The following is a 57438-nucleotide window of genomic DNA, read 5'->3' as shown; positions in this document are numbered from 1 at the left end:
GGAAACCACCTTGCCCAAGGTCCCGAGTGGCCTCGGCCCAAGGTCCCGAGTGGCCTCGGGCCATGGCCCCGGGTGGCCTCGGACCGTGGCCCCGGAAGCCGCCTCGGCCGTGGCCCCGGAAGCCGCCTCGGCCGTGGCCCCGGGCGCCGACCGTGCCCGGGGCCCCGAGAGCCGCCCCGGTGTTTCCGAACGGCCTCGGCCCCGGGGCCCGGACGGCCCGGGGCCGAGGCCACGGCCGGACGCGGCCGTCAGCGGCTGCCGTCCTCGGCGGGCGGGCCCTTGGGGTCGATGCCGGTGTAGGCGGTGTCGTCCTTGCTGCCGCTCGGGCGCCCGGAGCGGCCGCGCCGCCCGGTGTCCCGCATGCCGGCCGACTTCTCCGGCCGGTCCTCGCCGCTCTTGGTGCCGCTCTCCAGCGGCGTGCCGCGCAGTGACTCCTCCTTCTCCCGCTCCGACGCCGACCTGCGGGACGCCTTCTTCTCGCCCGCGTAGGTCTCGGTGTGGAACGAGCGGTGCCCGCTCGGATTGTCCTGCTGCTTCTGGTCGTCGATGTCCGGCGACCAGCCGTGCTGCTGCTTGCCCTGGTGCCGGGTCGGCCCCTCGCCGTGCTCGGGGTGGCCCTTCTCCTTCGCCATGGTGCGGCCTTCCGTGTGCTGCGGAACCCGGGTGCGGGCTCCGGAATGTCGGGGGTGCCGGGGATTCGCCGGGGGCCCGGATGCCCGGCCGCCGGGTCAGCAGATGCGGGGCAACTGCTCGCCCAGCGGCAGGTCCACGACCCGGGTGCCGCCCAGCCGGGTCGCCGAGACGACCATGCCCGGGTGTTCCTCGGTGCAGGTGCCGATGAGCACCGCCTCCTTGCCGTCGGGGTGCGCCCGCATCGCCTCCAGCACGGCGTCCGCGTGCTCCGCCGGTACGAACGCCACGAGCTTGCCCTCGTTGGCGACATACAGCGGGTCGAGGCCGAGGAAGGCGCAGGCGTTGGCGACCGTCTCCGGTACCGGCAGGGCGTGTTCCGCGAGCCGTACGCCCACGCCGGAGGCGGCCGCGATCTCGTTGAGCGAGGTGGCCAGACCGCCCCGGGTCGGGTCGCGGAGTGCGTGGATCTCCGGGCAGGCCGCCAGCATCGCCGCGACCAGACCGGCGAGCGGCGCGGTGTCGCTCTCGATCTCCACGCCGAACTCCAGCCCCTCGCGCACCGACATGATGGCCACGCCGTGCGCGCCGATCGGCCCGCTGACGAGCACCGCGTCACCGGGGGCGGCCCGGCGCGGTCCGATGTCCACGCCCTCGGGGATCAGCCCGACGCCCGCGGTGTTGACGAAGATCCCGTCGCCGTGGCCCGCGTCCACCACCTTGGTGTCGCCGGTCGCCACCACCACGTCCGCCGCCCGCGCCGCCGCGCCCATCGCCTCGGCCACCCGCCCGACGAGCGAGAGTTCGACGCCCTCCTCCAGGATGAACCCGCAGGAGAGATAGGCCGGCCGGGCGCCGGACATGGCCAGGTCGTTGACGGTGCCGTTGACCGCGAGGTCCCCGATGGAGCCGCCGGGGAAGAACAGCGGCCGGACCACATAGGAGTCGGTGGAGAAGGCGAGCCGGGCGCCGCCCAGCCGGAACGCCGCCGAGTCCCCCAGGTCGTCGAGGACCTCGTTGCGGAAGGCGGGGGCGAAGAGGTGCTCCACCAGCTCGGCGGAGAGCGCCCCGCCGCCGCCGTGGCCCATGATGATCTTGTCGTGGTCGCGCAGCGGGGCCGGACAGGTCCACCCCGAGAAGTCCGGAGCGGCGCCCGAAGCGGGCCCGGGGGCGGGAGCCGGACCGGCGGCCGGAGCCGAACCGCCGGCGGAGGCCGCACCGGGGGCCGCTGCCGTGTCGGTGGTGTCAGTCAACGGAGTTCACCTCCCGGGTGTTCCGGGCGGGCGCCGTGGTGCCCGCGCGGCGCGCACCGTTGCGGTGGCCGGTCCCACTGCCACCGGCTCCACCGCCACTGGACCCACCGCCGGATCCGTTCGCGGCGCGCGGGGGTTGCGCGGCCGCGGCCGGGGCCGTCCGGGGTGCGTCCAGCCGCCGGTAGAGGTAGTAGGCGGCACAGGCGCCCTCGCTGGAGACCATGGTGGCGCCGAGCGGGTTGCGCGGGGTGCAGGTCGTGCCGAAGGCGGCGCACTCGTGCGGCTTGATCAGTCCCTGGAGCACCTCGCCGCTGCGGCAGACGGTGGACTCCACGGTGTCGATGTCCCGTACCGAGAAGCGGTATTCGGCGTCGTAGTCACGGTACTTGGGCGACAGCCGCCAGCCGCTGGCCGGGATCATCCCGATGCCCCGCCAGGACCGGTCGGTGACCTCGAAGACGTCCGCCAGCATGGCGCGCGCCGCCGGACTGCCGTCGCTCTGCACGGCACGCGGGTAGGCGTTCTCCACCCGGTGTTCGCCCGCCTCCAGTTGGCGGACGGTGCGCCGGATGCCCTCCAGGATGTCCAGCGGTTCGAAGCCGGTGACCACGATGGGCACCCGGTGGCGCTCGGCCAGTTCCGGATACTCCGCGGTGCCCATCACCGTGCACACATGGCCGGCCGCGAGGAACGCCTGCACCCGGCAGTCGGGCGAGTTCATGATGGCGTCGATCGCCGGGGGCACCCGGACGTGCGAGACCAGCAGGCTGAAGTTCTCGATGCCGAGCTTTCTGGCCTGGTAGACGGTCATGGCGTTGGGCGGGGCGGTGGTCTCGAAGCCGATGCCGAAGAACACCACCTCGCGGCCGGGGTTCTCCCGGGCGATCCTCAGCGCGTCGAGCGGCGAGTAGACCACCCGGATGTCCCCGCCGTCGCTCTTGACCTGGAAGAGGTCCCGGCCGCTGCCCGGCACCCGGAGCATGTCCCCGAAGGAGCAGAAGATGACGTCCGGCCGGGCGGCGATCTCCAGTGCCTTGTCGATGATCTCCAGCGGGGTGACACAGACCGGACAGCCGGGTCCGTGGATCATCTCCACGCCCTCGGGCAGCAGTTGGTCGATGCCGTGGCGGATGATCGAGTGGGTCTGTCCGCCGCAGACCTCCATCATGGCCCAGGACCGGGTGGTGTGGGCCCGGATGTCGTCGAAGAGCCGCTCCGCGAGCACCGGATCACTGAATTCGTCGAGGTACTTCATCGTCCCGCCTCCTTCGCCGGGCCGCCCCCGGGCACGTCCCCTCCCCCGCCGCCCCCGACCGCCGTGCCGCCCGGGCGGTCGGCTCCCGCCTCGCGGGCCGCCCGGCCCCAGGCGTCACCGAACTCCTCCTCCAGCACGCCCAGGTTCTCGAAGAGGTCCAGGGTCTGCCGGGCCGACTCCTCGTCCAGCCGCTGGAGCGCGAAGCCGACATGCACGATCGCGTAGTCCCCGACCTCCATGTCGGGCACGTATTCGAGGCAGACGTCCTTGACCACTCCGCCGAAGTCCACGCGGGCCATGCGGGTGCCGTCGCGTTCCTCGATGTCCAGGACTCTGCCGGGCACTGCGAGACACATGGCTCCTCCTCAGTCCCCGTCCGGGCGGGGCGTGTTCGCCCGCCGGGCGGCGATCATCAGCTGGCCGAGCGCCAGTCCGCCGTCGTTGGGCGGCACCCGGCGGTGGCGCAGGACGGTGAACCCGTCCGCCTCCAGCGCGGTGACACACCCCTCGGTGAGCAGGGTGTTGCAGAACACCCCGCCGGTCAGGGCGACCGTCCCCACGCCCGTACGACTCCGCGCCGCGTCGCACACGTCCCGGACCAGGCCCACCACCGCGCGGTGGAATCGCCGCGCCAGTACGCCCGCCGAAGCGCCGTCCCGGAGGTCCCGTACGGCGGCGGCGAACACCGGCGCCGGGTCGGCCAGCAGCGGCCCACCGGTCCCGGCCGAACCACCGGCCGCACCGGACCCACCGGGCTCCCGCACGGCGAAGGCATAGGCCCCGTCGGCGCCGTCCGGGGCACCGGGCCCGGCCAGTGCCGCGTTCTCCAGCTCCATCGCCGCCTGCGCCTCGTACTCGACCCGGTGGCAGATCCCGGCCAGCGAGGAGACCGCGTCGAAGAGCCGGCCCATGCTGGAGGTCGGAACGCAGTTCAGGTTCCGCTCCAACTGGGTCGCCAGCAGCTTCAGTTCCCCCGGCGAGGCGACCGACGCCGGCGCCAGCTCGGGGGACCAGTCGAGCCCCGCTGCCCGGAGGTGGGCGAGGGCCATCCGGTACGGGTTGCGCACCGCCGCGTCGCCGCCGGGCAGCGGGACGTACCGCAGATGGGCGAACCGCCGGTAGCCGTCGTAGTCCGCGAGCAGGAACTCCCCGCCCCACACCGCCCCGTCGTCGCCGTAGCCGGTTCCGTCGAAGGCCACCCCGATGACCGGCGACGAGCCGTCGTGACCGTGCTCGGCCAGGGTGGAGGCCACATGGGCGTGGTGGTGCTGGACCGGGTGCAGCGGCAGCCCGGCGGCCTCGGCGGCGCGCTCGGCCCAGCGGGTGGAGCGGTAGCCGGGGTGCCGGTCGGCGGCGATCGACCGGGGCCGTACACCGGTCAGTTCACGCAGGTGCCCGACGGCCCGCTCGAAGGCGGCGAGGGTCGCCAGGTCGTCCATGTCGCCGATGTGCGCCGAGAGCCAGGCGTACCGGTCCTCGGCCAGGCCGAAGGTGTTCTTGAGGTCGCCGCCCACCGCGAGCACCGGCTCCACCGGCAGCGGCAGGGCGACCGGGAAGGGGGCGTAGCCACGGGAGCGCCGTACCGGCAGTTCCGCCCCGGCGCAGATCCGCACCACCGAGTCGTCACAGGGCACCTGGATCGGCCGGTCGTGCAGCAGCCAGGCGTCCGCGAGGCCGTCGAGCCGGGCCAGCGCCTCGTCCTCCCCGGTCACGATCGGCTCGCCCGCCAGGTTGCCGCTGGTCAGCACCAGGGCCTCGGGCCCGGGCGGGTCGCCGGGCAGCCCCAGGAGCAGCCGGTGCAGCGGGGTGTAGGGCAGCATGATCCCCAGGTCGGGGCTGCCCGGGGCCACCGCGTCCGCCACGGCGCCGGCGCCCTCCCCGGGTCGGCGGCGCAGCAGCACCACGGGCTTGCGCGAGCCGGTGAGCAGTTCCCGCTCGGCCGGGCCCACCCGGGCGAGCCGCTCGGCCACGGCGAGCGAGCCGGCCAGCACGGCGAACGGCTTGTCGCCCCGGTTCTTCCGCTTGCGGAGCGTCCGTACGGCCACCGGGTCGGCCGCGTCGCAGGCCAGGTGGTAGCCGCCGACGCCCTTCACCGCCACCACCGCCCCCTCGGCCAGCAGCCGCCGGGCCCCGGCCAGCGCCGCCGCGTCCCGGAGCGGTTCGGCCGCCCCGGCCGCGCCCGCCGCCCGTACCAGGGTGAGCCGGGGGCCGCAGCCGGGGCAGGCGATGGGCTGGGCGTGGAAGCGGCGGTCGGCGGGGTCCGCGTACTCCCGGGCACACGCCGGGCACATCGGGAAGCCGCTCATGGTGGTCCTCGGCCGGTCGTAGGGCAGCCCGGTCACGAGGGTGAAGCGCGGCCCGCAGTGGGTGCAGGTGGCGAACGGGTGCCGGTACCGCCGGTCGGCCGGGTCCGCGATCTCCCGCAGACAGTCGGCGCACACCGCCACATCGGGCGAGACCAGGGTGCGGCCGGGCCCGCCGCCGCCCGAGGGCCGGATGGTGAAACCGGTGCCGCCGCGCACCGGCACCTCCCGCCAGCCGACGAACTCCACCACGGCCGGCGGCGGGGCCTCCTCGGTGAGGGCGGTACGGAACCGGGCCACCGCCCCGGCCGGTCCCTCCACCTCCGCCTCGACCCCGTTCACGTCGTTGATCACCCAGCCGGTGAGCCCCAGCCGGTCGGCCAGCGTGTAGACGAAGGGCCGGAAGCCGACGCCCTGGACGACACCCCGGACCTCCACCCGGCACCGCCGCCGGGCACCGGGGTCGCCGCGCGGGGCCGCCGCCGCACCGCTCATGGCGCCCCGGCCCCCTGCCGGGCGGGCGCGTGCCGGTGGCCACGGCCGTGACCGTCACCGCCACCGTGGTCGTGACCATGACCGTGGTCATGGCCGGCGTCGGCGTCGTCCTCGTGGCGGTGGTGGAGCAGTGGTTCGTGCCGCGCCGCCAGGGCGGGCCGGTGCACCGGCCGGTCGCCCGAGCGGCAGCGCAGGATCAGTTCCAGCAGCTCCGCCGTCCCCTCGCCGGTGCGTGCCGAGGTCTCCAGGACCGGAACACCCGGGTTGACCTGCCGGACGTTGCGCAGAAAGGCCGCCCGGTCGAACTCCACCGCCTCCGCGATGTCCGTCTTGGTGATCACCACGGCATTGGCGAGACCGAAGGCGGTCGGATACTTCAGCGGCTTGTCCTCGCCCTCGGTGACCGAGGCCAGCACCACCCGGAGCGTCTCCCCCAGGTCGTAGGAGGCCGGGCAGACCAGATTGCCGACGTTCTCCACGAAGAGCACGGCGGTCTCCTCCGGCAGCCAGCCGTCCAGATGGCGGCCGAGCATCCCGGCCTCCAGATGGCAGAGCCCGTCGGTGAGGATCTGCCGCACCGGGGCGCCGGACCGGGCGAGCCGGGTGGCGTCGTTCTCGGTGGCGAGGTCGGCGGTGACGGCGGCCGCGGGCAGGCCGTCGGCCGCGCACCGGGCCAGCAGGTGTTCGAGCAGCGCCGTCTTGCCGCTGCCGGGGCTGGACAGCAGATTGACCGAGGCGGTGCCCCGGGCGGCGAGCCGCTCGCGCAGCGCGACGGCCCGCTCGTCGTTCTTCGCCAGCACGGCCTGGTGCAGGTCAACGGTGCGGCACATGATTCGCCTCCCGGATCGGGTCCCCCGGCTCCCGCGCGCCGTCCGCCGCCCCGGCGGCCACCGCCGGTCCGGCGAGTTCCACGCACGCGATCTCCAGTTCACGGCCGGCCAGTACCTCGCGGGCCGTGCCGCACGGTTCGCACCACAGCAGCGGTGGCAGTCCGGTGGGTTCCGTACGCCCGCAGGCCGGACAGCGCCCGAGGCCCCGCACGGTCTCGATCTCCAGCCGTGCCCCGGCCAGCCGGGTGGACTCGGTGGCGATGTCGAACGCGAACCGCAGGGCGTCCGGCACCACCCCGGCGAGTTCCCCGATCCGCAGGGTTACTCCCGTGACGCGGCCGGTCCCGTCGTCCGCTCCGGACCTCTCCCGCCTGTCCAGGGCCTCCTCGATCCGCGCCACCGCCTCCACCGCGATCGACAGCTCATGCACGGTCCGGCCCTCCCCCCGGTATCCGCCGGGGCCCCGTGGCGCCCCGGTCACCGACTGGCCGGGGCGGGGCGGCCGGACTACCGTGAGGTGCGCATACCGTACGTACGGCACAGATCGCCCGTACGGCACGTGTCGCGCGTGCCGGAGGCGGCGCCGAGCCCGGGTCCTGGTGAACCGTGTGAGCCACGAGAACGAACGACGCGCCCTGCTGGCCCCCGTGGTGCTGCTGCTGCTCGCCGAGCGGCCCGGCCACGGGTACGAGCTGGTACAGCGGCTCCGGGAGTTCGGCTGGCCGGGCGCCGACTCGGCGCATGTCTACCGGCTGCTGAGGTCCATGGAGGAGTGCGGGGCCATCGCCTCCCGCTGGCGCGCGACCGGCACGGGCCCGGCCCGGCGCGAGTACCGGCTCACCCCGGAGGGGGACGCCGAGCTGGCCCTCTGGTCGGCCCGGCTGGGCGAGCTGCACGACACCCTCCATGTCTTCCTGAAGCGGTACCGGGCGGTCGATCCGGCGGCCCCGCTGGCCCACCCGCCGGGCGGCCCTCACCACTAGCTCCACTGGTTCCACCTCCCGTGCCTCCCTCTCCTGTGGAGTCCCGTCGAGGCCCCGTTCCGTTCTGTCCCGTCCCGTCCCGTCACATGCTGCGCATGCGCAGATAGCGCCGTATGTCGGGGAGCGCCCGTACGCCCGCGTAGAGCGCGGCCAGGGCGGCCGCCGCCGCCATCCAGGTGCGGACCATGCCCGCCTCCTTCATCGATTCCGTCGTTCTCTTCAACTCCGTCGGTCCAGTACGTGCCGTCAGTCCATTCGACTCCGTCCGGCCGGTTCGGTGGTCCGGACACCGCACCCGGTCGTCAGCCGGGTGACGAGCTCCATCGCCCGGGGCACCGCCGCCGCCACCGGCGGGGAGAGCCCGATGGCCTCGTCCGTGTCCCGGGGCTCGCAGCCGACCACATGGACCTCGGCCGGGGCCGCCGCGCCGAGCGAGCGGTGCAGGCCCCGGATCAGCCGCAGCACCGCCGCCGGGTCCAGGGCGTGCGCGTCCACCGCAGGGCCGGCCGGGCCCGCCGGGGAGTCGGGGGCCTCCCCCGTGACCTCCTCGGTGGCGTCCAGCACGCACAGGGTGCCCGGCTCGGCTCCCCGGGCCAGGGCGTCCACCAGCACCAGATGGCGGTAGCCCTCCAGCAGCCGGTAGGCGAGGTGGACGCCCCGGATGCCCACGTCCATGTATTCAATGGCCCCGACGTCCCCCATGGCACCGACGCCCGCCGGGGCCGGGAGCCGGGCCAGCCGCTGCACCGTCTCGACGCCGAAGCCGTCGTCGCCCAGGAAGATGTTGCCGACCCCGGCCACCAGGGTGCGGCCCGGCAGGTCGGACACTGCGCGATCACGGGGAGTCGTCATCGTGCCTCCGCTCGTCCAGCGGGACCACCTCGTCCGGCCGGAAGTACAGAAAGCGGCCCTGGACCCGGCGCACGTCGGAGCCCGGGTCGCCGTCCACCACCACCGCCAGATGGATCTCGCCGTCCAGATCCCGGAGCACCGTCTCCACCGTGGCCGCCCGGCCGGCCAGGAAGAGGTCCTGGGCGTCCGAGCGGCGCAGCCCCGGCCGCAGGCGCACCCGGCTCCCGGCGCCGACCTCCCGGCCGTCCACCACCACCGACTCCGGGGTGTCGGCCGCCTCCGGGTCCCGCTGCGGGTCCCACCAGGGGTGGCCGGAGCCGCCGGGCAGGGTGAGTCCGGCCGGGCGGCGGCCTCCGGCCGAGGGGTCCCGGTCACCGCCCGACTCCCCGGTGCCACCGGTGAACTCCCGGATGGCGCCGTGCAGCCGTTCCGCCAGCTCCTGGGGCAGCCCGTCCACCAGGTCGATCACCTCGGCCGCGCGCGGGTCGGTGCCGCGTGCCTCGCGCTTCTCCCGCTCGGTGAGGGCCGCCGTGCGCAGCGAGAGTATCTCGTCGATCTCGGTGGCGTCGTAGAGCGGTCCGGGGCTCTCGGCCGCCAGCTCGGCGTGGTCCTCCAGGATGATCGGGGAGGAGAGCAGCACGTCCGACCGGCCGGCGGGCCCGGCCAGCACCGGCCAGGCACCCTCGCTGCGGCACTCCCGGGCGAGCGGCGCGGCCCACTCGGGCGGATCGGTCATCGACAGGAACCGCCCGCCCGGCGCGGCCAGCAGCAGATGGGTGCCGAGCATGCAGCACGGCAGGGCGTCCGCCCGGCCGGCGGCCCGCTCGTCGTCGCTCGGCCCCGGGCCGCTCCCCGGGTCCCCGGCCGCGGCCCCGTCACCGGTCGCGACCGGGGACGACGGATGCTCGTCCCCCGGTTCGGGGGTCGTGTTGCGGACCTCCACCGTCAGCCTGGCCACCCCGTACGGGCCCGGCAGCGGCTCCAGCACCGGCCGGACCTCGCCGGTGAGCCGGGCGGTCCGCCGCACCAGCCGGCCGACCACCCGGTGGCCGTCCGGCCCGGTGACCGGCTCGTACGCGGTGCCGCCGCTCAGCTCGAACCGCACGGTGTGCCGGTGGGCCTCGGGTCCGGCCAGCGCGGCGGGCGGGACATGCAGGGTGACCCGCTCCTCGGCGGCCTCGTCCCAGGGGACCAGCACCCGGTCCGGCAGCTCCAGCTCGGGGACGGCCGTATGGGTACCGGCATGGCCGCCACCGGGTCCGTCCGCGTCGGCGCGCTCGACGGTACGCCGCCGCACCCGCAGGAACCGCAGCTCGATCTCCAGCCGCTCGGCGCCGCGCGGCTCCAGCAGGCACACGGTGCGCTGGACGGTCCGCTCACCGAGCGCGGCGGCCCGGCCGGGCGGGGCCAGCACGCCGAACTGCCAGCGCAGTTGGTTCTTCCGCGCCGACGCCCGGTACGGGTAGAGCACATAGCCCTCGAAGAGCACCGCGTCGGCCACCGCCCGCGCCCGCGCGAACACGTCCGCCACGTCCGCCGCGTCCGGCACATTCGCCGCGTCCGCCGCGTTCGCCGCGTCCCCGGTGGCGCCCGGGGCCACGGGTGTCTCCGTCCGTCCCGCCTTCGGCGTCCGTTCCGTCATGACAACCACCCCTCCCCCGCTCCCCGGGAATCCCCCACCTCTCGCAGCAGGGTCGCGAAGGTGTCCTCCCAGGACGGCAGGGCACGGGCGGACCGGAAGCGGCGCAGTTCCTCAAGGCAGTCCGAACGCAGCCTCAGCCAGGCCGAGTTGGGGAAGCAGTCGGCCATCATCCGCTGCCACACCGCCACCGGCATCCGGTAACCGGTCTCGGTGTGCCAGGGGATCGGCTCGGCGTGGAAACCCCGGGGTCCGGAGAACACCGTCCCCGAGAAGAGCAGCAGCAGCGGGATCTCGCCGCCGGAGAGGGCACGGAAATAGCTGGCGGAGGCCACCTCGGTGTCGTACGTGCAGGGCACCGGCAGGTCGATCTCGGTGACCCCGTCGAAGCCGGGCACCACCGTGGCGGCATGGGCGAACTGCACCGGTTTCAGGGTGGTTCCCCAGCGCTCGGGGGTGCCGAACAGATCGCCCAGCCGCTCCTGTTCCTCGGGTGCGTAGCGCCGCTGGTGCGGCTCGATCCGGATCTGGCAGCGCAGCACGACGGCGTGCACCGGCTGGTGGTCGGCCTCCTCGACCCGCAGCCCGAACAGCAGCGTCGGCCCGGCCCCGTACGGTTCGGGACGCGCGCCGGTACAGGCGAAGTGGAGGTCCGTCATGCGCCGCCCTCCCCGTCCGCCCCGTCCGCCCGCCGGGTGGCCAGGGGCTCCAGGGCCCGTGCCCGGTCTTGGACCTGGCCGAAGAAGTCCGCCAGGTCGGACCGGGCCTCGGCGCCGCCGTCGAAGCCCTGCCAGTGCAGCCGCATCCGTCCGACCAGCTCGTAGCAGACGTCCACCGGCACCAGATGGCAGGAGGTCGGCTCGCCGCGCTCGCAGTGCAGCAGCAGCGCCTCCACGTCCGGCTCCAGCAACGCGGCCAGCCGGGTGCGGCCGAGCAGCGCGTCCCACAGACCGGGGTCCAGCTCGCTCTCGGTGGCCCCGACCGGGCTCGGGTAGAAGACGGCGTACCGGTCGAGCGCCGCGTTGCGGAAGAGGAAGGCCAGGCCCACCGGGATCTGGAGCGCGGTCCAATCACCCTCGGTGAAGGCGAAGTCCGGGTCGTGGAGGTACCGGTCGGGCACCGCCAGGAACCGGCCGCCGCCCGCGCCCGGCCGGGTGAAGAGCAGATGGCAGCCGGTGCAGGCGCACTTCAGGCTGCGCCTGCCGGTGTCCACCAGGTGCCGGTGGCCGGCCGGGGTGAGGGGCGCGGCGCACAGTTCGCACCGTTCGTCCTTCGGCGCGGGCCGCTCGGTGAACCTCCGGAGCCCGGCCGGGACGGTCGTCGCCGGGCCCCCGCCGGGACCCGGACGCCCGCCCTGGACGGTCATGGCCGGGCCCCCGCCGGGACCCGGGCCCGGGGCAGGGCGACCCGTACCACGTGGTCCTTCTCCAGCAGCGGCACCGGCTCCAGATGGGCCGGCGCCCCCGGGTCTCCGTGGCCGCCGGCCACCCCCCGCCCGGCGTGCCGGACGTCGTACGCGGCCGGGCAGCCGGGGCAGCGCAGCAGGGCCGTACCGTCGGCCTGCTCCAGCCGGCCCGCGCCGAGCCGGGCGCCGCAGGCGGGACAGTGGTCCCGGTAGGCGTAGAGGCCGCCCGGCAACCGGATCAGCAGCACCGGCACCCCGGCCACATCGCGTAGCGCCGTCTCCCCGTCCCGTACCGGCGCGGGCGCGGCCAGCTCGTGCCACTCGGCCTCCTCCTCGGTGGCTCCCGTGACTGCCGTGGCTCCCGCGTCCCCGGGGCCGCCGGCCGTCACCGGGTGGCCCTCGCCCGGCGGCCCGGACATGATCTGGAGCAACTGCGGCTCCCGGTCCGGCGAGGGCCCCTGCTCCGGTACGCCGTCCACCTCGACGGTCGCGATCTCGGGAGCCAGCCGGGCGACGGCCTCCTCGATGGTCCAGCGCACGGTCTGCGCGGAGGACGGACAGCCGTCACAACTCCCGCGCAGCGCCAGCGAGAGCGTCTCGCCCTCCAGGCCCGTGATGTCCACGTCCCCGGCGTGCGAGCCCAGATAGGGCCGCACCTCGTCCAGTGCCCGGCGCACCCGGGTCAGGGTGTCGTCGGGGTGCAGATCGTGCAGCACCAGCAGCCCGCCGACCAGTTCGTCGTCGGCGAGCACCCGCACCGGATCGGCCTCCCGGGGAGCGTCGCCGAGGAGCCGTACGGCCCGCTCGATGCCGGCGCCGTAGAAGTCGACCAGTGAGCGCACCAGTTCCTCGGCGGTGTCCCGCGCCTCCGCTCCGGCGGCCTCGTCGAGCGCGCCGAGCAGTTCCGCCACATGTTCCCCGATCCGCTGCTCCCTGGACTGTGCCGCCATGGGTCACCGGCCTCTCACCGCTGTCCGCCGCCGTCTCACCGGCCGTCTCGTCACCGTCGGATTCCGCCACCGTCACGGCCGGCGTTCCGTGGCTGTACCGCCGCGCGGGACGGGTCCGTTCACACCGCCCCGCGCGGGGTGGCTCAGCCGCCGAATCCGCTCAGCCCGGTCGGCATATGGGTCTCCTCCACGGTCCGTCCGCCGCCGACGTACATGTGCACCCCGCACGGCAGACACGGGTCGAAGCTGCGCACCGCGCGCATGATGTCGATGCCCTTGAACTCGTCCGGCGGGTTCTCCTCGAAGATCGGTGTGTTCTGCACCGCGTCCTCGTACGGGCCCGGGGTGCCGTAGGTGTCCCGCACGCTGCCGTTCCACGGGGTCGGCGGGTACGGGTGGTAGTTGGCGATCTTGCCGTCCCGGATCACCATGTGGTGGGAGAGCACTCCGCGCACCGCCTCGGTGAAGCCGCAGCCGATGGACTCGTCCGGCACGTCGAACTTCTCCCAGGTCTGGGTGCGTCCGGCGCGGACCTCGGCCATCGCCTGCTCGGCGAAGTGCAGGGCGGCGGCGGCCGCGTACGCCTGGAAGTAGGTGCGGGCGCGGTTGCGCTCCAGGGCGTTGCTCCACCGCGGGATGTGCCACTCCAGTGTCTTTTCCGGCTTGGTCAGGGTCCGCGGCAGGTTGATCTTCACACTGTGCCCGGTGGCCTGGACATAGCCGATGTCGACCAGTCCGGAGAGCGCGGTGGACCAGAGGCGGGCGATGGGACCGCCGCCGGTGTCCAGCGCCAGGTGGTCGGTACCGTCGAACCAGCGCGGGGACATGACCCAGCTGTACTTGTCGTCGAAGTCGCGCTTCTGCGGGGCCGGGATGGTGTGCTGGTTCCACGGGTGGCGCTCGTCCACCGGGTTGCCCAGCGGGTCCCGCTCGACGAACTTCTCCTGGCCGGTCCAGTCCTCGTAGTAGGAGGAGCCGAGCAGGATGCGGATGCCGAGGTTGATGTCGACCAGGCTGTTGGTGATCAGGTCGCCGTCGACCACCACGCCGGGCGTGACGAACATCCGCCGGCCCCAGTCGGCCATGTTGGCGTAGGTGAAGTCGCAGTACTCCGGGTCGTTGAGCGCGCCCCAGCAGCCGAGCAGCACCCGCCGCCGGCCGACGTTCTCGTACCCCGGCAGCGCGGTGTAGAAGAAGTCGAAGAGGTCGTCGTGGAGCGGGACCACCCGCTTCATGAACTCGACGTACCGGGTGAGCCGGGTCAGGTAGTCGGTGAACAGCTGCACCGTGGCGAGGGTGCCCACACCGCCCGGGTAGAGCGTGGACGGGTGGACGTGCCGCCCTTCCATCAGACAGAACATCTCCCGGGTGTACCGGCTGACGTGGAGCGCCTCCCGGTAGAACTCGCCCTCCAGCGGGTTGAGCGAGCGCATGATGTCCGCGATGGTGCGGTAGCCGTGGTCCTGCGCGTGCGGCGCCTCGGTCCGCTCGGCCAGGTCCAGCACGCCGGGGTTGGTCTCCCGCACCATTTTCTCGCAGTAGTCCACGCCGACCAGGTTCTCCTGGAAGATGTTGTGGTCGAACATGTACTCCGCCGCTTCACCGAGGTTGATGATCCACTCACCGACGTGCGGCGGCGCGACCCCGTACGCCATGTTCTGCGCGTACACCGAGCAGGTGGCGTGGTTGTCGCCGCAGATACCGCAGATGCGGCTGGTGATGAAGTGGGCGTCGCGCGGGTCCTTGCCCTTCATGAAGATGCTGTAGCCGCGGAAGATCGAGGAGGTGCTGTAGCACTCCGCGACCCGCTTCTGCTTGAAGTCGATCTTCGTGTGGATGCCCAGGCTGCCCACGATCCGGGTGATCGGGTCCCAGGACATCTCGGTGAGGTTGCCGCTCTCCTCGGGCACGATCCCGGGTTCGGTGCGGTGGTTCGTCAGCGTCATGGGTCACGCCACCTCCAGGCCCTGCGTCGTCCGGGTCACCACGGCGGGCGGTATCCGGTGAGGATCTTGTCGCCCTTGGTGCGCCACTTCGGTTCCTTGTCGACCGTCCTGGCCGTGATGTGGCGCAGACCGCGGATGACCTTTCCGTACGCCCCGCTGGCGGTGGCCGACACATGGCCGCCGGGGGGCTCGTCCATGAACGGCATGAACTTGTCGGGGAAGCCCGGCATGGTGCAGGCGATGCAGATGCCGCCGACGTTGGGGCAGCCGCCGACTCCGTTGATCCAGCCGCGTTTCGGGACGTTGCACTTGACGACCGGGCCCCAGCAGCCGAGCTTCACCAGGCACTGCGGGGAGTCGTACTCGTGGGCGAACTGGCCCTGTTCGTAGTAGCCGGCGCGGTCGCACCCCTCGTGGACGGTGGCGCCGAACAGCCAGGTCGGCCGCAGCTCCTCGTCCAGCGGGATCATCGGCGCCGAGCCGGCCGCCTGGTAGAGCAGGTACAGCAGGGTCTCGGAGGCGTTGTCCGGGTGGACCGGGCAGCCCGGGATGCAGACGATCGGGATGCCCGCCGTGGACTTCCACTCCCACCCCAGGTAGTCGGGCACGCCCATGGCGCCGGTGGGGTTCCCGGCCATCGCGTGGATGCCGCCGTACGTCGCGCAGGTGCCGATCGCGACCACCGCGAGCGCCTTGGGCGCCAGCCGGTCCAGCCACTCACTGGTGGTGATCGGCTGCCCCGTCTCCGGGTCGTCACCGAAACCGCACCAGTAGCCCTCGTCCTTGATCGCCTCGTTGGGGATGGACCCCTCCACCACCAGGAGGAACGGTTCCAGCTCGCCCCGGTCGGCCTTGAAGAACCACTCGATGAAGGTGTCCGACCCCTGCACCGGCCCGCACTCGAAGTCGATCAGCGGCCAGTGCACGGCCACCTTCGGCAGCCCCGGCAGCGCCCCCAGGGCCAGCTCCTCGATGCTGGGCTGCGAGGCGGCGGTCAGCGAGACGGAGTCCCCGTCGCAACTGAGCCCGGCGTTGATCCAGAGGATGTGAACGGTCGGTTCCTCCACCGGTTCCCCGGTCTGTTCCACATCGGGCCCGGTCCCGGCCTGGGTGGTGGCGGCGTCCATGAGCATTCCTACGGGTGGGTCGGAGCGCACGGGTTACGCATGCTTGTCCCTCCGGCTTACCGCCCGCTCCCCACCCCCGGTAAGTGCGCGACGGCCCTATCGCCGCCCGGGCCCCGTGCCGCTCCGGGCCCGGCCCCGCGCACCCGCGTCCGCCCCGGGGACGGCCGGTCCGAGCTCCCCGGCGGCCACCGGCTCGATCAGCTCGTCCAGGTCGGTCTGCGGCTCGTCCAGGCCGACCCGCAGCTCGACCTCCGCCACCACGGTCTTGCCGACCGGCCGTCCGTCGCGCACCTCCCACCGGGAGGCCAGCGCCTCGACCAGCAGCATCCCGCGCCCGGAGCACGCGTCCGGCACCGGCGAGGGCACCTGCCCGGGCCCCGGCGGCCGGCACTCGCCGCGCGCGTCCGTCACCTCGATCCGTACCAGGTGCGGGGTCAGCGAGAGCCGCACCTCGAACTCCCGGCCGGGCACTTTGCCGTGCGTGACGGCGTTGGCCGCCAGCTCGGCCACGATGAGCGCGACCCGGTCGCAGATCTCGTTGCCGAGCGGCAGACACCAGCTGTGGAGCCGCTGGACGCAGATCCGCCGGGCCAGCCGGGCGCCGGACGGCGTGGGACTGAAGCGCTTGCTGAACACACGTACGGTGAGGTCACCCAGAGGGGCGGGGGAATGTGCCATGGGGCCCAATCTGGCCAGCTCAGCGCCCTGTTGGCCAGCACATGCCCGCGTACGCTTCCCCGGCGTACGCGCCGAAACGGTGGACGTACCTCTGACCGCTCGTGATCCTGTTGCTCCGATACGTGACCAGTCGGCGGGGAAGCGGGAGGACCACCCATGGTCGATCAGAGGACCGGCGCGAGCGACGGCGACGGCGCCACCGAGGACGCGGAACGCCCGAGGCGCGGCTCCAGGGAACCCGAGACGTCCGCCAGTCTGCGCGTCTTCGGCTCCGTCGTCCAGGCACTGCGCACCTTCGTCGGTCTGGAGCGCGCCGAGCTGGCCCCGCTGCTCTCGCTCTCCCCGCACACCCTCGCCTCCATCGAACAGGGCCGCCGCACCCCGCCCCCGGAGTTCCTCGACCACGCCGACGACTACCTGGGCGGCACCGGCGCCGTCCGGGAGGCCGGCCAGCACATCACCCGCGACCAGCCGGGCCTCGCCGCCTGGTTCCGCCGCTGGGCGTCGATGGAACGCACGGCGATCGCGCTCTATACGTACGAGTGCCGGCTGATCCCGGGACTGCTCCAGCCGGAGTCGTACATGCGAAAGCTCTTCGAGGACCGGGTGCCGTCGCTCAGCGACGAGGAGATCGAGACCCAGTGGGTGGCCCGGCTCGACCGCCAGCGCCTCCTGCTGCGCGAGCGCCCCCACACCATGTTCACCTTCATCATGGAAGAACACCTCTTCCACCGGCGGCTCGGCGGGCCCGAGGTCACCCGGGAGCTGATCGACAACACCCTGGCGCTGGCGGCGCTGCGGAACGTCGAGGTGCAGCTCATGCCGCTGGAGTGCGGATCCCACGCGGGTGTCGACGGTCCCCTGCAACTGCTGGAGACCCCGGACCACAAATGGCACGCCTACTGCGAAGGTCAGGAAGGCGGCATCCTGATCTCCGACCGCAAGGTGGTGAGTACGCTCCAGAAGCGGTACGCGAGGATGCGCGGCCAGGCACTCGATGTGCGAGAATCCGTGGGCGTGTTGCAGCGGATGCGAGGAGCCCTATGAGCACCACCGACCTCACCTGGTTCAAGAGCAGCTACAGCGGCAGCTCCGGCGACTCCTGCGTGGAAGTGGCCCTCGCCTGGCACAAGTCCAGCCACAGCGGCAGCTCCGGCGACGACTGCGTGGAGATCGCCACCTGCCCCACCACCGTCCACATCCGCGACTCCAAGGACAAACAGGGCCCCCAACTGGCCCTCACCCCCTCGGTCTGGACCACCTTCCTCACCCACACCCGGTAGCACCACCCCAGGGCCCCGAGCCGAACCCCCGGCCGGGGCCCGATTGTCCGACCCCTGGGTGGTGGGCACGCTCCGGAAGCGGTACACCAGGATGCGCGCCCAGGCCCTCGGGCCGAGGGCTCCTTACGCCTGTTGCGAGAGACGCGAGGAGAGCCGTAGGAATGAACACCGCCCGACTCACCTGGTTCAAGAGCAGCTACAGCAGCGGCTCTGGTGACTCCTGCGTGGAAGTGGCCCTCGCCTGGCACAAGTCCACCCACAGCAGCGGCTCCGGCGACGACTGCGTGGAGATCGCCACCTGCCCCACCACCGTCCACGTCCGTGACTCCAAGGACAAGCAGGGCCCCCAACTGGCCCTCACCCCCTCGGTCTGGACCACCTTCCTCGCCCACAGAACCAGCATCTGAACAGAACTGGAGCCACGACCATGGCTTTAATTTTCTTCGGCAAGGATCCCAACACCAATGGCGACGACTGCCCAACGGTGTGGGTTCACGACACGTCGGCAGACCTTGTGCTCCAGGGGATGAAGGCGGACCAGCAGACTGAGGCCGAGTGCCTGGTATTCGGGCACATCCCCGACACAGAAGCAGTCATTCGCATTCCAGCACGGATGGTGCCACTGATCAGGAGGGCATGTGATGAAGCTGAGCGGCGCGCCGCCCTTCAGTGAGCTGATCGGGGACTGCCGCCAGTCGGCGGTCCACCTGGAGATGCGCGACGCCTACAGTGTCGCGTCCGAGGCCGACGACTTCGCGGAGTGGCAGAAGCTCGGTCGCATCACCCCCGAATCAGTGGAGCGTCGGCGCCCCTGGCTGGACCTCGTGCGGAAAGCAGTGAGCCGTGGGGTAGTGATGCGCCGCGCCAGGATCGTCTCCATGCCGGTGAGTGAGTACATCCGATATGAGCATGCTGGTACGTACCTCAATGTCGAGGCGGGCGAACTGGTTCGCTGGCTCCCCCGAACTGAGGCCGCCACACTGGCCCTGCCTGGAGCGGATCTATGGCTCCTGGACGATCGCCTCATCCGATTCGGTCACTTTTCCGGAGACGGGACGGCCATCGGCCACGAGCTGAACAGGAACCCAGACGTACTGAGGCTATGCGCCAACGCGTTCGAAGCAGTATGGGAACGCGGCACGCCACACGACGAGTTCACCATCTGAATCTCACGCATCTCAGCAATCAGTCGCCTCCAGCTCATGCCTCAGTATCAGTCACCAAGCGTCGAGTCGGCACGCATGTCCATTGCCTCCCGGCTTCGCGATCTACGTCTTGACGCAGAGCTGAAGGGGCATGAGCTGGCGGCTCGTTGTGGTTGGCACAAGTCCAAGGTGTCACGCATCGAGAACGCACGTACGGCACCCTCCGACGCCGATATCCGCCTCTGGTGTGAAGGCTGCGAGGCTGAGGACGAGGCGGCTGACATCATCGCGGCCGCCCGCACGGCAGACTCCATGTACCTCCAGTGGAGACGCCTGCAGCGCACGGGGCTTCGCAAGCTCCAGGAGTCCCGGGTCCCCCTGTACGAACGAACTCGCTTGTTCCGAGGCTACGCCTCGCATGTCGTCCCTGGACTCTTCCAGACGTCCTCCTACGCAACGGCCCTGCTGTCAGCCATCAGCCGCTTTCACCGCACGCCTGATGACACCTCGAAAGCCGTGGCGGCACGCCTGGCTCGCGCCGGGGTACTGCACAAGGCGGGCCATCGCTTCACGTTCGTCCTGGAGGAGTCGGTGCTTCGTTACCGGATGGGCGACGCCGAGACCATGGTCGGACAACTGCACCATCTCCTGTCCGTCCTGTCGTGGCCGGCTGTTTCTCTCGGCATCATCCCTGTCTCCGCACCTAGGCCCGCCATGTGGACGCTCGAAGGCTTCAATGTCTTTGACGATCAACGCGTGCACGTCGAACTGCTGTCAGCACAAGTAACCCTGACTGCACCCGGTGAGGTTGCCCTGTATGTCAAGGCTTTCACAGAACTGCGCAGATCGGCTGTGTACGGACCTGAGGCCCGGGACTTGATTCACACCGCGATCACGAAGCTGAAGAGCGACAGGTCGCGTGCAACAACGTAGAACTCGGACGACCATCCGGTGGCACCCTGAGTAGCTTGTCCGTCACAAGGAAGCGGTGAAGGGACAGGCATGACAGAGCCGTATGCACCTCCGGGCTTTCCTGACGAACCGTCTATGGTGCGGGGCCACGGACCAGAACCCGTACCCGACTGCGACGGTTGCCGGGAGTTGGCGAACACCCGTGACCGCGCACGGGCGGGCGGCGACATGCCGACCGTCGACGGGTGCAACACGCTCCTGCGTCGCCATCCGGACGGGCACTGACCCGACCGCGTCCCGCAGACTCCCGACCCGGCCGGTCGCAACCGTGGCAGGTACTCCGGCCGGGACGGGTGGCCCGAACCGCGTGGCAGAAGCCGCGCGGCAGCCCGGACCATGCGGCCGACCGTACGGCGCGCATGGCCCTTCAGGGAAGAGGAGGTCCGCGACAGATGAGTACGCAGACCATCGAGACGTACGAGACTCGGCCGCCCGACGGCGAGGGCTGGCGCGGCGTGCCGTTCCGCCACCCGGCCGACGCCGAGGTGACCGACGGGGCGACCGCCGACGGGGGCAGCACGCTCACCGCCGAGGACGACGGCGGCAAGCACGACGGCGGACCGATGCCGCCCGAGGCCCCCCGTGACCCGGCCCCCAGCGGCGGCAACGGAAGCGGCGACGGCAAGTAGCCCCGCCCCGTGAACCACCGGTGGCCCCGCCCCCGCCAAGCACAGAGCGGCGAGGCGGGGCCACCGGCAGCGAGGCTACCTGGTCAGGACCGGGAACTCCTCGGGATGAATGCGGTCGGCGCGCGCCGGGTGACGGCCGGGGCCGCCTTCGAGTCGCGGTGGCCCCGTGGCGCTCCGGGGCCGGCAAGTCGCTCCCCCCGCGACCGCCGCCGGGTCTCATCAGCGAGGCGGGCCCGGGCGGCCGCCACTTCTCCGGGGTCGGCAGGACCGTGCACTCCCTCGAAGGCGCCAATCAGCTCGTCGAGGTTGTCCCGCTCGATCTGTCGCTGCGCGACTTGCTCCAGATAAGCGGAGACTCCACGCTTGCCGACCTTCCTTCTGATCGCCTCCAGCGTGCCTGCGGTCAGCGTGATGGAGATGCCGCTGCTCGGGCCGTCTCCAGGAATCAGTTCCGTGTCCTCTCCACCCATGCACGGATTATCGGCATTCGAATGTCATGACGCGACACCCGGCACGACAGCCCGGCCTCCGCCCCCATCGCGCCGCCGACCGCATCCGGCTGCCGGTGCTCGCCGTACGCCTCTCGCATGTCGCATGCATACGCACGTTTGCCGGAGGTGCAGGAGATCGGCGTCCTGCTTCCTGCTCCCCGACCGCGAGGTCCTTGAGTACGCTCCAGAAGGCGGTACGCCAGGACGGGCGCTCGCGCCCTCGGCCCGGGGGCTCCGCGCGCCTGGATGCGGCGGACGCGAGGAGAGCCACCGGAGTGCGGCGGCCCCGTACGAGCACCATTCACCGAAAGGCGCGCGATGTCGCAGAACGACTCGGCCTTCGTCGACCTGCTGGCCGAGACCCACCACTCGGCCGTCCACCTGGAGCTGCGCGACTCGTACGGCATCGATGAGGAGGCCGCCGAGTTCAGGCGCTGGCAAGCGGGCTGGCGACCCGATCCGAACCCCGGCACCTGGTGGAACGAGTTCCACACCTGGGTCCGGGACGCGACCGCGCGCGGGGTGGGCTTCCGCCGGGCGCGCATCGTCTCCGAACCGGTGAGCGACTACATCCGGTACGAACACGACAGCACCTATCAGAACATCGCCGCAGGCGAGTCGGTGCGCTGGCTGCCCCGCCGGAAGGCTTCCGACCTCTCCCTGCCCGGCAACGATTTCTGGCTCTTCGACGGCCGCCTGATCATGTGGAACCACTTCACCGGCGACGGCGGCTCGGCAGGCCCCGAACTGGACAGGCGCCCCGACGTCGCCCGGTTCTGCGCCACCGCCTTCGAGGCCGTCTGGGAACGCGCCACGCCACACGAGGAGTACAAGCCGGTCTGACCGGCCCGCGTCATGCCGGCCCGGGCGGCAAGCGACTGGCCCGGGCCTGCGGCCGGCACCCCTCGATGCCGCCCGAGACCACGCGAGCCACCGGTGACCGGCCCCGCCCCGCCAAGCGCAGAGCGGCGGGGCGGGGCCACCGGCAGCGGCTTCACCTCCCGTCCCACATGGGCCGAGCGGCAGGGGGCGCGGGCGCGGTCGGAGAATGGCACGCGGAAGCTCACGCGGCGTCCCCTCCGGCCGGGTCGTAGCCGGGCAGTTCCTCCAGCGGGGTACACCCGGAGAAGTCCCCGGCGGCCAGCCGTTCCATCGACGCCTCGATCTCAGCCCACGCCCCGGCCGGGAGCACCCACATGGCCAGCGTCTGCGCCAGCCGGGCGGCGGGGGCACGTCCGATCTCCGCCTCGAACTCCACCAGGCGCACGGGGTCGTCGGCGAGCGCCTCGCGCACGCCGACGATCGTCGCCGGAACGCTCACCTCCCGTCCGTCGATGAGCGTGGTCCAGGTCGTCTTCTCGTCCACAGCGATCCTCCTCGTCGGCCGGCACCGTACGACGCCCGCGTGCGGAACAGTCCGCGCCCGTACGGAGGTTCACTCTCACGACTGACACGACCGGCACCGGTCCGGGATCCGCTCGTGCAGCCCGGCGGGCGCGACGCGGTGGCCCCGTGGCGCTCAGGAACCGGCAAGTCGCTCCCGGCGACCGCCGCCGGGGCCGGACCGGACCCCGGAGTGGCCGTACCCGCACGGGTTCGGGCAGCCGACGGTGAAGCCGTACCCGATCAGCTGTCGGGCCCCCTGAGCAGATGAGCGGGCCACTTCGGCCGTTTCTCACGGACCGTGAGCGGATGGACCGTTTACGTGTAGATAGAAACCATAACGTTATCCGTTTCACCTTCTTCACCCGTGTGAAACCCGGCGAGTCCGGAAAGGCGCCGATCTGGTCCGCTCCGTACCATCGGGCGGATCGCTCGTTTTTGGACATTCAGCAACAAAGGGTGTGACACCTCACGTGACGGAGACATCGAAGAAGGGCCCAGGCGGCAGGGCCGCCACTCCCCGGCATCTGCCGCACGCCGTGGCCGCGCTGCCCCGGCAGGTGCGGGACGACCTGGCGCGTCGGCTGCGCCGCAAGGGGAGGCCCTTCACCAAGGACGACGTGCAGGTGGTCGAGGAGCCGATGCTCAAGCGGGCGGTCACCGCCTCCTCGCTCGGTAACTGCATGGAGTGGTTCGACTTCGGTGTCTACAGCTACCTCGCCGCCACGCTCGGCAAGGTCTTCTACCCGGGCGCCTCGCCGGGGGCCCAGTTGCTGGCCTCCTTCGCCACCTTCGCCGCCGCCTTCGTGGTCCGGCCGCTCGGCGGTCTGTTCTTCGGCCCGCTCGGTGACAAGCTGGGCCGGCAGAAGGTGCTCGCCACCACGATGATCCTGATGGCCTGCGGCACCTTCGCCATCGGCCTCATCCCGAGCTACGCCACCATCGGCATCGCGGCGCCCGTGCTGCTGCTGCTCGCCCGGATGCTCCAGGGGTTCTCCACGGGCGGTGAGTACGGCGGGGCCACCACCTTCATCGCCGAGTACTCACCCGACCGGCGGCGCGGCTTCCTGGCCAGCTGGCTGGACTTCGGCACCTTCATCGGTTACGCGCTGGGTTCCGCCCTGGTCACGGTCCTCAACTACACGCTGAGCGAGAGCGAGATGCTCAGCTGGGGTTGGCGCCTGCCGTTCCTGATCGCCGGTCCGCTGGGCCTCATCGGTCTCTACATGCGGATGAAGCTGGAGGAGTCCCCGGCCTTCCAGCAGCAACTGGACGAGCACGACAAGGCGGTGGCCGAGCGGGAGACCAACCGCCACGAGTTCCGCACCATCTTCAAGGACCACTGGCGCGCGCTGCTGCTCTGCGTCGGCCTGGTGCTGCTCTACAACGTCACCAACTACATGGTCACCGGCTATCTGCCGTCGTACCAGACCGAGGTCCTGGGCCGGGGCAGCACCGCCGCCGACCTCCTCGTCCTCGGCGGGATGGTCTGGGTGGTCATCCTCATCACCTTCCTGGGCCGGCTGAGCGACCGGATCGGCCGGCGCCCGGTGTTCCGCTGGGCGGCGATCGCCCAGGTCGTGCTGGCCGTGCCCGCGTTCCTGCTCATCCGCTGCGGCGGCTGGATCCTGCCGGGCCTCGGCGTGCTGATCCTCGCCACCATCCTGGCCGGTTTCGCCGCCCCCTCGGCCGCGACGCTGCCCGCGCTCTTCCCGACGAGCGTCCGGTACGCCGCGATGGGCGTCGGCTTCAACTTCTCGGTCGCCGCCTTCGGTGGCACCACGCCGCTGCTCTCCGAGGCGCTGATCAAAATCACCGGCAACGACCTGGTGCCGGGCTTCTATCTGGTCGTCGCCGGTCTGATCGGCCTGCTGACCGTGCGCTTCATGCCGGAGAGCGCCGGGGTGCCGCTGCGCGGTTCGCAGCCGATGGTCTCCAACGAGGAGGAGGCCCACGAGCTGATCTCCACCTCCAAGGAGCTGCACACCATCGGCGCCGGGAGCCGCTGACCCCGGCCCGTAACACCTCCGACCGTGCCGGTCACGGCCCCACGCCGACAGTCGCGGGGCGGTGACCGGCACGGTCCGTTCCGGGTCCCCTGATCCGGTGGGGGTCCGGCCCGTACAGCGGTGAGCCCCGGGTCGTACGACGGTGGTCCGGGCCCGTACGACGGCGCCCCCGGCCCCGTACGACGGTGAGCCCGGTCCCGTACGGCGGCGGCCCGTCCGTCAGTCGACCACCGGGCGGAGCCCCGGGTGGGCGTCCCACCAGCGGCGGAGGAAGGGGTTGGTGTCCGCCCGGTCCAGGTAGGCGAGGGCGGCCGCGCGGTGGAGGAGGCCGGCCTGCCGGGCGGAGACGGCGGTACGGTTCCAGGCGAGCCGGACGCGGCCGGTGAGCGGGTCGCCGGTCAGCGGACGCAGCACCGTGCCGGGGGCGGCGCTCGCGGTCGGCTGGGTCAGCGCCACCGCCCGGCCCGCCGCGACCAGTTCATGGCCGAGGGTCCGGTCGGTGATCCGGTAGCGGAGCTGGGGCGTGAAGCCGGCCCGGGCGCATGCCTCGGTGAGCGCCTCGGGGCCGCCGTCGTCGTCCTCCACCAGACCCAGCCACTGTTCGCCGGCGAGGTCGGCCAGCCCGACCGCCTCCCGGGCGGCGAGCGGATGGGCGGCGGAGAGCCGGACGCAGAACGGCTCCCGGGGCACCACGGTGCGGGTCTCGGCGTTGTCCGGCAGCGAGACCCGGTGGTCGTTGACCTCGCCGTACAGGATGGCGTCGTACTGACCGGCGGCGAGGGCGCGGACCAGCGCGGTCACCGAGACCCCCACGTCCACGGTCAGTTCCTGGCCCGCCATGACCGCGTCGGTCCGGTCCAGCAGGGCGCCGACCAGGACCAGCAGGATGCAGCCGAGCCGCAGCGGGCCGCCGGGGGCGAAGCCGCGCGCCTCGGCGCCGAGGGCGTCCATCTCACCGAGCACCCGGCGGGCCCGGGCCAGCACGAACTCCCCGAGCCGGGTGGGCTCCACACCGCGCGGCCCCCGGACGAACAGCTCGCCGCCCACGGCGCGTTCGATGCGGCGGAGCTGGGCCGACAGGGCCGGCTGGGAGACCCCGAGGCGGCGGGCGGCGGTACCCAGGCTGCCGGCCTCCGCGATCCGCCGTATCGCCTGGAGATGCCTCAGTTCCAGCTGCATTGCGGCAGCGTACGCACCGGCCGCCGGTCGCACCATAACGCGGGTCTTATGCCCATCCGGAATGGGCCCGCTTGCCATGTTCACGTCCATACTCGGCGGGCGGACAACCGCCTGTCCGCCCGCACACCACATCCACCCGGGCCCACCCGGCCCACCGCCTTCCCCGGATCCACCGGATCCACCGGAACCCACCGGTTCTGCCGGATCCACCGGATCCACCGCACGGCCATCCCCCACACCGAACGGAGTGAACGCGTGCATCCCACCCGACTCACGGCCGCCACGGCCGCGCTGGTCCTGGCCGCCGGCCTCGCCGGTGCCCTGGCGCAGCCGGCCACGGCCGCCGGGCCGCAGGCCAGATCCACGGCTGCCGCCGACGATCCGGCCGCCCGGGCCGTCGCGGCAGCCGACCGGGCCGTCGCCAGCGGTCTCGACTCGCTGGTCAACGCCCCGCAGGAACAGTACGAGCGCCGCCAGGTCACCCCCTGGCTCAAGAACCTCTACTCGGTCGCCTACGAGCGCAGCTACCGGGGCCTGCCGGTCGTCGGCGGCGACGCGGTGGTGCTGGCCGACGGCACGGGCGACGTCCGCGCCGTCCAGTCCGCCTCCGCCGCCCCGGTGGACGTGGCCACCGAGCCGGTGGTCACCGCCAGGCGTGCCGAGACGGTCTCCCGGACCCGGCTGGCCCGGGTGGACAAGGTCGTGGACAGCCGGCTGGTCGTCAAGATCACCGACGGCCGGCAGGCGCTGGCCTGGGAGACCGTGCTGACCGGCCGCACCGCCAGTGCCCCCAGCAGGCTGCACGTCTTCGTGGACGCCCGCACCGGCAAGGTGCTCGACACCCACGACGAGGTGGTGGCCGGCACCGCCAACAGCAAGTGGAACGGCCCGAGTCCGCTCACCATCGACACCACCGCGTCGGGCTCCACCTACTCGCTGCGCGACCCCAACCGCCCCGGACTGAGCTGCGCCGACTACAGCACCAACCAGGTCTTCTCCAAGTCCTCCGACTCCTGGGGCACCGGCAATCCCACCTCCAAGGAGACCGGCTGCGCGGACCTGATGTTCGCCGCGCAGAAGCAGTGGGACATGCTCAAGAACTGGCTCGGCCGCAACGGCGTCAATGGCAGCGGCCGGAGCTTCCCCGGCAAGGTCGGCCTGGGCGAGCTCAACGCCTACTGGGACGGCAGCCAGGTCACCATCGGCCGCAACAGCCGCAACGAGTGGATCGCCGGCATCGACGTGGTGGCCCATGAGTACGGGCACGCCATCGACACCAACACCCCCGGCGGCACCAGCGGCCAGGAGTCCGGGCTCGGTGAGGCCACCGGCGACATCTTCGGCGCGCTCACCGAGGCGTACGTCAACGAGCCCGCGCCGTACGACGTCCCCGACTACACCGTCGGCGAGATGATCGACCTCCAGGGCCGGGGCCCGATCCGCAACATGTACAACCCGCCGGCCGTCAACAACGACCCGGCCTGCTACAGCTCCTCCATACCCGGCACCGAGGTGCACGCGGCGGCCGGCCCGCTCAACCACTGGTTCTATCTGCTGGCCGAGGGCACCAGCCCGGGCGGCGGCAAGCCCAACAGCAGCACCTGCAACGGCTCCACGCTCACCGGGGTCGGCGTCCAGAGCGCCGGAAAGATCTTCTATGGGGGGATGCTGCTCAAGACCAGCAGCATGTCGTACAAGAAGTACCGGACGGCGACGCTCAGTTCGGCCAAGTCGCTGGACGCCACCTGCGGTCTGTTCACCCGGACCAAGGCGGCCTGGGACGCGATCAGCGTGCCCGCCCAGTCCGGTGACCCGACCTGTACGCCCTCCGGGCAGAACGACTTCTCGCTGGCGCTCAATCCGTCGTCCGGCAGCGTCCAGCAGGGCGGCTCGGTCAGCACCACGGTGACCACCGGCACCACCACCGGCCAGGCCCAGCAGATCACCCTGAGCGCCTCCGGGCTGCCGTCCGGAGTCACCGCCGCCTTCTCCCCGGCCACCGTGCAGTCCGGCCAGTCGGCCACGCTGACGCTCACCGCCTCGGCCAACGCCACGCCCGGTTCCGCCACCGTCACGGTCAAGGGCCAGGGCAGCACGCTGTCGCACACCGTCGACTACACGCTCAACGTCGGCAACACCCAGCCCGGCACCGATCCGCCCAATGTCGACGTGGCCAACGTCCGGACCCACCTCACCCAGCTGAACACCATCGCCACCCAGAACGGCGGCAACCGCCGGGCCGGCAGCGCCGGTTACACCCAGTCGCTGGCGTATGTGAAGTCCAAGCTCCAGGCCGCCGGTTACACGGTCAGCGAGCAGAACTGCACCAGCTGCACCTACCCGTCCAACAACCTGATCGCGGACTGGCCGGGCGGTCCGGACGACCAGACCGTCATGTTCGGCGCCCACCTCGACAGCGTCTCGGCCGGCCCCGGCATCAACGACAACGGCTCCGGCTCGGCCACCCTGCTGGAGAACGCGCTGGTGCTGGCGCAGAAGAACCCCAGCATGACCAAGCACGTCCGGTTCGCCTGGTGGACCGACGAGGAACAGGGCCTCAACGGCTCGAAGTTCTACGTCGGCCGGTTGTCCAGCGCCCAGCGCGCCGCCATCAAGGCGTACTACAACTTCGACATGGTGGGCTCGCCCAACGGCGGCTACTTCATCAACAACGTCAACTCGGCCGCCGCCACCCCGCTGAAGGCGTACTGGACCTCGCTCAACCTGGCGCCCGAGGAGAACACCGAGGGCCAGGGCCGCAGCGACGACTACTCCTTCCAGCAGGGCGGCATCGCCACCTCCGGCTACGCCGCCGGTGCCAGCGCCCGCAAGACCTCGGCGCAGGCGTCCAAGTGGGGCGGCACGGCCAACTCCGCGTACGACTCCTGCTACCACAGCGCCTGCGACACGGCGAACAACATCAACGCCACGGTGCTGGACCGCAGCGCCGACGGGGTCGCCTACGCCATCTGGAAGCAGGCGGTCGGCAGCGACACCCCGGCGCAGGACTTCTCGGTCGCCGTCAGCCCGGCCGCCGGCAGCGCCAAGCCGGGCGGCTCCGCCACCGCGACCGTGAACACCACGACGGTCGGCGGCGCCGCCCAGACGGTGAGCCTCTCCGTCAGCGGCGCGCCGGCCGGGGTCACGGCCACGGTGAGCCCCGCCTCGGTGCGCACCGGTGAGTCGGCCACCCTCTCGGTCCAGGTGGCCGACACGGCGGCCCCGGGCACCTACGGCCTGACCGTCACCGCCGCCGGCAATGTCAGCCACAGCACCACCTACACCCTGACCGTCGGCGGCGGGGGCGGCGGCTGCACGCCGGCGCAGCTGATCGTCAACGGCGGCTTCGAGAACGGTACGGCGCCGTGGACCAGCACCGAGGTCATCACCAACCAGGCCGGCCAAGCACCGCACGGCGGCTCGTACATGGCCTGGCTGAACGGCTGGGGCTCGCCGCGCACCGACAGCGCCGCCCAGACGGTGACCATCCCGGCGGGCTGCACCTCGGCCCGGCTCTCGTACTACCTCCACATCGACACGGCCGAGACCGAGGACACCGCCTATGACACCTTCACCGTGACGGCCGGCGGGCAGACCCTGACCAGTCTGTCGAACACGGACAGCGCTCCCGGGTATGTGCTGAAGACCCACGACCTGGGCCAGTTCGCCGGGCAGACGGTGACGCTGACGTTCACCGGTGTGGAGGACCAGTCGCTCCAGACCTCCTTCGTGGTGGACGATGTGACGCTCGACGTCGGGTGAGCGCGGCCCGGACCCGACCGGAACTCGGTGGGGTCGAGGGCTGAGACCGACCAGGGCCGGAACCGGCGCTTCCCCGCCGGTTCCGGCCCCGCGCGTCCCGGCGAGGCCGGTGTCGCGTTTCCCTGCTTCTACTTCGTGGTGGCCGCGCCCGCCTTCGCGGTCAGGTCGTAGAGGACCGTGCCGTCCACGGTGACCTTGGTGAAGGTGGACTCCACCCAGGAGGTGATCGCCGTGCTGGTGCCACCGCCGGGACCGGCGCTCCGGCCGCCGGCCGCCTCGCCCGACCGGCCCTCGGCCTGCGTACCGCCCCGGCCGCCCTCCCGGCCGCCGCTCGCGATGAAGTAGTGGATCCGGCCGGCGGCCACATACGCCTTGAACTGCGCCAGGGTGGGCGACGGATCACTGCCGTTGAAGCCGCCGATCGCCATCACCGGCTTCTCGGTGGCCAGTTGGTAACTGGCGGCGTTCTGGGAACCGACGGCCGCGGCGGCCCAGGTGTAGCCGTCGGCGCCGTCGCTCAGCCTGGCCTTCACCTCGGCGCCGACACTGGCGCCGTTGAGCAGGCCGCCCATGCCGCCCGGGCCGCCGGCTCCGCCGAAGCCGCCGGGGCCACCCATGCCGCCGGGGCCGCCTCCCTCCCCGCCGGCGCGGACGTTCCCGGGAGCGCCCTGCCCCGTACCGGGAGCGGGCAGATTGCCCGGAGTGCCCTGGGCCGTACCGGGGTTGGGCGGGTTGCCCGGGCCGCCGCCCTGGGCCGTACCGGGCCCGGCGCCCATGCCGCGAAGGCCGCCGCGGAAGCCGCCGGGGCCACCGCCCGGGCCACCGCGCCCGGTGGCGGGGCCGGCGGTGACGATGGAGCCGACATGGGCCTCGCTCACCGTGGTGAGGGTGTACGCCGTGGGACCGGCCAGGGCGGCGGCCAGCGCCAGCCCCGCCGCGCCCAGTGCCACCCGGCGGCCGAACCGCCCGGCCGCCAACAGGCCCCCGGCGGCGGCCAGCCCGGCGATCAGTACCGCCCAGCGGAGCCAGGGCAGATAGTCGGCGCCGCGGCCCAGCAGGGCGAAGGACCAGACCGCCGTCACCGCCACCGTGGCGGCGAGTGCGACCGAGGCGAGCGGGGTGCGCCGTTCCTCCCAGAGCACCGTGGCGCCCATGCCGACCAGGGCGGCGACATACGGGGCGAGCGCCACCGTGTAGTACTCGTGGAAGATGCCGGCCATGAAGCTGAAGACCACGGCGGTGGTCAGCAGCGCGCCGCCCCAGACCAGGAACGCGGCCCGGGCCGGGTCCGTCCGCCGGGCCCGCCAGGTGACCACCAGACCGGCCACCAGAAGCAGCAGGGCGGCCGGGAGCAGCCAGGAGATCTGGCCGCCCACGGTGTCCCCGAAGAGCCGGCCGATGCCGCTCTCGCCCCACCGGCCGCCGCCCCCGCCGGGTCCCGGGGCACCGCCGCCGGGGCCCGCGACGTCGCCGCCGAGGCGCGGGGCGCCGCCGCCGACACTGCCGGTCTCCTCACCGTTGAGCCGGCCGAGTCCGTTGTAGCCGAAGGTCAGTTCCAGGAAGCTGTTGTTCTGCGACCCACCGATGTACGGACGGGAGGCGGCGGGCCACAGCTCGACCAGCGCCACCCACCAGCCGCCGGTGACCACCAGGGCCAGCCCGGCGAGGGCCAGTTGGCCGAGCCTGCGCCGGACACCGGTCGGCGCGCACACCGCGTACACCACGGCCAGTGCCGGAAGGATCAGGAACGCCTGGAGGGTCTTGGTGAGGAAGGCGAGGCCCAGCACCGCGCCCGCCGTCACCAGCCACCCGGTCCTGGCCTCCTCCAGCGCCCGCAGCACGGCGTAGCAGGCCGCCGTCATCAGCAGGGCCAGCAGCGCGTCCGGGTTGTTGAAGCGGAACATCAGGGCGGCGACGGGCGTGAGGGCCAGCACCGCGCCGGCGAGCAGTCCGGCGGCGGGGGTGAAGCGCCGGCGCACCGCCGCGTACAGCACACCGACCGTGGCGATGCCCATCAGCACCTGGGGCAGCAGGATCTGCCAGGAGCCGAGGCCGAAGACCCGGACGGAGAGCGCCATCGGCCAGAGGGCGGCCGGGGGCTTGTCGACGGTGATGGAGTTGCCGGCGTCCGACGAGCCGAAGAGGAACGCCTTCCAGCTCGCGCTGCCGGCCTGCGCGGCGGCGGAGTAGAAGGAGTTGGCGTATCCGGAGGCGCTCAGCCCGTAGGCGTACAGCAGTCCGGTGGCGAGCAGCAGGGCGAGGAGCGCGGGCCGTACCCAGGGGGCGTCACCGGCCCGCCCCCGCCAGAGCCGGGCGGCCCGTCCGGCGCCGGCGGGCCCGGTACCGGCGGCGGTGGCCGGCGGCTGAGGTGGCACGGCGGGAGTGCCCGGGTGGGTGGCGGCGGTCATCGTACGGTCCTCCGGTCGTCGGTACGGGGGGTGTCGTCGGGGCCACCGGGAGCGCGACGGCCCGGCACCCGGTGTCCGGCGCCGGTGAGTCCGGAGGTCGTAAGGCCGGGGGTCGCGCGTTCGGGGGCCGTGAGGCCGGGGGTCGCGCGTTCGGCACCCGCCGGTCCGGGGGCCGTCTGTCCGGTGCCCGCGTGTTCGGGGGCCCGGGGGCCGGGGCCGGTGTCGGACGTCCGGCGGTCGGGGAACACCCAGGCGCGCAGGAGCAGGAACCGCAGCACGGTCGCGGCCGCGTTCGCCGCCACCAGCACCGCCAGTTCGGTGCTCTGCGCGGGGTGCTCCGTCGCCGCGCTCAGCGCCGCCAGCGATCCGCTGGTGAGCGCCAGACCGATGGCGAAGACCACCAGGCCCTGGGTCTGGTGGCGTACCACGCGGTGCCGGCCGCGTACCCCGAAGGTGAACCTCCGGTTGGCCGCCGTATTGGCGACGGCCGACAGCAACAGGGCGCAGGCGTTGGCGGTCTGGGCGCCGAGGCCGATCCCCGATCCCGCCCGCAGCAGCGAGTAGAGCGCCAGGTAGAACAGCGTGGAGAGCGCTCCGACCACACAGAATCCGACCAGTTGGCGCGGGAGCCCGCCCGGCACCCCGGTCAGCTCCCGGTCGCGGGGGTCGTCCCCGAACGGCCGGGCCAGCCGGTCCAGCGGCAGGGTGCCGGCGGCGAGCGCCCGGCCCACCCGCCAGACACCCTTCAGGTCCTCGGTGGCGGTGCGGACGATATGGACCGACGAGTGCGGGTCGTCCACCCAGTCGACCGGCACCTCGTGGATGCGCAGCCCGGCCCGCTCGGCCACGACCAGCAGCTCGGTGTCGAAGAACCAGCCGGTGTCCTCGACCATCGGCAGCAGCCGTTCGGCCACGTCCCGGCGGATGGCCTTGAAGCCGCACTGGGCGTCGGAGAACCTGGCCGCGAGCGATCCGCGCAGAATCAGGTTGTAGGACCGGGAGATGAACTCCCGCTTCGGCCCGCGCACCACCCGGGACGACCGGCTGAGCCGGGAGCCGATCGCGAGGTCGGAGTGGCCGGAGATGAGCGGGGCGACCAGCGGCAGCAGCGCGTTGAGGCCGGTGGAGAGGTCCACGTCCATATAGGCGAGAACGGGGGCGTCGGAGGCGGACCAGACGGTACGCAGTGCCCGCCCGCGCCCCTTCTCCTCCAGCCGGTACGAGCGCACGCCCGGCGTCGTCGCCGCCAGCCGCGCCGCGATCCGGGGGGTGGCGTCGGTGCTGGCGTTGTCCGCGACGGTGATCCGGAACGGGTACGGGAAGGTACGCGTCAGGTGCTCGTGGAGCCGCAGCACGCACCGTTCCAGGTCGGCTTCCTCGTTGTACACCGGGATCACCACGTCCAGGACGGGCGGTCCGGCCGGGCCGGCGGGATCGGCGGCGGCACGGGCGAGCAGATGCTCCCGGGCCGGCAGGGGCCCCCTCGGGGTGTCGGTTCGCATGACACGAGATTCGGCGGCGGGGCTGTCACGACCGTGTGCCGAACCTGTGGCCCGGCTATGAGTCGGCGGCGGGCCGTCCGGCGGGCGTACCGGCGGGGCCGGATCCGGCGGGGTCGGGGGGCTCGGCGGCGCGTGCGGAGCCGGGCCCGGCGGCGGGTTCGGCGGCCGGTCCGGGGGCGGCGCCGGCGGCGGGTTCGGGCGTGGCGCCGGCGGCCGGGAGGGTCACCGTGAAGACCGTGCGGCCCGGGCGGGACGCCACCGTGACGGTACCGCCGTGGGCGGCGGTGACGGCCCGTACGATCGCCAGACCGAGTCCGGTGGAACCGGCGCTCCGGGTGCGGGCGGCGTCACCGCGCGCGAACCGCTCGAAGACGTGCGGCAGCAGCGCGTCCGGGATGCCCGGCCCCTCGTCCTCGACCTCCAGCACCACGGCCGGGCCGGTGTCCCGGATCCGGGTGGTCACCGCCGTACCGGGCGGGGTGTGGGTACGGGCGTTGGCGAGCAGATTGGCGAGCACCTGGTGCAGCCGGGCCGCGTCGCCGCGCACCGGCGCGGGCACGGCGGGGAGTTCCAGGAGCCAGCGGTGGCCGGGGCCGGCCGCGCGGGCGTCGCCGACGGCGTCCACCACCAGCGGGGCCAGGTCCACCGGGTCGTACGAGAGCGGGCGTCCGGCGTCCAGCCGGGCCAGCAGCAGCAGATCCTCCACCAGCCCGGTCATCCGGACCGCCTCCGCCTCGATCCGGCCCAGTGCGTGCCGGACGTCGGGGGCGGCCTCCTCCCGGCCGCGCCGGGTCAGTTCGGCGTACCCCCGGATGACGGCCAGCGGGGTGCGCAGCTCATGGCCGGCGTCCGCGACGAACTGGCGCACCCGGGTCTCGCTCTGCTGCCGGGCGGTGAGCGCGGACGCCACATGGCCGAGCATCCGGTTGAGCGCCGCGCCGACCTGGCCGACCTCGGTGGCCGGGTCCGCCTCGCTCTCGGGCACCCGTTCGTGCAGGGCCACCTCGCCGCTGTGCAGCGGGAGTTCGGCCACCCGGGTGGCGGTGGCCGCCACCCGGCGCAGCGGGCGCAGGGCCAGTCCGACGATGGTGGCGCCCGCCAGACCGGCGGCCAGCAGTCCGGCCCCGGTGACGCACACCTCCACCACGACGAGGGTGCCGAGCGCGTCCCGTACCTCGGTGGTGGGGACGCCCACCAGAAAGGCGCCCCGGAACCCCTCGGCGTACCGGACCCGGTACTCGCCCCGGCCGGGCAGCTCGACGCTGTGCGGCCGGCCGTCCCGGGCCACCGAGGCCAGCGCGGTGAGCTGGGCCGCGTCCAGGGGAACCTGGGTCGGGCCGCCCGAGGCGGCGGACTGCACCTGGGTGCTGGCGACGGCCCGGACGAGGGCGCCGTCCTCGCCCAGCAGCCCGGCGACGGTGCCGACGGGGGCGCCGCCGCCGGTGACGAAGTCCAGCGGGGCATGGGAGTCGGGCGGTGGGTCGGGCAGCTCCGGGGGCCGGTGCGGACCGCCCGAGGCGCGCATGGCCACCCCGCCGAGCCGGTCGTCGAGCTGGCCGTGCAGATAACTCCGGAACGCTATCCAGGTGACGGTGCCGATGACCGAGGCGACCACCGCGATCAGGGTCACCGCCGAGAGCACCAGCCGGGTGCGGAGCGACCGGGCCCGCCGGCGCCCGCCCGCCGGCCGCCACGAGGCGGACCACGAGGGGGAACCGCTCATCCCGCGGGCCGCTCCCCCGGCTTGAGCACATAGCCGGCACCGCGCCTGGTGTGGATCATCGGGGCGCGGCCCGCGTCGATCTTCTTGCGGAGGTAGGAGATGTACAGCTCCACGACATTGGCCTGGCCGCCGAAGTCGTACGACCAGACCCGGTCCAGGATCTGGGCCTTGCTCAGTACCCGGCGGGGGTTGCGCATCAGATAGCGGAGCAGCTCGAACTCGGTGGCGGTCAGGTGGATGGCCGCACCGTCCCGGGTGACCTCGTGGCTGTCCTCGTCCAGGGTGAGGTCTCCGACCGTGAGCAGCGAGTCGGCGCGGGCCGCGGCGGCGCCGGAGCGGCGGATCAGCCCGCGCAGCCGGGCGACGACCTCCTCCAGCGAGAACGGCTTGGTCACATAGTCGTCGCCGCCGGCGGTCAGCCCGGCGATCCGGTCCTCGACGGCGTCCCGCGCGGTCAGGAAGAGCACCGGGACGTCCGGCAGGTCGCGGCGGAGCCGCCCGAGGACGGCGATCCCGTCCGTGTCGGGCAGCATGACGTCGAGCACGACCGCGTCCGGCCGGAAGCCCCGCGCGCCGGAGACCGCGGACGCGCCGTCCCCGGCGCTCCGCACCTCCCAGCCCTCGTACCGCAGGGCCATCGACAGCAGTTCGCTCAGCGCGGGTTCGTCGTCCACGACGAGCACCCGGACGGGACCGCCGTCCGGCCGGAGCAGCTCTGTCCGCCTGTGCGGCGACATGGTGGTCATGGCGCCCAGCCTGAGCGGTCTTCATGAAAGGCGTCTGGGACGTGTCTGTGATTTCCCTGAGAAGCGCCGCGATGTCCTCGCCGAGCAGTCCCGCGCTGGGGACGCTGGGGAGAACCCCCGAGCGGGCCGGGGGACGGCTCCAGCCCGGATTGGGGGGTGTACCGGCTGCCGGAGAGCCGGACCTTTTCCTACCTTGGTGATCACACCTTAGCGATCACGCCGCGGAGGCGGTGACCCGGGGTCCACCGGGACGACATCAGGAGAGAGGTCCAGCTTCCATGCACACTTCTCGTTCGCCCGTCTCACCACCTTCCTCCACCGTCTCACGGCTTTCCTCCGCCGTCGGGCGGCTTTCCTCTCCCGTCGGACGGCCTTCTTCCCTCGTCGGACGGCTGTCTTCCCCCGCCGGACGGCTGTCTTCCCCCGCCGGACCGCCTTCTTCCACCGTCGGACCGCCTTCTTCCGCCGCCGGACCGCCTTCTTCCACCGTCGGACGGCGAGCCGGCCGGCGGGTCCGCCGGGCAGTGGCGGCGGGGCTCGTCGCCGCCGTGGCCGGTGCGGCACTGGCCGGCCCCGCCGCGGCGGTGGCCCGGCCGCCGCGCCCGGCACCCTCGCTCCAGCGGCAGGTGGACGCGGTGTACCGGACCGGCGCCCTGGCGGTGGTGGCGCGGTCCACCGCTCCCGGCTCCGTCCGGTACGCCTCCGCCGGGGTGGCCGACCCGGTGACGGGGCGCCCGGCCCGGCCGCACGACGCGTTCCGTACGGGCAGCACCACCAAGGCATTCGTCGCCACGGTGATGCTCCAGCTGGTGGCCGAGCGCCGGGTGTCGCTCGACGACACGGTGGAGCACTGGCTTCCCGGTGTGGTGTCCGGCCACGGCAATGACGGCGGCCGGATCACCGTCCGGCGGCTGCTTCAGCACACCAGCGGCCTCTACAACTGCACCAAGGACCTGCCGCTGCTCGGTTCGGCGGAGGGGTTCCGCAGGGACCGGTTCCGGCGCTGGGCGCCCGAGCAGCTCGTGGCCCTGGCGACAGCACACGCGCCCGACTTCGCACCGGGCGCCCGGTGGTCCTACTCGAACACCAACTACACCCTGGCCGGGATGATCATCGAGAAGGCCACCGGGCACACCTGGCAGCAGGAGGTCACCCGGCGGATCATCCGCCCGCTGGGGCTGCGGCACACCTACGCCCCGGCCCATGAGCCGGTCCTCCGCGCCCCCGCTCTGCGCGGATACAGCACCTTCGAATCCGGCCCCCTGACCGATGTGACGGAGTTCGACCCCTCGGGCGCGGGTGCGGCCGGTGCGCTGGTCACCGACGCCGACGACCTGACGGCCTTCTTCTCCGCCCTGCTCAGGGGCCGGCTGCTGCCCGCGAGGCAGCTGGCAGAGATGAAGTCGACGGTGCGGGCCGAGGAGCTGGATTCCGCCTGGCCGGGAGCGCGGTACGGGCTGGGCCTGATGTATGTGCCGCTCTCCTGCGGCGGCGGCTACTGGGGCCACGGCGGTGATCTCCCCGGGTACAGCACCCGCAACGGCACCAGCGAGGACGGGCGCCGGGTCGTGGTGGTGGAGACCACCGGCGACGGGACGGAGGAGGATCTGGTGACCGAGCGCGCCAGGAACACTCTGCTGGAACAGCAGCTCTGCGCCACCGCCACTCGCGGGTAGCCGGAGCCCGGCACCGGAGGCCCGGGGTCTGCGGGATGTCGGGCGAGGGCCGGTCCTGCGCCGGAGCCCCGGCGCCGGGCGCCCGGGAGGGCCGGTCGTCACCCGTGGGAGGCGGGCCCCTCGGACGGCTTGGCGGTGTGGTCCGGGTGGTGGCGGGTCCGCCGGGCCTCCTTCAGTTCGGCCTCGTACAGATGGTCGCGGCCGTCCGCCAGCCGGTCGATCAGCTCCTGCTCCAGCTCCGCGAACGGCCGGTAGTAGGTGCGGTTGTACTCCTCCACGATCTGGAAGGTCCAGCGGCCGGGGATGACGTTCCGGCCCTGGATCTCCCGCTCCACCCGGTCCGCCTGCTCCCGGTGGCCCGCCTCCCGCAAGAGAGCCACGGCCCGGTCCAGTTCGAGATCGGCGGTGCCGGTCAGCTGATGAAAGGAGTACAGATGCCCCCGCGCCCGCTCAGTGGTCTCCAGGGCCTTCGACAGCGCCCCGAGCGCCTCCACCGTCGTGTCGCTCGTCCCCGCGGGGCGCCGGTGGGCGGCGTCCGGGCCGGGCCGGCCGGTGTGCTGGTGCTGGTGCTGGTGCTGCTGCTTCTCGACGCTCACCTTGCGCGTATGCCCCTCGGTGGCGCTCGCGCACCAGCAGTCACCCGACCGCCCGTGCCGCCGCCCGGCGGGCCGGCCCCGGGTCCGTCGCGCTCCTCACCTCGCCCGGCGCAGCCGGGGCAGATCGGTGCCCGGGAGCGGCTCCACCGGATCGTCCGGCCGGGCCGGTGTCCACGCCACCCCGTTGGCCAGGACGGACGGCCGGCCGAGATGGTCCGGGCGGCGGCGGGTGAGCCGGACGCTGACGTACTCGTCCTCCTCCGGGAGCGGCAGTCGCAGCCCCGCCGCCGCCTCGCGGCCCCGGCGGTTGCCGGTCAGCACCAGGATCCCTTCCACCTGGAGCGCGGCAGCGGCGGTGCGGACGGACCGGTACACGTTCTGCCGGGGCGCCAGAGCGCGCAGCGCTCCGGTGGGCACCACCTTCGCCCGCACCCGGCGGAAGAGTTCCGCGATCCGCTCCACCGGGTCGGCCGGGGTGAGGACGGCCTCGCGGGTCTCCTGGTCCAGGTGCAGCAGGACGTTCTCCGGGAGCGGCGCCTCCCGGTGCAGCCAGAGCACCGTGTGCCGGTCATGGGGCTGCTGGAGGTCGGGCCCGGAGCCGTCCGTCCCGGTGTCCTGGGGCCGGGCTGTTCCCGACCGCACCCGCACCAGCCCCGCCGACCAGCGGGAGCGCAGGTCGTCGGCGTGGACCAGGAGGCAGAGGGCGCCGTGCCACTCGGACGGAAGCCGCCAGTCCGGACCCGAGGCGGAGAACTGGAAGTGGAGGGGGACCGGGCCCTGGCGGCCGGTGCGCTCCCAGCGCAGGACGGTGGCCGGCGAGCCGTCACCGAAGGGGAACTCCCGCAGCAGCCCCCGCACCACCTCGGCCCCGGCCCGGCGGGTTTCGCCGGCCCCTGGTCCCCGGCGGGCGAACCGGCCGGCGTCCGCCGGGTCGAGGGCCGCGTCGAAACCGTCCCGCAGGATTCCGGCCAGGCGCCTGCCGCCCGGGTCCCGTTCGTTGAAGACCCGGGCCAGCGCGAGGAGTTCCGCGTCATAGGCGGAGAGGTCCAGGCGCGGGGTGAGGACGAGGCAGACCACTTCGCCGGACCTGCTGGTCACCCGGTGCTCGATGAACGACCGCCCGGTCCGCTCCGCCGGCAGACCGTCGAACGCCTCCGGGGAGACGCACAGCGTGGGGTGCTCCGGATAGTTGCCCGACACCCTCCGGAACTCGGCGGACCTCAGCATCGCCCGGGTGTACTCGACGCCCGGCTCGGTGAGCCTCTCGGTGGCGTCCAGGCGGACCGAGCCGGTGTGCACCGCCACCCGCGCTCCCGGCGGCAGCCCCTGGGCCTCCAGCTCGGCGGGCAGCGCCCCGGCCAGCACATCGAACAGAAGATCGAGCGACACTTGCTGCGGCACGAAGAGGAGACAGCAGTCATGCGCCGACCGGGCGTCGAGCTGGTCGCCCGGCACCCCGGCACCACCGGACAGGGCCCGGGTCGCCGCGCCGAGCACCGCCTCCCCGTTCTCCGGGGTGGCCGCCACCGCCACGAGGTGGCAGGGGACGGTGCGCTCCCGCCGCTCCACCCCCAGCCAGGCCACGTCCCGTACCCGGCGGGCGGCCTGGGCGTCCTCGTCGGCGCCGTGCTCCTTGAAGATCTGGAGCGCCTCGGTCGCCGCGTTCGCCGCTTCCTCGGGCCTTTCGCGGCGAAGCTGGACGCGCGCGTACTCGAGCCGGGCGGTGGCCTCGCCATGCCGGTCGTCCACCTGCCGGAACAGCTCCGCGGCCTCCTCGAAGCGGGAGGCGGCCCGGGCCAGGTCACCGCCGCCGAACGCGAGCCGGCCCTCCATCAGGAGGGTCAGCGGGAGCACCGAGGGATCCTGCTCCCGGTCGGTGTCCGCGCTCAGCAGGGCCTCCCGGCTCTCGTCCAGTTCCCCCTGCTCGTACAGCGCCTGCGCCAGGGCGAACAGGGCGCGGGACTCGGGATACGGCTCGGCGACCGCCGTGAGCCGCCGGGCGGCCTGGACGTAGAGCCCCCGGTGGCGCGGCGAGGCCGCCTCGTCCTGGAGCAGCAGCAGAAGCGCGGCGCGGCCGTCCCGTCCCCACCGCGCCCGGTCGTCTCCGTCGTCCGAGGCGGCGAGCGCCAGCGCGTTCTCGACCCAGCCGTCGTCCGGCCACTCCTCCCGGGCCGGGAGGACGCCCAGCCGTTCCGGAAGCGAGGTGCCCGGGTGGCGGCGCGCGTACCGGGTGGCGGCGCCCCTGAGGTAGCTCGCGAGCAGCCGCCCCGCGGCGGCAGGCGCATCGCCGCCTCGCATGGGGTGCGCCCATTCGCGTACCGCGCGCAGCAGACCGGACTCGTGCTCGACCAGCCCTCTGCGGGTGAGGTCGCGCAGCAGTCGCGCGGCCGGCCCGGGGTCCTGGTCGAGCAGGGTCATCGCCTCCACCCGCGAGAAGCGCCCGGTCGGAATCAGTGCCAGCAGGGCCAGCCCCGCCAGGGCCGACGGTTCCAGTCTGTCGAGCCGCGCCGGCAGGAACGTCTCGGCGTGCATCGTCCGGGCGTCCCCCCGGGGCATGCCGTACTCCCGCGACGAGCCGTTCGGGGCCGGCGGGTCCCCGGACGCGATCCAGTCGCTGAGCACCCGCAGGGCCAGCGGCCACCACTGCCTGCCGGCCACGGACTCCCGTACGCTCCGGTCCGCCCGCGAGGGCAGCAGGGCGAGCGCCGCCTCGCCCGGCAGCGGACCGAGCGTGAGCGGGCCGTCGTCCGCGCCCGTGGCGGTGGTGCCGGCACCGGCCGGGGGCCGCCACCGGGAGGTGTGGATCACCGTGGAGTCCTCCGGGATCACCGCCGTCAGGGTGTCCGGTGCCTCGCCCTCGGGCGGGACGTCGTCCAGGACGAGCAGCGTCCGGCGTCCCCGCAGTGCCGTGCCGACCGCCTCGGCCAGTTCCTCGGTCCGGGTCGGGATCTCGCCCGGCGGAGTGCCCAGGTCGCGCAGCAGGGTCCACAGGGCGGCCTCGGCCGGCACCGGGTGGGGCCAGGAGCCGCGCAGATCCAGATACAGCCGCCCGTCCGGGAAGCGGTCGCGCAGCCGGTGCGCGAGATGAAGGGCGAAGGCCGTGCGGCCCGCGCCGGAGCCTCCGTTCCCGGCGGTGATCCAGAGGCGGGAGACGGCACCGGATTCCACCCCGGCGGCCGTCCGGGCGACGGTGTCGTCCGGGTCCGCGAACGGCAGGGGCGCGGGCGGCAGGGTGTCGGGGCCGGCCGTCGTGGGCGGTGTCCCGGCCCCGGGGGCGGCGTCGGGTGGGGCGAGCCCCAGCAGTTCCAGGGTGCGCCGGGAGGCATGGGCGAAGGCGGCCCGCTCGGCGGCGAGTTCCCGTGGGCCGGCCGGGTCGTGGGCGACCGCGGGGAAGCGGGCCGGTCCGTCGCCGCCCGAGGCGACATGCCGGTCCAGGGCGCGGCGCACCTCCCACAGCTCATGGGCGGGCAGTTCCTCCCGGAGCACCGCCTGGGCCTCCGGGGGCAGGACGAGTTCGATCTGGTCCCCGTCGGCCGGTTCCGGCAGGAACACACCGCTGGTCACCACCTCGGCCACCTCGGCGACGGTGGCGTCCGGGACGAGCGCGCGGCGGACCACGTGCAGCAGCCGCAGGCTCAGCCGGTCGAAGGGCGAGCAGAGCACCGCCAGCCGGGCGGCGCGGGAACTCGCGGTGCGCAGAAAGCCCTTGGCGAGCGTGGCGGGCGGCAGCGGGACGGCGGGCGGCCGGTCGTGCCGGGGCAGCCGGCCGGTCGGCGGGACGAGCACGGCGGTGCAGCCCTCGGGGTCGCCACGCATCAGTGCCCGGGACCAGCGGCCCAGGGAGTGCGGGGTCAGGGAGAGGACGGGGACCGGCAGCCAGGCCCGGGAGCCGTCGGGTGCCGTCATCGCCCCGCGCCCGGCGGTGTCGCGGTCCGCCCCGGTCCCGGCCGTGGCGTCGGCCCCGGCGAGGGCGAGGGCGGGCGGTTCGAGCGGGAGGCGGCTGCGGTGGGCGCCCGGGGCGGCGGGGGTGTAGGTGACAGTGGGCAGATTGAGGCCGCCGCGCCGCCAGAGCCTGGTGGGCAGCGGGTTGAGCACGGCCGTGGGGGTGGCACCGGCCCAGTCCCGCAGCTGGTGCCAGACCTCGGGCCGGCGCCAGCCGTCCGCCGCGCAGTCGGAGATCACCAGCACCAGCCGCCGGCCGTCGGCGGAGCGGAGCCGGCTCGGGTCGCGGGGGCGGCCGGCCGCGTCGAAGGACAGCTCGCTGACCTGGAGCGTCCGGAAGGCTCCCAACCGGTCGAGGGTGGCGGTGAGCTCGGTGACCGTCTCCTGCCAGACCCGCATGCCGGGCGAGCGGTCCACCACCAGGGCCAGGTCGAACCACCGCTCGGGCGCGGCGGCGAACACCGGGATCAGCTCGCCGCTGCGGGCATAGCCGTCGACGGTGGCGTCCATGTCCAGTTCGGTGCCCCGCCCCCGGGGCCAGGGCCGCTTCCAGGGGCGCAGCGCACGGGTCAGCTCCAGCCCGCCGGGCAGCACCGCCGCCCGGGGCGCGGCCACGGCATGGCCGCGCATCCGGTGCGAAGCGCCCGCCAGCCGTTCGTGCAGCGGGCGGACGGACGCGGGCGGGTCCCCGGCGCCGGTCACGGCCGGCCGGGGCCGGGTGCCGGCACCGTCCGGCGGCCCGGGAGGCCCGGCCGGAGCGGGGGCCGGTGCGGCGCGCTCCTCCGCACCGGCGGTCTCGTCCCGCTGGGGCACCCCCGGGCCGGGGGCCGGCGGCGGGGGTGGAGCGGGGGTGCTCTCCGCCATCCGGGCGGCCAGCCACAGCGCCTCCGCCAGGCCGGTGCCGTCCAGCCGGGGGACGATCCGGTGGAGGGCGGGGAGCAGCCGGGCGAGCGGGTCAGACACGGGAGAGCTCACGCAGGATCAGGTCCTCGACGGCCGCCCGCCGTTCCTCGGTGGGCGCGTCCTCGCCGGACAGCAGATGGACGGCGTTGAGCAGCTGGTCCACGGCCAGGCTCTCCCCCGCCGTCAGCCGCTCCAGGAACGTCCCGATCAGCCGCCTGGTCTCGTCGGTCCCGGCCGCCTCGGCACCCATATGGGCCCGGACGACCCGGAGCAGGGTCTCCGGGGTCGGCAGCGGCATGGTGAACCGGACGCAGCGGCGCAGGAAGGCGGCCGGGAAGTCCCGCTCGCCGTTGCTGGTCATGACGATGAACGGAAAGGCGGTGCACTGGACCCGGCCGCGCGTCACCTCGTGCGTGCCGTCCCCGCCCCATTCCCGCACGGCGACGTCATCGGCGCCGTACCGGGCGAGTTCGGGGATCTCGAACTCGCCCCGCTCCAGCACGTCGAGCAGATCGCTGGGAAGGTCCAGGTCGCTCTTGTCGATCTCGTCGATCAGCAGCGCGCGGGGACGGTCGGCGGGCAGCAGGGCGGTGCCCAGCGGGCCGAAGCGCAGGAAGGGCGCGATGTCGTCGCTGCCGCCGGAGCCCTCCAGCCGCTGGGCGTGGATACGGCCGAGCGCGTCGTACCGGTAGAGCGCCTCGGCGAGGCCGCTGCGTGAGGTGATGTGCCAGCGCAGCGGGGTGCCGAGGTCCAGTTCGGCGGCGACCTGTTCGATCACCGTGGACTTGCCGGAGCCGGCCTGTCCGGTCACCAGCAGGGGCCGGCGCAGGGCCAGGGCGGCGTTGACCGCCTCGACCAGGCCGGGCGGCGGCACGAACCGCTCGTGCAGCGACCGGCGCGGGAACTCGCGCCAGGGCGGGGCCGGAGGCAGCTCGACCCGGTCCTCGGGGGTGGCGGGCGGGGTGCCGGTGCCGGTGTAGTACGGCTGCCAGGTCATGCGGTGGTCTCTCCTGTGAGCGGTGGGGCGGTGCGGGGTGGCCGGCGCCCTGCGGTGCGGCCCGGACCCGGAGGCCGGTGGCGGCCGGTGAGTGGTGGACACGGTGGCGGAGGGGGACGGGCGGCGGACGGCGGGCACGGTGGCGGGCGGAGGCGGACGGTGGCGGCTGGGGACAGGGGGCGGACGGCGGGCGCGGCGGCGGGCGGACACGGCCCGCCGCCAGGAGAAGGCGGGCGGCCGCCGGCGGGAGGGGCCGGCCGCCACGGGGAGGGGGCGGTGGTCTCACAGCTGCTCCTGCTCGAACCAGGTGCAGAAGTCCAGCCAGTCGTGGCCGTCCCATACGCTGCGCAGCGCGGCCAGGCGGGTGCGTCCGGGAGGTCCGGCGCACTCCGCCGACGGGAGCGGGCCGGCGTCCGGTGTCCGGCGGTGCCAGCTCTCCCGGTAGACCTGGCAGAACTCCAGGGGAAGCAGATGCCAGTGGGCGTCGAGGTAGCCGCGGACCTCGTCGGGCACGGGCAGGTCCTCGTCCGTCCACAGCACGATCGGCGAGGAGGCCAGCAGCGTCTCCATGAGGTCCCGCAGCTGCGGGGGCCGGTGGGCCAGGCCGAGCGCCCGGCTGCGCGGGGCGTTCATCAGCCGGTCGCGCAACTCGCGGACATGGCGGGTGTCCGGCTCCCCGAGCCAGTCGGCGCGGACCGTGTCGGTGCTGCTGTCCATCGCGCGCAGTGCCTTGCGGGCCTTGTCGTTGATCCACCACAGATGGTCGGGCGGCTGGATGCGGTCGCTCCAGCGGAGCACCACATCGTGTTCGGCGCCCAGGCGCATCCCGAAGTCGGTCTCCTCCGGCCGCCACTGGACGAGCAGCGGCGCGGGCGCGGCGATCTCGACCCTGCGCAGGGGGGTCTCCAGCGAGCTCGCGAGCCGGGTGGCCCAGCGCAGCGCGGTGCCGATGCCCTGCTCGACACCGGGCCGGTCCTGGGCGCAGGGGAACTCCTCGCGGTGCCGTACGGTGCCCTCGTCGAGCAGCCAGGCGGCCAGTGACTCCGGCCAGTCGTCACCGACGGCGGCGTGCAGACTGAGGATCAGCCGCAGCCGCAGGTCGCGGTGGTGTTCCCGCTGGCGGGCGAGGGCGTCGTTGAGGTCGATGCCGGCGCCGATCCCGGCCGCCCAGGCGCGCAGCCGCGGTTCGTGCGGGTCCACCCCGGTCTCGCGGGCGAGTCCGGCGACGAACTCCGCCACCGGTGCCAGCCGCCGGCCGCCGGTGCGCGGGGCCCGGAGCAGGACGTACTCCACGGCGTCGCGGAGCAGTTCGCCACCGGTGCTGACGGGCAGCGGGGCGGCGGAGGCCGAGGCGGGGCGTACGGCGCCGAGCGCACGCAGCAGCATCGGTGAGGTGAGGGCGGCGGTGCCGGGCCACGCCGTGAGCAGGTCGGCGGTGCGCACGGCGGCGTCGAGCGCGTCGAACACCCCGCGCGCCCAGTCGCGCTCGGGCGGCGGCAGGGCGGCCAGCGGTGCCCGTAACGCGGCCAGATCGCCCGGGGTGGTGACCGCCCGCGCCAGCTCTGCCCAGGTGGTGCCGGCGGCCGGCGCGCCACCGGCACCGGCACCGGCCCGGCCGCCGGCCTCCGGGAAGACGGCCGCGTCGGGGAGGCCCGCCCCGGGGAGGCCGGGCACGGCCGAGGTGTCGGGGAAGCCCTCCGGGCCGCCGGCCGGGACCGGGACGGCGTGGTCGTCGAGCGGGGCCAGGGCGCGGGCCAGCTCCTCCCGGCCGATCTCTCCGAGGAGCGATCCCGGCGCCGGGAAGGCGTGCCGGACATTGCGCGCCAGCCACAGCCGGGCCGCCGGCCACTGGGCTCCGTCGAAGCCGAGCTGCACGATCGACTGGCCCGGCGCGCCGCCGTCCGCCCGTACCGCCTCGGCCACGGCGGCCGGGGAGAGCGTCTCACCGGCGCCCGCGATGCCGTGCTGGAGCACCCGCGTCACGGTGCGGCTGAAACGGAGTCCGTACGCCTCCTGGTCGGCGCCCGCGCCCATGAGCAGCGACAGCCGTACCTCGCCACGCCGGATGCCGGTGGCGAGGGCGCCGAGGTCGGGCACGGCGCCGGCCGCGTGGCAGGTGTCCACCAGGGCGATCAGCCCGTCGACACCGGCGGTGTCCAGCACCTGTCCCAGCAGCGCCTTGACATCCACGGCGCTGAGCGGGGTCTCCTCCTCCGAGTCGCCGGCCATGAAGTAGAGCCGGCCGCCGGCCGCCATGCCGTGCCCGAGCAGCGCCACGACCAGCAGCGCACCGGCCGACGCCGCCTGCCGCCCGGCCTCCCGGACGGCCCGCTCCACTTCGCTCTGGGTGATCCCGGCCCCGCAGAGCAGCGTCGCGCCGGAGACCCGGTCCTTCTCACAGGCGCCGACCCAGGGGGCGGTGAGGGCGTCGTGCAGGGCGCGGGCCGCCTGCTCCAGTTCGTCGAGGAGCCCGAGCGCCGGGCACTGCGCGCCGATCACCAGGACGTGCCGGGCGCCGCTCATCGCTCCACCGCGCGCGCCAGCGCCTCCATCACCGGGCCCGCCACCCTCCCGTCCGCCAGGTACTTCGCCGCCGGGTGCACCCAGGCACCGTCCGCGTCGACCCGGGTGCTGCGCGGCAGTACGCCGTCGGCATTGGCCCGGACGAACTTCTCCAGCAGCGGCCGGGCGGCCACGATGTCGTCGCGGTCCCAGAAGTTGAGCCAGCGGCCGACGCAGGCGGGGGTGGCGACCGGCTGCGGGCGGACCCGCGGCAGCACGGCCGTACGGATGCCGAGGGGGGAGCCCAGGGTGACGAGGAGCGGCACCGGGCCGGAGTGCCGGTGGAGCGCCTCCAGGGCGACGACCGTGCCCAGCGAGTGGGCCACCACCACGGTGGGCCCCTCGGTGTCCAGGCAGTCGGCCACCCGGGCGCGGATCCGGGCGTCGAGGGTGTGGCCCCGCTCGTCGGGCTCCCGGCGGTTCAGATAGCGGGCCACCTGGCCGAGCGTCCCGGCCGTCGTCCGGGCGCTGGTCCAGCCGCCCAGCGCCCGGAACCCGGGCACCGCGAGCAGGCTGGTCACGGCGTTGACCGCGCGGCGCCCCGGCGCGCCGATGCCCTGGCCCGGGCGGTCGGGCGCGAGCTGGGCACGGGCGCTCCGCAGGGCTCTCAGCTCCTCCGGCGGCAGGGAGGCGTCGGCCAGCCGCTCGTCGACCGCCTCCAGCAGCAGTGCGACGAGGACCGCCTCGTCCTCTTCGTCCCGCCCGTCGGCCGTGTCCCCGGCGCCCTGGGCACCGCGCCTCCGGAAGAGGTCGCCGTAGGCGGCGAACCGGACATCGGCCCCCCAGCCGCCGGTCAGTCCGCTGATGGCCGCCGCGTGCCCGGCGTCACGCGCCGCGCCGGCCAGCGCACGCGTCCACTCGGCGCCCTCGGCGGCGGCGTCCCGGGCGCCGCCGATGCCGTGCACAAACACCAGACGAGGTGTCATCCCGTCCCCCGTTCTTCCCCGTTCACTTCGCTGTGCCCTGCGATCCTCACGTCTCCGGGAAGTGTCGGGCAACCCCTGTGGACAACCCACCGTGACTGCACCGCGCCGGAGTTCAGTACAGATGCACACACACGTCAGACCATCATTCGACATGATTTCCGAGCTGTGGCCGGGCCGCGGTCGCGCTCCGGTCATCCTTGGGCCAAGGCTGGGACGGCCGCGACGGAACGGTCTACTCTGAGGCCGGTCGACGGTGCGGCCGGGCGGGCGTGCCTCCCGCCGGCTGCTGATGGCGGCCACTGCCGGCGGCGGATCACGGTGGTGCCCGGCACCGCGCGCCGGGCTCCGGCCGGCCGGAGCAGCCTCGCTGGAGGAGCGATGAACCGAGCAGCGCACGCGGACGTCCCGCTGGATCGCGAGGTGTTCATGCGGACCCTGGTCCGGGAGCTCGCCACCTCGCCGGAGACCGTGGTCGGTCTGGAGGAGGCGCCCGGTTACCTCAGCCTGGTCGGCCAGTCGGTGGGCAGTCAGATCAACGACACATGTCCCCGGGCCCTCTCCGTCCGGCGGCTGACCAGGGAACAGGTCGCGGACGTCCTGGTCGATCTCACACAGCGCGCCAGGGGAGACTTCCACCTCGTCAGCCAGGACGACGAGAGGATCGTCCTGGGCAGCCGGAGCTGCCCGTTCGCCGAGAAGGTGCTCGGCCGCGAGTCGAGGTGCACGATGACGTCGAACACCTTCGGCACCATCGCCGCGCAGAACCCCGGCTGCGCGCGGGTGGAGCTGCGGGAGACCATCGCGCGGGGTCATGAGCGCTGCCGGGTCACCGCCCATCTCCGGCCGTACGCCGACCTGGACGCAGAACCGTCGCGGGAGTACTTCGGTGACGCCGCCACCACCCGGCCCGGTCCGGCGGGCCCCGGCGTGTGACCGTGGACCTGGCGGTATTCCACGCCGTCGCCCGGCTGCTGCCCCAGCCCCTGCTGCTGTGCACGCCCCGGGGCCGTGTGCTGGCGGCCAACGCGGCGGCCACCCGGGCGGCGGACGCGCTCCGGGCCGGTGCCGACCTGCCGGAGATCTCGGGGGCGCCGGAGGCGCTCCGGGCCCAGCTGGCCACCTGGCTGCGGAGCGGCAGCGCGCTGCCGGGCTCCCTTTCGGTGCCGCTCGCGGACGGCTCGGCGGTGCGGTTCCGCTGCCACGGCGCCCGGGCGGTCTGGTGGACCGGCCCCGAACCCCTGGTGCAGCTTCATCTCTCCCGGCTCGACCTGGGCGACCGCTTTGTCGCGCTCAGCCGGCAAGTGCGCCTCCTGGACCGGCAGATGGCCTACCGCCGGACGGTGGAGGAGCAGCGGGAGCGGCTGCTGGCCACCGAGAAGGCGGCCCGGGAACGGCTGCAGCGGCTGTACCGGCTGACCGCCTCGCTCGCGGTCAGCGCCACGCTCTCCGACGTGTGCGACGCGGTGCACAAGTCGGCCCCGCAGGCGCTGGACGCCACGGCGGTCTCACTGGAGCTGCACTCCAAGCGCATCGTGCCGTCCCTCGGGCCGACCGACGCGCTCGCCTCGGCGGGCACCACCTGGACCGACCTGGACGCGCCGGGCGCCCGGACCTGGCTCACCCCCGCACACCACGCCGGGGACCGGCCCGCCCCGGCGGCCGGCACCGACGGCGGGGCCGCCCGCCCGGCGGCGGACACCGGCGACGGCGACCGCCACGGGGAGGTCGTCCGCCGGGTGCCGCTGGAGGCGGAGGGGCTGACCCTCGGCCATCTCACCGTGCGGTGCGCCCCGGGCGTCCGGCCGGACGACGAGCACATCAGGGCCGTGGCGCAGCAGATCGCCCAGGCGGTGCGCCGGGCCGGTCTCTTCGAGCACGAACACCGGCTGGCGGAACGGCTCCAGCGGAGTCTGCTGCCCAGCCTTCCCGAGGTGGACGGGGTGGAGATCGCCAGCGCGTACGCGCCCGGCACCCATATGGTCAACGTGGGCGGCGACTGGTACGACGTCCATGTGCTCGACGCGGACACCATCGGCCTGACCATCGGGGACGTGGCCGGCCACGGTGTCGCCGAGGCCACGGCCATGGCCCAGATCAGCACCGCGCTGCGCAGCATCGCCCGGCGGTGCGGGCGCCGGCCGGCCGCCGTCCTGGAGGAGGTCAACGACTTCCTCAACGCCTATCACGAGGGCCTCATGGCGACGGCCTGCTACGCCATGTACAGCAGGCGCACCGGGATCCTGCGGTACGCCCGGGCCGGGCACCCGCCGCCCCTGCTGATCGGCGCGGACGGCGGCAGCCGCTATCTGTCCGGCGCGCTCGCCCCGCCGCTGGGCCCCGTGCCGTTCACCGGATACGCCGAGGAGGAGGTGCCGGTCTCGGACGGCGACACCCTGGTTCTGTACACCGACGGTCTCATCGAGCGGCGCGGCGAGGCCATGGACACCGGGCTGGCCCGGCTGGTGCAGCTCGGCCGCAGCACGGTCGGCCTCGGCGCCCGGGAGACCTGCGCGCTCTTTCTGCACCAGCAGCCCGACACCGAACTGCCGGACGACTGCGCCCTGCTGGTGGCGCGCTTCTCGGTGGAGGACGGCGACGACCCCGGAGCCGGCGGGACCACGGACGCCCCGGGAGGCCGGCAGGACCGGCCGCCCCGGCGCCACCGGCCGGGGAAGTGAACCGGCGGCCGGCCCCGCGGGATCAGCCGGCGTCCACGACCGAGGCGAAGTGCCGCAGCGCGCTGCCCGGGGCGTCGGGCGAGATGGCGGCGGCGAGCCCGGCCTCGGTCAGGGCCGCCGCCCCGGCGGCGCGGGGCCACATCGCGTCCTCGTAGCCGCGCACCGCCTCGGTCAGGTCGCCGGAACCGGCTATGGACAGGCCCAGTTCGGCGGCGTCCAGCATGGCCATATTGGCGCCGAGCCCCGCGAACGGGGTCATCAGGTGCGCCGCGTCACCGAGCAGGGTGACCCCGGGCCGGTGCTGCCAGCGGTGCCCGGCGGGCAGGGCGTACAGCACGCGGTGGATGAGCTCGGCGCTGTGCTCCAGCGGGGCGAGCAGCACCGGGTTCCAGCCGTCGAAGTGCTTCCGGAGCGTCTCGGCGCGGTGCTCGGCGGGGCCCTCGGCGGGGCCGGGGAGCCACTCCTCGGGGAGGCGCAGCACGTAGTACGTACGGATGGTGCCGTCCCCATTGTGCTGCGCCATGATGCCCCGGTCGTCCTCGAAGGCGTACAGGCTGCCGGGGCCGACGAGTCCGGCCAGGGCGGCGTGGTCGCGGGCGGCGCCGGGGGTCCTGGCCTCCACGAAGTGCACCCCGGAGAAGACCGGTGCCTGATCGGTCAGCAGCGCCCGGACTCGGGACCAGGCGCCGTCCGCGCCGACCACCAGGTCGAAGGTCTCGGTCGTGCCGTCCGCGAAGACCAGCCGGTGCGCGGCGCCCCCGGCGGGTACGGCCGAGACCACGGCGCGGCCCCACCGCACGGTGTCCGGCCGCAGCGAGGCGAGCAGAAGCCTCCGCAGATCCGCCCGGTCCACCTCGGGCCTGGCCGGCTGCCCGGGCTCCGGCAGGTGCGCGACCAGGGCGGCGCCGTCGGCCCCGGCGATTCTCGCCTCCTCGCCCTCGGGCCGGGCGAGAGCGAGGAATTCGTCCAGCAGTCCGGCGGTGCGCAGTGCCGACTGCCCGGATTCCTCGTGCAGATCGAGCATGCCGCCCTGCTGCCGGGCGACGGGCGAGGCGTCCCGCTCGAAGACGGTGACGGGGATGCCACGGGTCTCCAGCACCCGGGCGAGGGTGAGCCCGCCCGGCCCGCCGCCGACGACGGCGATCCGGGGCGCGCGCGACCCGGCGGCGCCGGGGGCGGTCCCGGTGGCAGGAGTCGGGTCGGGGGTGTGAGCAGCGGCCATGAGGTGTCTCCCGAGTGAGGGCCGACCGTCGGGCGCGTACGCCGGACGGACCGGGAAGGCGGCGAGAAGGACAAGGGACGAGCCCACGAGCCCGCAGGCACCCGCACGCACGAGGTCGCACGCCCCCGCGCCCACCGGCACAAGAGCCGACGAGCACACAGACACACGGACACACAGGCATACGAACGCACGGACGCACGGCGCGCAGGCACACAGAAGCTCGATCCGGCGACTTGGTCACTGACCAAGTTCCTGGTGAACAGTAGACTAGGTCAGTGACCAAGAAGCAAGCGGGAATTCCCGCCAGGGCGGGTGTGTCGGTCGAGGCCGTGGTGCGTGCCGCGCTCGGCGCACTGGACGAGGGCGGTCTGGAGGCCGTCTCCATGCGATCCATCGCGGACCGGCTGGACGTACGGATGAACACCGTGCTGTGGCACACCAAGTCGAAGGCGCGGCTGCACGAGCTGATGGCGGACGCCATCCTGGCCGAAATGGACTCCGGCGAGCTGCCGGACGCCTGGGACGACCGGGTGCGGGAGGTGGCGCACCGGGCCCGGCGGGCGATGCTGGCCCACCGGGACGGGGCACGCCTGGTCACCGGCACCTATGCCGCCGAGCCCGCCACCCTGCGCTTCGCCGACCAGTTGGTCCAGGCGCTGCTCGACGGCGGAGTGCCGGAGCGCGAGGCGGCCTGGGCGTGCTGGACGTTCGTGTACTTCCTCCTGGGCCTGGTGCAGGAGGAGCAGGCGTTCCACGAGCAGGCCGGGAGGCTCGACCCGGAGCTGCCGGTGGCGGCGTACCCGGCGCTGACCCGGGTCGTGGAGCATCTGACAGCGGACGCGGCCGGGTACGAGGAGCGCTTCGACTTCGGCCTGTCCCTGCTGCTCGACTCTTTGCGCGCCCGGGCGGGAGAGGGCCGGGCGCACTGAGGTCACCGGCGCCGGAACGGACCCGGGTCCGGGCGCCGTCGGGCGTCCGGACCCGGGCCGGGCGGGCCCACCCCAGGGGGCCCACCCGAAGGAGGGTCAGCCCAGCCGGGAGGTGACGCGCTCCAGCGGGACCAGCTTGAAGTTCTGGTTGCCGCTGCTGCCCGGCGCCGAGTTGCTGCCGTCCTGGCAGATGAACACACCGCGCGGGAAGGCGCTGCCCAGGGCGGTGGCGGTGGCGTCGATGCCGTCGGTGTCCTCGCAGTCGTCCGCCCGGTCGCCGTCCGCCACCGCGAACCGGCCGAGGTAGCCGCCGGTGCGGCGGTCGTAGGCGGTGAAGTCGTTGCTGCCCTGGGACGACACGAAGAGCCGGTCGCCCGCCGCCGTGATGCCCTCGGTGTCGGCGGTGATGTGACCGGCGGAGCCCACCGAGTCCAGCTTGGTCCGGGCGGTGCCGGCGGAGGGCTCCGCCCCGTACACCCAGACGCCCACGTCCTCCTCGCCGAGGTAGAGCTTTCCGGTGGTCTCGTCGGCGTAGCAGCCCTCCACCGCGGAGCCCGCGTCGAAGAGCCGCACGGAGGTGGCGGCGACGGTGTCCCCGGTGACCTTGAGCTCCCACTGCTCCACCCGGCCGGAGGTGGAGTTGGGGTATGCGTACAGCTTGCCGGAGGAGGGCGAGGTGTAGAGGCAGATGCCGTGCGCGGTGACCTCGGTGGGGATGTCCTTGAGGTGGGTGAGCTTCCGGGTCGCCGGGTCGATCCGGTAGACGTGCATGGCGCCGTCGCCGCCGGCCGCCTCGTCGTCGGCCGAGACGACGATGTTCCCGCGCAGATCGACGTTGTTGCCGTAGTCCCCGCTGACGCGCTGGATCCGGGCCCCGGAGAGGTCGTACACCTCCAGGGCACCCTTCTTGTCGGTGCCGACCACCACGGACCTGGCCGGATCGGACGGGTGCACCCAGATCGCCGGGTCGTCGGCGGCGTCACCGCTGTGGGAGACGGGCGCGGTCTCCACCGTGGCGGTCACCGAGAACCCGGGAGCGGCGGCCTGCGCGGGCACGACGGCCTGCGCCAGCAGCACGGTCGCGGTGGCCGCCGCGAGGGCGACGGCACGGGTGGCGGGAGCGAGGGACACGTGACTCCTCCTTCAAGGAGCGCCCTCGGACCCGAGGGCGCGGCGCGCACGACCGTAGGGGCGGCGCGGGAGCGGACCGTGAACAGCACATGAACTGCCCGCCGGCGGGCCGGGGAACACCCGCCGGGCCGACTCCGCCCGATTCCCGGCCGGGCGGGACCCCGGGGCAGGGTGCGGTGAACGCGGGGGCGACCCGGTCCCGGCCGGGGGGGAGTCTCGCGGAACAGGGCGGTGAACGCCGGGGCGGGGGCGGCCGTATGGGAGACCGGACCCCGGCCCGTGGACCGCCCGGCGCCGGGGGTCACCCGGCCCGTGGACCGCCCGGTCCTCCTGGGCCGTACCCGTCCCAGGGAGGAACCGCCGTGCGCTGCCCGTCACATCCCGGTACGACCATCGCCCTCACCCTTCTCACCGGGCGCGGTACGCCCGCCGGGCGGGTGGCCTGAGAACGGTCCGGCGCACCCCCATGGACGACAGGCAACTGCTGCGCCGGGCCTTCGCCTGGCTGCCCCGGCGGAGCCGGGCACTGCTGTGGCTCACCGAGGTCGAGCGGGAGGAGCTCGCCGCCGTCGCCGCCCGGACCGGGGTCAGCCCCGAGGTGGCCCGGGCCGAGCTGATACGGGACCGGGGGCGGCTGCGCGCGGCCTGCCGGCAGAGCCACCGCGATCTGGCCCCGGACGACATCTGCCGCCGGTACAGCGGTCTCATCGAGGCGGTCACCCGCCGGCCGGGCGCCGTGGTGCCGGTCGACCTGGAGGAGCACCTGGCGGGCTGCGCCTACTGCCGGGCGGCGGCCGAGCAGCTCGACCACTCGGCGGGGCGCCTGGCGGTGCTGCTCGCCGAGGCGGTGGCCGGCCCCGGGGCGGCCGGGCGGCCCGGACCGGGCCCGGCTGCCGGTCGGTCCCGGGAGGCGGCCGGCCCCAAGGCGGCCGAGCGGGCCGAGCCGAGCACCGGACGGCCCCGGGAGCCGACCGGTCCGCCGGACGTGGCCGCCGGGGCGCCACCGGAGGCGCACCACCCGGCGGCCCGCGCCCTCGGAGCGTACGGCTCCGGGGTGTACGGCTCCGGGCGCCGTGGCTCGGCGTCGGTCGCCGCCGGACCGGCAGGTGCGGAGCCTCACGACCCCGGACGGTACGGCTCCGGTCCCGCCGGGAGCGCGGGGGGCGGGGCGGACGCGGCCCGCGACTCCGGGACGTACGCAGGCGTCCCGGCGCCTCCGCCGCCCCCGTACCCACCGCGCACGGCGGGACGTGCGTATGGGTCCCGCCGGGTGGTGTCCTTCCGGGGCCCGGCGGCATGGCGGCTCGGCCGCCGGCGGGCCGGCGGGCCTGCGCCTCTCGAACCCTTCGTGGCCCCCGGAAGCCCCGGGGCTCCCGGGTCGCGCAGGCGTCCCGGGGTGCTCGTGGGGGCCGGGCTGCTCGCCGTGGCGGCCCTGGTCCTCCTGCTGCGCCTGGCGTTCGGGGCTCCGGACGGGACGGCGCTCCCCCGCCCGGAGCCGGTTCCCTCCCGGCCGGGCGCCTCGCTCATTCCCTCCGCCCCGCGCGCGATGTCGCCCGGCACCGGCGGCGGGGCGCCCCGGGGGATGCTGATCCGCTTCCGGAACCCGGCCACCGGACTCTGCCTCTCCGTCCCGGTGCCCGCCACCCCGACGGCCCCGGTGACCGTACGGCGCTGCTCGGCGGGGGCGGACCAGGTCTGGGGGCTGGACGGGGCCCGCCGGCTGCACCCGAGAAAGGTGAACGGACTCTGTCTCGGCCATCACCCGACCGCCTACCGGCTGCGGCTCGCCCCGTGCGGGACGGCGACCCCGTCGTTCCGGCTGGACCCGGACGGAAGGTTCACCCCGCGCGGGCTGCCGGCGCTGGCCGTCACCCTCACCGATCCGGTGCCGGGCACCCCGCTGGAGCTCCGGGCGACAGGGCCCGGTCCCGCCGGCCCGGGTCAGCGCTGGCAGGCCACCGCGACCCCGGCGCCGACCGGGGCCCGCCCGGCCGGGGGCTCAGCTCCATCCGGGTGACCACGACGGTAAGCTACTGTTCAGTAGCACCGTACTGTCGGCACCCGTCCCGGCCCTGAGGAGCCCGATGCAACTCGCGGCGATCATTGTCTCGCTGACGCTGACCGTGGTCGGCGTCGCGCTCATCGCACGAGCGGTGGCGCAGATCTACCGGTTCGTGCGGCTAGGCCAGCCGGTGCCGGCCGGCAGCCGTACCGACGCTCCCAAGCGGCGCACCCTGACCCTGATCCGGGAGTTCCTGGGCCACAGCCGGATGAACCGGTGGGGGCTGGTGGGCGTCGCCCACTGGTTCGTGGCGATCGGCTTCCTCACCCTGCCGCCGACGCTGGCCCAGGCGTACGGCCAGCTCTTCCGGGCGGACTGGACCCTGCCGGTGCTGGGCGGGTTCCTGCCGTTCGAGATGTACATCGAGTTCATCGGCCTGATGACCGTGGTCGGCATCCTGGCTCTGATGGCGATCCGGCTGCTGAACCTGCCCTCCCGGGCGGGCCGGAAGTCACGGTTCGCCGGTTCCACGGCCTGGCAGGCGTACTTCGTGGAGTACGTCATCCTCACCATCGGCCTGGCCATTCTCGCGCTGCGCGGCCTGGAGGGGGCCATCCACCACGTGGCGGGGTACGAGGCGGCGTACTTCGTCTCGTACCCACTGGTCCTGGCCTTCAAGGGGCTCTCCCTCGGCACCCTCCAGACGCTGATCTATCTGGCCGCCGGGATCAAGATCAGCACCTCGCTGATCTGGATGATCACGGTGTCGCTGAACATCGACATGGGGGTGGCCTGGCACCGGTTCCTGGCCTTCCCCAACATCTGGTTCAAGCGCAACGCCGACGGCACCACCGCGCTCGGCGCCCTGCAACCCATGACCTCCCACGGCACCCCCATCGACTTCGAGGACCCCGGCGAGGACGACGTCTACGGCGTCTCCCAGATCGAGCACTTCTCCTGGAAGGGCATCCTCGACTTCTCCACCTGCACCGAATGCGGACGCTGCCAGTCCCAGTGCCCCGCCTGGAACACCGGCAAGCCCCTCTCCCCCAAACTCCTCATCATGTCGCTGCGCGACCACGCCCACGCCAAAGCCCCCTACCTCCAAGCCGGCGGCGGCAAAACCATGGAGGGCGAGGAGAAAGCCACCCCGGAACAGCTCGCCGACATCCCCGCACCCGCCCTGACCGAGGCCGAACGCCCCCTGATCGGCACCCTCGAAGAAGCCGGCGTCATCGACCCCGACGTCCTGTGGTCCTGCACCACCTGCGGCGCCTGCGTCGAACAATGCCCCGTCGACATCGAACACATCGACCACATCGTCGACATGCGCCGCTACCAGGTCATGATCGAATCCGCCTTCCCCTCCGAGGCCGGCACCATGCTGAAAAACCTCGAGAAGAAGGGCAACCCCTGGGGCCTGGCCAAAAAACAACGCCTCGAATGGACCAAGGAAGTCGACTTCGACATCCCCGTCGTCGGCCGCGACCTCGACGACCTCACCGACATCGACTACCTCTACTGGGTCGGCTGCGCCGGCGCCCTCGAAGACCGCGCCAAGAAAACCACCAAAGCCTTCGCCGAACTCCTCAACATCGCCGGCGTCCGCTTCGCCATCATGGGCGGCGACGAGAAATGCACCGGCGACTCAGCCCGCCGCCTGGGCAACGAACCCCTCTTCCAGCAACTCGGCCAGGAAAACGTCGCCATGCTCAACCTCGCCTTCGGCGAGGACGACGACGACCCCACCACCCGCAAACCCCCCGCCACCAAAAAGATCGTCGCCACCTGCCCCCACTGCTTCAACACCCTCGCCAACGAATACCCCCAACTCGGCGGCACCTACGACGTCATCCACCACACCCAACTCCTCCAACACCTCATCGACGAAGGCCGCCTCACCCCCCTCACCCCCGTCGACGGCCTCATCACCTACCACGACCCCTGCTACCTCGGCCGCCACAACACCGTCTACACCCCACCCCGCGAGATCATGACCGCCGTCCCCGGACTGCGCCAGCAGGAAATGCACCGCCACAAAGAACGCGGCTTCTGCTGCGGCGCCGGCGGCGCCCGCATGTGGATGGAAGAACGCATCGGCAAACGCATCAACACCGAACGCGTCGACGAAGCCCTCTCCCTCAACCCCGACATCATCTCCACCGCCTGCCCCTTCTGCCTCGTCATGCTCACCGACTCCCTCAACGGCAAGAAGAACGACGGCAAAGCCCCCGACACCCTCCACGTCGTCGACGTCGCCCAACTCCTCCTCCAATCCGTCACACCCCCCACCCCG

The 57438-nt window shown here is 73.6% G+C and carries 46 protein-coding genes and 1 pseudogene; 17 read left to right on the top strand and 30 right to left on the bottom strand.

Annotation, left to right across the window (positions count from 1 at the left end; genetic code table 11):
• Positions 1–248: 248 nt before the first annotated feature.
• The 7 genes from NX801_RS28565 to NX801_RS28535 all read right to left on the bottom strand — a co-directional run bounded on the left by NX801_RS28565 (position 249) and on the right by NX801_RS28535 (position 7196).
• Positions 249–632 carry a hypothetical protein gene (locus NX801_RS28565; protein WP_258790842.1) on the bottom strand — a complete coding sequence of 128 codons (384 nt, stop codon included), beginning with the start codon at positions 630–632 and terminating at the stop codon, positions 249–251.
• 96 nt (positions 633–728) lie between these two features.
• On the bottom strand, positions 729–1718 hold the full coding sequence (gene hypE / locus NX801_RS28560; protein ID WP_309505924.1) for a hydrogenase expression/formation protein HypE: 990 nt from the start codon (positions 1716–1718) through the stop codon (positions 729–731).
• A 157-nt stretch (positions 1719–1875) separates the two neighbouring features.
• Positions 1876–3138 carry a hydrogenase formation protein HypD gene (gene hypD / locus NX801_RS28555; RefSeq protein WP_258790841.1) on the bottom strand — a complete coding sequence of 421 codons (1263 nt, stop codon included), beginning with the start codon at positions 3136–3138 and terminating at the stop codon, positions 1876–1878.
• Entirely contained in the window at positions 3135–3494 is a 360-nt protein-coding gene (locus NX801_RS28550; RefSeq protein WP_258790840.1) for a HypC/HybG/HupF family hydrogenase formation chaperone, read from the bottom strand. Before NX801_RS28550 ends, hypD begins: the two co-directional genes overlap by 4 nt.
• 9 nt (positions 3495–3503) lie before the next feature.
• Entirely contained in the window at positions 3504–5936 is a 2433-nt protein-coding gene (gene hypF, locus NX801_RS28545; RefSeq protein WP_258790839.1) for a carbamoyltransferase HypF, read from the bottom strand.
• Entirely contained in the window at positions 5933–6766 is an 834-nt protein-coding gene (gene hypB, locus NX801_RS28540) for a hydrogenase nickel incorporation protein HypB (protein WP_258790838.1), read from the bottom strand. Before hypB ends, hypF begins: the two co-directional genes overlap by 4 nt.
• Positions 6750–7196: a hydrogenase maturation nickel metallochaperone HypA/HybF gene (locus tag NX801_RS28535; protein WP_258790837.1), complete on the bottom strand. Its 447-nt coding sequence runs from the start codon at positions 7194–7196 to the stop codon at positions 6750–6752. Before NX801_RS28535 ends, hypB begins: the two co-directional genes overlap by 17 nt.
• 178 nt (positions 7197–7374) lie before the next feature.
• Between NX801_RS28535 and NX801_RS28530 the strand changes: the two genes are divergently transcribed.
• A complete protein-coding gene (locus NX801_RS28530; protein WP_258790836.1) occupies positions 7375–7749 on the top strand; it encodes a helix-turn-helix transcriptional regulator in 375 nt (124 codons plus the stop codon).
• Positions 7750–7831: 82 nt separating this feature from the next.
• On the opposite strand, the gene NX801_RS31080 is transcribed toward NX801_RS28530, so the two are convergent.
• The 9 genes from NX801_RS31080 to NX801_RS28490 all read right to left on the bottom strand — a co-directional run bounded on the left by NX801_RS31080 (position 7832) and on the right by NX801_RS28490 (position 16346).
• Positions 7832–7936, bottom strand: coding sequence for a DUF6893 family small protein (locus tag NX801_RS31080; protein WP_428986261.1), 105 nt, complete (start codon positions 7934–7936; stop codon positions 7832–7834).
• A 59-nt stretch (positions 7937–7995) separates the two neighbouring features.
• Complete coding sequence (locus NX801_RS28525; RefSeq protein WP_258790835.1) at positions 7996–8601, bottom strand: hydrogenase maturation protease; 606 nt, start codon at positions 8599–8601, stop codon at positions 7996–7998.
• Positions 8585–10243, bottom strand: a complete 1659-nt coding sequence (locus tag NX801_RS28520; RefSeq protein ID WP_258790834.1) for a hypothetical protein — start codon at positions 10241–10243, stop codon at positions 8585–8587. The genes NX801_RS28525 and NX801_RS28520 overlap by 17 nt, the downstream gene beginning before the upstream one ends.
• A complete protein-coding gene (locus NX801_RS28515; RefSeq protein ID WP_258790833.1) occupies positions 10240–10899 on the bottom strand; it encodes a DUF6084 family protein in 660 nt (219 codons plus the stop codon). The genes NX801_RS28520 and NX801_RS28515 overlap by 4 nt, the downstream gene beginning before the upstream one ends.
• Positions 10896–11606 (bottom strand): DUF5947 family protein, encoded by a 711-nt coding sequence (locus NX801_RS28510; protein ID WP_258790832.1) that lies wholly within the window; start codon positions 11604–11606, stop codon positions 10896–10898. The genes NX801_RS28515 and NX801_RS28510 overlap by 4 nt, the downstream gene beginning before the upstream one ends.
• Positions 11603–12595, bottom strand: a complete 993-nt coding sequence (locus NX801_RS28505) for a NifU family protein (protein ID WP_258790831.1) — start codon at positions 12593–12595, stop codon at positions 11603–11605. The genes NX801_RS28510 and NX801_RS28505 overlap by 4 nt, the downstream gene beginning before the upstream one ends.
• 143 nt (positions 12596–12738) lie before the next feature.
• Positions 12739–14541 carry a nickel-dependent hydrogenase large subunit gene (locus tag NX801_RS28500; protein ID WP_428986260.1) on the bottom strand — a complete coding sequence of 601 codons (1803 nt, stop codon included), beginning with the start codon at positions 14539–14541 and terminating at the stop codon, positions 12739–12741.
• Between the two features lie 35 nt (positions 14542–14576).
• Positions 14577–15668 (bottom strand): NADH-quinone oxidoreductase subunit B family protein, encoded by a 1092-nt coding sequence (locus NX801_RS28495; RefSeq protein ID WP_258790830.1) that lies wholly within the window; start codon positions 15666–15668, stop codon positions 14577–14579.
• Positions 15669–15764: 96 nt separating this feature from the next.
• Positions 15765–16346: an ATP-binding protein gene (locus tag NX801_RS28490; protein ID WP_258790829.1), complete on the bottom strand. Its 582-nt coding sequence runs from the start codon at positions 16344–16346 to the stop codon at positions 15765–15767.
• Between the two features lie 156 nt (positions 16347–16502).
• Here NX801_RS28490 and NX801_RS28485 point away from each other — a divergent pair, with 156 nt between their 5' ends.
• The 7 genes from NX801_RS28485 to NX801_RS28455 all read left to right on the top strand — a co-directional run bounded on the left by NX801_RS28485 (position 16503) and on the right by NX801_RS28455 (position 20375).
• A complete protein-coding gene (locus NX801_RS28485) occupies positions 16503–17393 on the top strand; it encodes a helix-turn-helix domain-containing protein (protein ID WP_258790828.1) in 891 nt (296 codons plus the stop codon).
• Positions 17390–17629: a DUF397 domain-containing protein gene (locus NX801_RS28480; RefSeq protein WP_258790827.1), complete on the top strand. Its 240-nt coding sequence runs from the start codon at positions 17390–17392 to the stop codon at positions 17627–17629. Before NX801_RS28485 ends, NX801_RS28480 begins: the two co-directional genes overlap by 4 nt.
• Before the next feature lie 161 nt (positions 17630–17790).
• On the top strand, positions 17791–18036 hold the full coding sequence (locus tag NX801_RS28475; RefSeq protein WP_258790826.1) for a DUF397 domain-containing protein: 246 nt from the start codon (positions 17791–17793) through the stop codon (positions 18034–18036).
• 20 nt (positions 18037–18056) lie between these two features.
• Complete coding sequence (locus tag NX801_RS28470) at positions 18057–18302, top strand: hypothetical protein (RefSeq protein WP_258790825.1); 246 nt, start codon at positions 18057–18059, stop codon at positions 18300–18302.
• A complete protein-coding gene (locus tag NX801_RS28465; protein ID WP_258790853.1) occupies positions 18271–18795 on the top strand; it encodes a DUF6879 family protein in 525 nt (174 codons plus the stop codon). Before NX801_RS28470 ends, NX801_RS28465 begins: the two co-directional genes overlap by 32 nt.
• Positions 18796–18870: 75 nt before the next feature.
• Positions 18871–19707, top strand: a complete 837-nt coding sequence (locus tag NX801_RS28460) for a helix-turn-helix domain-containing protein (protein WP_258790824.1) — start codon at positions 18871–18873, stop codon at positions 19705–19707.
• A 431-nt stretch (positions 19708–20138) separates the two neighbouring features.
• Positions 20139–20375 carry a hypothetical protein gene (locus NX801_RS28455; RefSeq protein WP_258790823.1) on the top strand — a complete coding sequence of 79 codons (237 nt, stop codon included), beginning with the start codon at positions 20139–20141 and terminating at the stop codon, positions 20373–20375.
• A gap of 212 nt (positions 20376–20587) precedes the next feature.
• On the opposite strand, the pseudogene NX801_RS28450 reads toward NX801_RS28455, so the two are convergent.
• A pseudogene (locus tag NX801_RS28450) lies at positions 20588–20845 on the bottom strand (hypothetical protein); the annotation flags it as partial.
• 339 nt (positions 20846–21184) lie between these two features.
• Between NX801_RS28450 and NX801_RS28445 the strand changes: the two are divergent.
• Positions 21185–21709, top strand: coding sequence for a DUF6879 family protein (locus NX801_RS28445; RefSeq protein ID WP_258790822.1), 525 nt, complete (start codon positions 21185–21187; stop codon positions 21707–21709).
• A 220-nt stretch (positions 21710–21929) separates the two neighbouring features.
• Here NX801_RS28445 and NX801_RS28440 read toward each other — a convergent pair whose 3' ends face one another.
• Positions 21930–22232 carry a hypothetical protein gene (locus tag NX801_RS28440; RefSeq protein WP_258790821.1) on the bottom strand — a complete coding sequence of 101 codons (303 nt, stop codon included), beginning with the start codon at positions 22230–22232 and terminating at the stop codon, positions 21930–21932.
• A 544-nt stretch (positions 22233–22776) separates the two neighbouring features.
• Here NX801_RS28440 and proP point away from each other — a divergent pair.
• A complete protein-coding gene (proP, locus tag NX801_RS28435; RefSeq protein WP_258790852.1) occupies positions 22777–24258 on the top strand; it encodes a glycine betaine/L-proline transporter ProP in 1482 nt (493 codons plus the stop codon).
• 219 nt (positions 24259–24477) lie between these two features.
• On the opposite strand, the gene NX801_RS28430 is transcribed toward proP, so the two are convergent.
• Positions 24478–25437: a LysR family transcriptional regulator gene (locus tag NX801_RS28430; RefSeq protein ID WP_258790820.1), complete on the bottom strand. Its 960-nt coding sequence runs from the start codon at positions 25435–25437 to the stop codon at positions 24478–24480.
• 255 nt (positions 25438–25692) lie between these two features.
• On the opposite strand from NX801_RS28430, the gene NX801_RS28425 reads away from it, so the two are divergent.
• A complete protein-coding gene (locus NX801_RS28425) occupies positions 25693–29199 on the top strand; it encodes a M28 family peptidase (protein ID WP_258790819.1) in 3507 nt (1168 codons plus the stop codon).
• Positions 29200–29327: 128 nt separating this feature from the next.
• Here NX801_RS28425 and NX801_RS28420 read toward each other — a convergent pair whose 3' ends face one another.
• From NX801_RS28420 to NX801_RS28405, 4 genes are read right to left on the bottom strand one after another with little or no spacing between them, the layout of a single operon-like run.
• Positions 29328–31607 carry a glycosyltransferase family 39 protein gene (locus NX801_RS28420; RefSeq protein WP_258790818.1) on the bottom strand — a complete coding sequence of 760 codons (2280 nt, stop codon included), beginning with the start codon at positions 31605–31607 and terminating at the stop codon, positions 29328–29330.
• Complete coding sequence (locus NX801_RS28415) at positions 31604–33109, bottom strand: bifunctional glycosyltransferase family 2/GtrA family protein (RefSeq protein ID WP_258790817.1); 1506 nt, start codon at positions 33107–33109, stop codon at positions 31604–31606. Before NX801_RS28415 ends, NX801_RS28420 begins: the two co-directional genes overlap by 4 nt.
• Before the next feature lie 55 nt (positions 33110–33164).
• Positions 33165–34832 (bottom strand): sensor histidine kinase, encoded by a 1668-nt coding sequence (locus NX801_RS28410; protein ID WP_258790816.1) that lies wholly within the window; start codon positions 34830–34832, stop codon positions 33165–33167.
• Positions 34829–35578 carry a response regulator transcription factor gene (locus NX801_RS28405; RefSeq protein WP_258790815.1) on the bottom strand — a complete coding sequence of 250 codons (750 nt, stop codon included), beginning with the start codon at positions 35576–35578 and terminating at the stop codon, positions 34829–34831. The genes NX801_RS28410 and NX801_RS28405 overlap by 4 nt, the downstream gene beginning before the upstream one ends.
• A gap of 548 nt (positions 35579–36126) precedes the next feature.
• On the opposite strand from NX801_RS28405, the gene NX801_RS28400 reads away from it, so the two are divergent.
• Positions 36127–37254, top strand: coding sequence for a serine hydrolase domain-containing protein (locus NX801_RS28400; protein WP_258790814.1), 1128 nt, complete (start codon positions 36127–36129; stop codon positions 37252–37254).
• 98 nt (positions 37255–37352) lie between these two features.
• Here NX801_RS28400 and NX801_RS28395 read toward each other — a convergent pair whose 3' ends face one another.
• The 5 genes from NX801_RS28395 to NX801_RS28375 form a co-directional block, all read right to left on the bottom strand.
• The gene (locus NX801_RS28395) at positions 37353–37850 is read right to left on the bottom strand and encodes a hypothetical protein (protein WP_258790813.1); all 498 of its coding nucleotides are present in this window, start codon (positions 37848–37850) and stop codon (positions 37353–37355) included.
• A 96-nt stretch (positions 37851–37946) separates the two neighbouring features.
• Positions 37947–42755, bottom strand: coding sequence for a NaeI family type II restriction endonuclease (locus NX801_RS28390; protein ID WP_258790812.1), 4809 nt, complete (start codon positions 42753–42755; stop codon positions 37947–37949).
• On the bottom strand, positions 42748–43692 hold the full coding sequence (locus NX801_RS28385) for an AAA family ATPase (protein ID WP_258790811.1): 945 nt from the start codon (positions 43690–43692) through the stop codon (positions 42748–42750). The genes NX801_RS28390 and NX801_RS28385 overlap by 8 nt, the downstream gene beginning before the upstream one ends.
• Positions 43693–43974: 282 nt before the next feature.
• Positions 43975–46215: a vWA-MoxR associated conflict system protein gene (locus tag NX801_RS28380; RefSeq protein WP_258790810.1), complete on the bottom strand. Its 2241-nt coding sequence runs from the start codon at positions 46213–46215 to the stop codon at positions 43975–43977.
• Entirely contained in the window at positions 46212–47180 is a 969-nt protein-coding gene (locus tag NX801_RS28375) for an alpha/beta fold hydrolase (protein ID WP_258790809.1), read from the bottom strand. Before NX801_RS28375 ends, NX801_RS28380 begins: the two co-directional genes overlap by 4 nt.
• A 378-nt stretch (positions 47181–47558) precedes the next feature.
• Here NX801_RS28375 and NX801_RS28370 point away from each other — a divergent pair, with 378 nt between their 5' ends.
• Both NX801_RS28370 and NX801_RS28365 read left to right on the top strand, forming a co-directional pair.
• On the top strand, positions 47559–48113 hold the full coding sequence (locus NX801_RS28370; RefSeq protein WP_258790808.1) for a methanogen output domain 1-containing protein: 555 nt from the start codon (positions 47559–47561) through the stop codon (positions 48111–48113).
• A 2-nt stretch (positions 48114–48115) separates the two neighbouring features.
• Complete coding sequence (locus NX801_RS28365) at positions 48116–49858, top strand: PP2C family protein-serine/threonine phosphatase (protein WP_258790807.1); 1743 nt, start codon at positions 48116–48118, stop codon at positions 49856–49858.
• Between the two features lie 22 nt (positions 49859–49880).
• On the opposite strand, the gene NX801_RS28360 is transcribed toward NX801_RS28365, so the two are convergent.
• Positions 49881–51080 (bottom strand): FAD-dependent oxidoreductase, encoded by a 1200-nt coding sequence (locus NX801_RS28360; protein ID WP_258790806.1) that lies wholly within the window; start codon positions 51078–51080, stop codon positions 49881–49883.
• Positions 51081–51355: 275 nt separating this feature from the next.
• Between NX801_RS28360 and NX801_RS28355 the strand changes: the two genes are divergently transcribed.
• Positions 51356–52009 carry a TetR/AcrR family transcriptional regulator C-terminal domain-containing protein gene (locus NX801_RS28355; RefSeq protein WP_258790805.1) on the top strand — a complete coding sequence of 218 codons (654 nt, stop codon included), beginning with the start codon at positions 51356–51358 and terminating at the stop codon, positions 52007–52009.
• 96 nt (positions 52010–52105) lie between these two features.
• Here NX801_RS28355 and NX801_RS28350 read toward each other — a convergent pair whose 3' ends face one another.
• A complete protein-coding gene (locus NX801_RS28350; RefSeq protein ID WP_258790804.1) occupies positions 52106–53140 on the bottom strand; it encodes a phytase in 1035 nt (344 codons plus the stop codon).
• A gap of 466 nt (positions 53141–53606) precedes the next feature.
• On the opposite strand from NX801_RS28350, the gene NX801_RS28345 reads away from it, so the two are divergent.
• Together NX801_RS28345 and NX801_RS28340 are read left to right on the top strand one after the other, a co-directional pair.
• Positions 53607–55157, top strand: coding sequence for a ricin-type beta-trefoil lectin domain protein (locus tag NX801_RS28345; RefSeq protein ID WP_258790803.1), 1551 nt, complete (start codon positions 53607–53609; stop codon positions 55155–55157).
• Positions 55158–55224: 67 nt separating this feature from the next.
• Positions 55225–57438, top strand: a 2214-nt coding sequence (locus tag NX801_RS28340) for a (Fe-S)-binding protein (RefSeq protein ID WP_258790802.1), incomplete at its 3' end; no start/stop codon positions are given.

Source organism: Streptomyces pyxinae, from assembly GCF_024756275.1.
GTDB classification, from domain to species: Bacteria; Actinomycetota; Actinomycetes; order Streptomycetales; family Streptomycetaceae; genus Streptomyces; species Streptomyces pyxinae.
This window is presented reverse-complemented; position numbering and strand designations above follow the sequence as displayed.

Excerpts from the sequence above, each read along its gene's own strand:
- hypE (WP_309505924.1), bottom strand. The coding sequence starts at position 1,718 with ATGGGCCACGGCGGCGGCGGGGCGCTCTCCGCCGAGCTGGTGGAGCAC.
- NX801_RS31080 (WP_428986261.1), bottom strand. The coding sequence starts at position 7,936 with ATGGTCCGCACCTGGATGGCGGCGGCGGCCGCCCTGGCCGCGCTCTAC.
- NX801_RS28475 (WP_258790826.1), top strand. The coding sequence starts at position 17,791 with ATGAACACCGCCCGACTCACCTGGTTCAAGAGCAGCTACAGCAGCGGC.
- NX801_RS28370 (WP_258790808.1), top strand. The coding sequence starts at position 47,559 with ATGAACCGAGCAGCGCACGCGGACGTCCCGCTGGATCGCGAGGTGTTC.
- NX801_RS28385 (WP_258790811.1), bottom strand. The coding sequence starts at position 43,692 with ATGACCTGGCAGCCGTACTACACCGGCACCGGCACCCCGCCCGCCACC.
- NX801_RS28410 (WP_258790816.1), bottom strand. The coding sequence starts at position 34,832 with ATGAGCGGTTCCCCCTCGTGGTCCGCCTCGTGGCGGCCGGCGGGCGGG.
- NX801_RS28520 (WP_258790834.1), bottom strand. The coding sequence starts at position 10,243 with ATGACGGAACGGACGCCGAAGGCGGGACGGACGGAGACACCCGTGGCC.
- NX801_RS28405 (WP_258790815.1), bottom strand. The coding sequence starts at position 35,578 with ATGACCACCATGTCGCCGCACAGGCGGACAGAGCTGCTCCGGCCGGAC.
- NX801_RS28465 (WP_258790853.1), top strand. The coding sequence starts at position 18,271 with ATGAAGCTGAGCGGCGCGCCGCCCTTCAGTGAGCTGATCGGGGACTGC.
- NX801_RS28565 (WP_258790842.1), bottom strand. The coding sequence starts at position 632 with ATGGCGAAGGAGAAGGGCCACCCCGAGCACGGCGAGGGGCCGACCCGG.
- NX801_RS28490 (WP_258790829.1), bottom strand. The coding sequence starts at position 16,346 with ATGGCACATTCCCCCGCCCCTCTGGGTGACCTCACCGTACGTGTGTTC.
- NX801_RS28515 (WP_258790833.1), bottom strand. The coding sequence starts at position 10,899 with ATGACGGACCTCCACTTCGCCTGTACCGGCGCGCGTCCCGAACCGTAC.
- NX801_RS28510 (WP_258790832.1), bottom strand. The coding sequence starts at position 11,606 with ATGACCGTCCAGGGCGGGCGTCCGGGTCCCGGCGGGGGCCCGGCGACG.
- NX801_RS28345 (WP_258790803.1), top strand. The coding sequence starts at position 53,607 with ATGGACGACAGGCAACTGCTGCGCCGGGCCTTCGCCTGGCTGCCCCGG.
- NX801_RS28455 (WP_258790823.1), top strand. The coding sequence starts at position 20,139 with ATGAGTACGCAGACCATCGAGACGTACGAGACTCGGCCGCCCGACGGC.
- NX801_RS28375 (WP_258790809.1), bottom strand. The coding sequence starts at position 47,180 with ATGACACCTCGTCTGGTGTTTGTGCACGGCATCGGCGGCGCCCGGGAC.
- NX801_RS28550 (WP_258790840.1), bottom strand. The coding sequence starts at position 3,494 with ATGTGTCTCGCAGTGCCCGGCAGAGTCCTGGACATCGAGGAACGCGAC.
- NX801_RS28415 (WP_258790817.1), bottom strand. The coding sequence starts at position 33,109 with ATGCGAACCGACACCCCGAGGGGGCCCCTGCCGGCCCGGGAGCATCTG.
- NX801_RS28430 (WP_258790820.1), bottom strand. The coding sequence starts at position 25,437 with ATGCAGCTGGAACTGAGGCATCTCCAGGCGATACGGCGGATCGCGGAG.
- NX801_RS28480 (WP_258790827.1), top strand. The coding sequence starts at position 17,390 with ATGAGCACCACCGACCTCACCTGGTTCAAGAGCAGCTACAGCGGCAGC.
- NX801_RS28460 (WP_258790824.1), top strand. The coding sequence starts at position 18,871 with ATGTCCATTGCCTCCCGGCTTCGCGATCTACGTCTTGACGCAGAGCTG.
- NX801_RS28360 (WP_258790806.1), bottom strand. The coding sequence starts at position 51,080 with ATGGCCGCTGCTCACACCCCCGACCCGACTCCTGCCACCGGGACCGCC.
- NX801_RS28420 (WP_258790818.1), bottom strand. The coding sequence starts at position 31,607 with ATGACCGCCGCCACCCACCCGGGCACTCCCGCCGTGCCACCTCAGCCG.
- NX801_RS28505 (WP_258790831.1), bottom strand. The coding sequence starts at position 12,595 with ATGGCGGCACAGTCCAGGGAGCAGCGGATCGGGGAACATGTGGCGGAA.
- hypD (WP_258790841.1), bottom strand. The coding sequence starts at position 3,138 with ATGAAGTACCTCGACGAATTCAGTGATCCGGTGCTCGCGGAGCGGCTC.
- NX801_RS28380 (WP_258790810.1), bottom strand. The coding sequence starts at position 46,215 with ATGAGCGGCGCCCGGCACGTCCTGGTGATCGGCGCGCAGTGCCCGGCG.
- NX801_RS28495 (WP_258790830.1), bottom strand. The coding sequence starts at position 15,668 with ATGGACGCCGCCACCACCCAGGCCGGGACCGGGCCCGATGTGGAACAG.
- NX801_RS28500 (WP_428986260.1), bottom strand. The coding sequence starts at position 14,541 with ATGACGCTGACGAACCACCGCACCGAACCCGGGATCGTGCCCGAGGAG.
- NX801_RS28525 (WP_258790835.1), bottom strand. The coding sequence starts at position 8,601 with ATGACGACTCCCCGTGATCGCGCAGTGTCCGACCTGCCGGGCCGCACC.
- hypF (WP_258790839.1), bottom strand. The coding sequence starts at position 5,936 with ATGAGCGGTGCGGCGGCGGCCCCGCGCGGCGACCCCGGTGCCCGGCGG.
- NX801_RS28445 (WP_258790822.1), top strand. The coding sequence starts at position 21,185 with ATGTCGCAGAACGACTCGGCCTTCGTCGACCTGCTGGCCGAGACCCAC.
- NX801_RS28485 (WP_258790828.1), top strand. The coding sequence starts at position 16,503 with ATGGTCGATCAGAGGACCGGCGCGAGCGACGGCGACGGCGCCACCGAG.
- hypB (WP_258790838.1), bottom strand. The coding sequence starts at position 6,766 with ATGTGCCGCACCGTTGACCTGCACCAGGCCGTGCTGGCGAAGAACGAC.
- NX801_RS28470 (WP_258790825.1), top strand. The coding sequence starts at position 18,057 with ATGGCTTTAATTTTCTTCGGCAAGGATCCCAACACCAATGGCGACGAC.